Origin of the sequence: Salmonella sp. SAL04162, assembly GCF_046551535.1 — a bacterium.
Lineage (GTDB): Bacteria > Pseudomonadota > Gammaproteobacteria > Enterobacterales > Enterobacteriaceae > Salmonella > Salmonella enterica.
In genome coordinates, this window is sequence record NZ_JBGDVX010000006.1 from 115,343 (window position 1) to 173,013 (window position 57,671).

Consider the following 57,671-nt stretch of genomic DNA (forward strand, 5'->3'; position numbering starts at 1 on the left):
TCTGCGCCACGCCAGTCAGCAATGGTTTACACTCGAATAACCGCTTTTTTACTGTCACCACAGCGCATTAGGGCGTCCTTATTTACACCTTTTGACCGAATTGACATATATGTGTGAAGTTGATCACATATTTAAACCCTGTTAGGGTAAAAAGGTCATTAACTGCCCATTCAGGCGTCAACAGGTTCGGTTGTACAGTCCGTAACCGGACAGTGTAAGTAAACCTGCTACGCTTGTATGAGGGATAGCGTTCGCGCCCCTCCTTCCGCTCGACGGCGACGCTGGCGCGGTATGCCAGTGCCCGCCGTATATAGCGCTACAGGGCTTAGCCTATGAGGACAGCTATGCTGAAAAGGAAAAAAATAAAACCGATTACACTGGGCGATGTGACCATCATTGATGACGGTAAACTTCGCAAAGCGATTACCGCCGCCTCGCTGGGCAACGCGATGGAGTGGTTTGATTTTGGTGTTTATGGATTTGTTGCCTACGCGTTGGGTAAAGTCTTTTTCCCCGGCGCCGATCCCAGCGTCCAGATGATTGCCGCGCTGGCCACGTTTTCCGTTCCCTTCCTGATTCGTCCGCTCGGCGGGTTATTCTTTGGTATGCTCGGCGATAAATACGGGCGCCAGAAGATCCTGGCGATCACGATTGTGATTATGTCGATCAGTACCTTCTGTATCGGGTTAATCCCCTCTTACGCGACGATCGGTATCTGGGCGCCAATACTGTTGTTAATATGTAAAATGGCGCAGGGCTTCTCGGTTGGCGGGGAATATACCGGCGCGTCGATCTTTGTCGCGGAATATTCGCCGGATCGTAAACGCGGATTTATGGGAAGCTGGCTGGATTTTGGTTCCATCGCCGGATTCGTGCTGGGCGCGGGCGTGGTGGTCTTAATCTCAACGATTGTCGGCGAGGAGAATTTCCTGGAGTGGGGCTGGCGTATTCCGTTCTTTATCGCCCTGCCATTGGGAATTATTGGTCTCTACTTACGCCATGCGCTGGAGGAGACGCCAGCGTTTCAGCAGCACGTGGATAAACTGGAGCAGGGCGACCGCGAAGGGTTGCAGGATGGGCCGAAAGTCTCCTTTAAAGAGATTGCCACCAAACACTGGCGGAGCCTGTTGTCATGTATCGGTCTGGTGATTGCCACCAACGTGACCTACTACATGCTGCTCACCTACATGCCGAGCTACCTGTCGCATAACCTGCACTATTCTGAAGATCACGGCGTGTTGATTATCATCGCCATTATGATCGGGATGCTGTTTGTGCAGCCGGTGATGGGGCTGCTGAGCGACCGTTTCGGTCGTCGTCCGTTTGTGATTATGGGCAGCATTGCGCTGTTCGCGCTGGCGATCCCGGCCTTTATCCTGATTAACAGTAACGTTATTGGCCTGATTTTTGCCGGTTTGTTGATGCTGGCGGTGATTCTGAACTGCTTTACCGGGGTGATGGCCTCGACATTGCCGGCGATGTTTCCGACGCATATTCGTTACAGCGCGCTGGCGGCGGCTTTTAATATCTCTGTATTGATTGCCGGTCTGACGCCAACGCTGGCGGCCTGGCTGGTGGAAAGCTCGCAGGATCTGATGATGCCGGCGTATTATTTGATGGTCATCGCGGTGATAGGCTTGGTTACCGGTATTTCCATGAAAGAGACGGCCAATCGTCCGCTAAAAGGCGCAACGCCAGCGGCGTCGGACATCCAGGAAGCGAAGGAAATTCTGGGCGAGCATTACGATAATATTGAGCAGAAAATCGACGACATCGATCAGGAAATCGCGGAGCTGCAGGTCAAGCGTTCGCGTCTGGTACAGCAACATCCGCGCATCGATGAATAAATTTCGCGCTTAAGGTTCGCTTAATCTCTCGCGGGCATACTCTCCTCCATATCTTTGGAGGAGAGCGTCATGAAAAGCTATATTTATAAAAGTTTGACGACCCTGTGTAGTGTGCTGATTGTCAGCAGTTTTATCTATGTGTGGGTCACGACGTATTAAACGCCTGTTATGCCTTTTTCAACAGCACCCAGGCACGGGTGCCTGTTCTTTCTGTACGGTTTTGCAGGAAAAACTGTCCCTGATGTAGCTGGGTGATGCGGCTGACGATACTCAGCCCCAGGCCAATTCCGCCATAACGGCTGTCCATCCGCACGAACGCTTCGCTTAGCTTCCCGCATTTGCTTTCATCAATACCCGGCCCCTCGTCTTCGACCGCCATAATAGCGTCGGGGTCGGCGCTAATGTGGATAGTGATATGGGTTCCTTCAGGGCTATAGCGATGCGCGTTTTCCACCAGATTTCGCAGCAGCATACGCAGTAACGTCGCGTCACCGCGCACCACCACGTCCGCCGCGCTTTCCGGCAGCAACAGAGTTTGCTGACGCGTTTCCAGCATGGTGTTCAGCTCATCGTAGGAGGGGAGGATCACATCTTCCAGCAGTTTTACTTCCTGATAATTCCCGGAAGAGAATGACTGGCCCACGCGCGCCAGTTGCAGAAGCTGGGAGACGCTATCCATCATCTGGTCAAGACGGGCGATAAGCGGCGCGACATCAACATTGTGGGTTTTTGACAATAATTCCAGATGCAAACGCACCCCCGACAGCGGCGTGCGTAGCTCATGCGCCACATCGGCGGTAAAAAGGCGTTCATTGTCGAGCGTGGTGGTCAAACGCGTAACCAGTTGATTGATCGCCGAGACGACGGACTCAATCTCAAGCGTGGAGCTGTGAATGGCGATCGGCGCCAGATTATCCGCCGTCCGTGCTTCCAGCTCTTTTTGCAGTTCGGCGAGCGGACGGGTAATACGCCGTACCGCCTGGTAACAAATTAGCAGCGTCAGGCTAACCATAAATACGCCGGGGACGATCAGGCTGGCGACCGCCTCGCGAATTTCGTGCATGATATGGCGATCGTTGTTGCGATTATCCCGCAGCGCCTGCTCGAACAATTGAATTTGCTCAGTGCTTTCATGCCATAACCAGAAGGTACTGATTAACTGGAACACCAGCAGAATAAGACCAATTGTCAGCATTAAACGCTGGCGAAGGGTCATCGCTCTTCGCTGAAAACGCATCAGGCTCACTTAGCTTTCCTCAGTGGCAACCAGCATGTAGCCAAACCCGCGAACCGTGCGAATGCGCGACTTGCCGACTTTGTCGCGCAAATTATGTATATGCACTTCCAGAGTGTTGGTCGAGGGTTCGTTATCCCAGTTGTAGATATCGTTATAAAGAATTTCCCGGTGCACCGGACTGCCTGCCTTGAGCATCAACCGTGAGAGCAGCGCGTACTCCTTAGGCGTCAGGGTCAGTTCCTGTCCATCCCTCCATGCCTGATGGCGACCTATATTGAGCGTCAGATTGCCAACCGTCAGTTCACTTTCACCCTGATTATTATGGCGGCGCAGCAGCGCGCGGATGCGGGCGTGCAATTCCTCCAGGGCGAAGGGTTTTACCAGATAATCATCTGCGCCGACATCCAGCCCGGTAATGCGGTCATTGAGCGTATCGCGGGCGGTCAGAATGAGTACCGGGAGGGTATATTTTTTCTGTCGGATTCGCGTCAGGAAATGCAGGCCATCCTCATCGGGAAGCCCTAAATCCAGCACCATCAGACTGTAATGACCAGACTCCAGACTATGCTCGGCGGCACGCGCTGTCGAAACGCCATCACACGCATAGCCTTCGGTTTGCGCGGCGAGTATTAACCCCTGTAATAATAGCGTGTCGTCTTCAACAATCAGTATCTTCATTCGCTTAGTCTCCTGCACGGTTGCAGAATATCATCTGCGGCCTGGTAATACGTCGTTTGTACGCCGGTTAATCCCAGCATGGTTGAGAAAAGATTGTCCTGTGAATAATCCAGCGTGCTCGCCCGTTTTTGCAGGCAGGCCTGATCCACCTGATAACGCTGTTGATAATCTTTAGAAAGCCAAATGAGCATCGGGACATGTTTTTGCGTATCCGGCGCAATAGAATACGGCAGACCGTGTAAATAAACGCCATTTTCACCCAATGATTCGCCGTGATCGGAAAGATAGACCAGGCTGGTTGTGAATTTATCCTGATGAGATTTCAGCAGATTAATGGCTTTATCTACAATATAGTCCACGTACAGCACGGTATTATCATAGGTGTTGATCAACTGCTGTTGGGAACAGTTCTGAATTTCGTTAGTGTCACAGGTTGGGGTAAATTTTTTAAACTGCGGTGGATAACGGTTGTAATAGGTTGGGCCGTGGCTGCCGATGGTATGCAGTACAATAACGCCATCGCCTTTCAAATGGTCGATATAGTCTTCCAGACCGTGAAATAACACCTCATCGTAGCACTCGCCGTCGATACATTGTCCGGGCAGGTTTAGCTCGGTGACATTTTGATGCGGAACGCGATCGCATGCGCCTTTACAGCCGCCGTCATTATCATTCCACAGTACGTTAATCCCCGCGCGCTGGATAATATCCAGCAGCCCTTCCTGGTGATGCGCCAGCTCTTCGTCATAATGTTTGCGCGGCATATCAGAAAACATGCAGGGAACGGAGATCGCGGTCGCCGTACCGCAAGAGGTGGTATGCGGGAAATAGATTACATCGTCTTTCGCCAGCCGCGGATTGGTGTCGCGCGGATAGCCGCCAAGAGAGAAATCATCGCCGCGCGAGGTTTCGCCAACGATAAGAATCGTCAGGTTTTTGCGATCACCTTTCAGCATTAATGGATTGCGATGGGCATCCTCGCCAATGCGTACCAGCGGCAAATTCGCCAGCCGTTGATGCGAATACCATGACCAACTGGCGACAATACTGTTCGATGGGCTTAACGCTTTGATCAACTGTTTATTATTTCGAAATAGCGAGGCGTAATCTTTATAGAAAAAGGCGGCGACCAGAATAACTAATAAAATAGAGATCAGGACGCTGGCCAGGCGGTAAAGCCCGCTACGTAAGCGCGGCGTCGCCGGGCGGATTTTGACCCAGAAGGCAATCACGGCTGCCAGAACGCCGCTTAATCCCAGCGTCAGCACCATTTGCGGCGTCATCAGCGCAAAGGTTTCCGCGGGCGTGGTATCCATCATATTGGCGATCATGGAGCGATCGATGATGATGCCGTAAGTCAAAATAAAATACTGCGCGGCAGCGCCGACCAGAATAAAAACGCAGGCCAGCAGTCGGTTTAGCCAAATAAATGAGGCCAGCGTCAGCACACTATTGACCACGCTAAACGCGACGACCGGCATGGAAATAAACACCAGCACATTGCGCAGCGAGTTTAACGGTAGGTCTTGTAGTACCTGCTTGTAGAACGCAATGTTCAGGCAGACGGCAATATAAAAGGAAAAAAGCAGAAGCCAGGCGATTTGCCCAAGAACAGGTCTTTTAAGAAAGCGCTTTAACATGTTGATGCGTCCATCGATTCGGTGACGCTAATCGTGACAAAGTAAAATTAAGTGAACCTTAAGAACTTAATGTTGGTGGTGGCCGGATAACCTGCGCTACCCGGCCTGTTGCGATAACATTAACTACACGTGGTCAATCCTGTTTAACCGGCGCATCCAGCGGATACGGGTTTTTGTGAATGCGGTTGTAGTTCAACGCATACAGCGCGGTGATCACCATCAACGTGACGAACGACCACATCACTTCTTTGGCGCCGGAACCGATGACCGCCCAGATGCAATACACAAACGCGACGAAGGTAATCAGCAGATACAGCGGGCGCGCTTTACCAAAGTGACCGTGGCCCAACAGCAACAGCGCGGCACAGGTGTAAAGATAAGGCACCAGGGTGAAGATAACCGACACGGAGGAGACCAGACCAAACTCTTTCGCGGCGTTCGGCGACATACTGCTGAACTGGAAGATAGTCATCAGCACGCCGACGATAAGCAACCCAGCTACTGGCGTACCGGCTTTATTAACCCGCGCGAAGATTGGCGGGAAGAGACCATCGTCCGCCGCCGCTTTTGCGGTTTGGCCGGCAAGCAGCGTCCAGCCGCCGAGAGAGCCCAGGCAACCTGCTGCCGCACAGAAGGAAACAATAGCCCCTGCGGTATCGCCCAGCGCCATACGCGCCGCGTCACCGAAAGGCGATGCCGACACACGCAGCGCCGCGTTGGGGATCATCCCCATAATCGCCGTTGTGGAGAGTACATAGCAGACGGCGGCGATCAGTACCCCGCCGATGGTGGCGATAGGCACGTTGCGTTTCGGGTTTTTGACCACACCGGCCGCAACGGAGGCGCTTTCTACCCCGATGAATGACCACAGCGTAACGTTCAACGTGCTTTGAATCGCGCCGAAGGTATTCATGCCGCTCACGTTCCAGGCCGCCATATAGGTTTCGCCTTTAAACCAGAACCAGCCGAAGACCGCAATCCCTACGATAGGCACCAGCGCCAGTACGGTGGCGACGGCCTGTACGCGGGTAATCATTTTCGGCCCGACGATGTTCAGCAGAACAAAAATCCACAGCACCGCGACGCAGGTAAGCGTTAATACCAGCGGATCTTTCAGAATCGGGAAGAAATAGCTCAGATAGCCGACGCCGATAACGACCATCGCGATATTACCGATCCAGCATGCCAGCCAGTACAGCACGTTCGTTTGATAGCCCAAAAACGGCCCGAAGCAGCGGCGTGCGTAGGCATAAGAACCGCCGGGACTGGGATCTAAGGACGACATTTTGGCATAAACCATCGACAGCGCCAGGGCGCCGATGATAGTGACCAGCCATCCGTAGATTGCAATCCCGCCAGTGGCCGCCAGGTTGGCAGGGAGTAAGAATACCCCTGAACCCATAATATTCCCCGATACCATTAAGGTGACGGGGATTAGGCCCACTTTGTGAGCATCAGCATCCGAAGACATAATTTGGACTCCTGAAAAGGTGACTTCGTTACGATAAATTACGTCGTATCATACCCCCTCAGAATGCCGCTGAATTATGTCGGAGACGGGTTATCGCCAATGCTGTTATTATCGTGTCTTATCGTTGAGTGTAGAAAAATTAGGCAGCCGATCGTTCCCGATGTTGGCTAACATAATGCAGGGGGGTCATACCATAAAACTCTTTAAACACGGAAATAAAGTACGATGTGCTGTTATACCCACACAGCTGTGAGACTTGAGAGATATTCTTTCCGTCCATTAATAATTGGTTTACGGCATAACGCATTCGGCAGGTCGTGATTATTTGGCTATAACTGGTATTCTCGTTTTTGAGCTTTTTCTTTAACAAGCTTGGACTCAGGCACAGGCAACTGGCAACGGCGCTCAGATTCCAGTCTTTATGAATATCGCTCTGAATGATGTGGTAAACGCTGTCACTGATGCGGCTGCGCAGCATGTGCATTAACAAAGAAATAAATTTTTTGTGGTCAAGAAAGCGGGATAAAACGGTGAAAAGGAGCGCACGGGTACGTTCACTAACAATTTCATCCGGTGTTTCCATCGCGCTGTAGCGGGCAGCGACCCTGAAGATATCCGGCGTCAGACAGTTGGCGGTCAATAAGGGATCGGCGTTGCGTTGCCAGACGGGAAGGTGTGAGAGATCTTTATTCAGGAATTGTAAATAGTCTTTAATATTATTGCGACTCACTTGTATTACTAGCACGCTATTTAATGATGAAATGTCAATAACGTTATTTTCACAAGCCAGAATGGCCATATGATTCGCTTTTAAACTGATTGGCTCCTTACCATTTACTCGTAACCATGTATCTTTTTCGGTTAATAACACTATGCAAGGTTCGTTGCTGCAAATCCTCATACCCGAACTCCTGGAATATGAACATAAAATACCGGATCTCGCCAAACGGGAGAGATAACGGGGACTGAGTCAATTGTGTGATGAATTGAAACTGCACTAAAATAACTTTCCTGAATAATATTACAATATTTGTACGATGATTTAGGGTGTACAAAAAGTTGTACGCGAGTGGCAACTTGTCATTTTTGTATAAAAAAAGCGCGGGATGGGGCCCGCGCAAAAAGGTATGACAGTATTATTGTTTTGCAGCAATACTCAGGGAATACATGCCATCCTCAAAAAAAGACTCTTTGTGATTAGGCTTTCACGCACATAACGTGATATACGCCATCAATAATTTCCGTGCCTTCGGTTTCATGCTCAAAGCCAGGGAAGTGATGATCCCAGGATTGCAGTGAGCGTAAGTAACCCACCTGCGGACTGTTTTCATCGCCAAAGTTTTCGCCGGAGAGCAGCATCGGGATTCCTGGCGGGTAAGGAATAACGGAGTTCGCCGCGATGCGACCCGGTAGATTTTCAATCGCCACCATTTCAATATTGTTGTTCACAATCGCGTTGTAGGCGTCGCGCGGGGTAATCTCCGCAACCGGCAGGGTGGAATAGGCGGCGTTGAGACGGGCGCCCGGGTTATTTTCACGTAGCCAGGCAAACATTTTATCGCCCAGGTCATGAATACCCATGTTCGCGTAAGTGTCAGGATAATCCTGCACCAGTTCCGGCATCACCTGCGCCAGCGGCGTATTCGCGTCGTAATGATGTTTGAAGGAACACAGCGTGTTGATCAGCGTTCCCCATTTCCCGCGAGTGACCCCCATGGAGAACAGGAACATAATCTGAAAGTCGGTGGTGCGGGTCGGCACGATACCGTGGCGGCCAAGCCATGCTGTGACCAGCGCAGCAGGTACGCCGGATGCTTCCAGTTCGCCATCGTCGCCCATACCCGGCGCCAGAATACTGACTTTAATCGGGTCCAGCATACTCCAGTTATCCGGCAGGTCTTTAAAGCCGTGCCAGGTTTCTCCGGGGCGCATGACCCAGCAGTTCTGGTCGGTTGCCAGCAGTTTTGCCGGCGCGTCGGCGAAGTCATACGTTTTACCGGTTTGTGGATCGGTGACGACGTCTTTATTCCACGGTTTAAAGAACCAGTCGCCTTCATCGGTAAACTCTTTATAAAGACGCGCCATCGCCTGACGGAAATCAACCGCTTCGTCAATCACCTCTTGAGTCAGGGACAGGCCGCTGTTACCGTCCATCATCGATACCGCCACATCGTTGGATGCGCAGATGGCATATAACGGAGAGGTGGTGGCATGCATCATATATGCCTGGTTGAAGCGGGAGAAATTCACCGCGCCACGGCCTTCACGGACGTGAATGTAGGAAGCTTGTGAAAGCGCATTCAGTAGTTTGTGCGTGGAGTGGGTGGCAAACACGGTCGGACCGTTATGGTCGCCTGGCTCGCCGCGCATCGCGTAGTGATCGCAATAAATCGGGTTGAAGCGCGCATAGCCGTACCATGCTTCGTCGAAGTGAATGCGATCGCTGGTTTTTGCCAGCAGATCCTGCGCCTCTTTGGCGTTATAGCATACGCCGTCATAGGTACAGTTGGTCACCACGCTGTAAGACGGTTTCTGTCCGGCTTTGGTTTTGGTCAGCGGGCTGGCGCTGATTTTTTTCTGCAAGGTTTCAGGCTGCATTTCCTGCGGGTAGATTGGCCCGATAATGCCGTAACGGTTACGGCTTGGCACCATATATACCGGTTTGGCCCCAGTGAGGATCAGCCCCTGCTCGATGGATTTATGGCAGTTACGATCCAGTACAACGACATCATTATCCGTCATACAGGCCTGCATAATAGTACGGTTAGAACCGGAGGTCCCGACAACCACGGACCAGGAGCGGTCAGCACCGAATACGCGGGCGGCGTTTTTCTCGCTTTCGCCAAACGCGCCGGTATGGTCGAGGAGTGAACCGAGCGTGGTACGCTCAATCCCCATATCGCTGCGGAACAGGTTTTCGCCATAATAATCGTGATAAAAGCGACCGGCAGGCGTTTTAGTGAAACCGACGCCGCCCTGGTGTCCCGGCGCCGCCCATGAATATTCATGAATGTCGCTGTATTTCATCAACGCGTTAAACAGCGGCGGTAACAGTTGCTGGCGATACCGGGTCATGGCGGCAACAGCGCGTCCGGCGATAAAGTCAGCGGTGTCTTCCAGAATCCAGGCGAATTCATCGACAAGCTCCAGCAGGTCGCGGTCCAGCGATGCCGTCGCTTTTTCCCTGTCGCCTAACAGGAAAACGGGCACGTTTTGCTGACGCTCGTGAAGCTTACCGATCAATTGCCTGACGCTCAGGTGCTCATCCGGTTGTTCCATTTGGTAGCTAAACATCAGACAGTCAATGGCTTCGTTCGCGGACAAGATGGCATAGCCGTCATCGAAGGATGTCGATTTAATGACGGTAACATTTTGTTGGCTCAAGGCATCCGCCAGACGCTCAACCGCGTTGCCAACCCAGGTGTCCTGATGCAGAAACTCACTTTCAACAATTAATACTTTCATCATCTTTTACCCGGTTGTGGAGGCCGTGCAATTTACGCCTTGCCGACCCGCCGTATGAATGTGACGTGGGCAAGTATTACCCCGTCAAATAGGGGGTGTAAAGTGATGGAATAATGGTCAGTTATTGATATTATTGTTTAATAAACAATGGGTTAATTATTGATATCGAGCGATTTCACCTGCCGTTTATCGACAGGTGAATTATTTTTTTGGCTGATAGTGGTATCCGGCTTTAGCCGGGCATCGTCTGGCGTCGTTGCTGGCTTAGCTTGCGATATTGTTGCGGAGACATGCCGACAAATTTGCTAAAAGTACTGTAAAAACGGCTGCTGGATTGGAACCCGGCAGTCAGAGCGACATCGAGGATCGTTTTGTCAGTATCGCTCAATAAGGCACGTACGTGATTGATGCGCATCGCCGTGATGTACTGCTTCATCGTCAATTGCATAACCCGCTGGAATATTCCCATCGCGTAATTAGCATTGAGTTTGACATGCTCCGCGACGTCGTTAATGGTGAGCGCCTGATCGTAGTTATCGGCAATAAATCCCAGCATCTGGCTTACGTAAAACTGCGCATGGCGTGAGACGCTATTCTTGTGGGTGCGTGATGTTTTATTGAGCAAAATAGGCTGCCAGCCGGAAAGGCTAAAGCGTTTAAGCATCAGGCCGATTTCATCGATCGCCAACTGGCGAATTTGCTCATTCGGGCTGCTTGTTTCCTGCTGCCAACGCAACACTTCAAAGGTGCTAAGCTGCTGGGTCGCCAGTGATTTAACCACCATCCCGTGCGTGACGTGGTTGATAAGATCGCGATCCAGCGGCCAGGAGAGAAACAGGTGCATCGGCAAACTGAAAATCGCCATCTGGCGGCAGTTGCCGGGGCGGGTAAGCTGGTGTGGCGTACAGGCCCAAAACAGGGTGATATGTCCCTGCTTTATCTGCACGACTTCATTGTTGATTAAATACTCCACATCGCCGTCAAACGGAACATTCACTTCTACTTGCCCATGCCAGTGACTGCTGGCCATTCTGTGCGGTGGCCTCAGCTCAACGTCCAGTCGTTGATATTCGGAATAGAGCGACAGCGGGCTACGGGTTTGCTTTTCATCGCCGTTGCACATGTGCGGGTCGGGCGGGAGGAGGGATATTGCTTGCGTACTCATCGTCACTCCATTTCCTGAATTATCAGAATTATGCCCCTTTAGCCGGGAGGAAACCGGGAATCCGGACACAGAATCCGTCGATATTGTAGAGCGTAGCCTGACTTTCAGGCCGAATACTCTGCTTTTTACGTCATTTTGTCCCAAAAACTCAGATCTCCCGCGTGTCAGCATACGATCTGAGTTTTCGGGAATGCTCATCGGGGAAGACGGAGGTTTTCACCGGGAACGCGTGCCACCATGAAGGTGTTCACTACTGTTCTGGAGAGTCATGATGACGGCACCCAAAATTACCTTTATCGGCGCAGGTTCTACGATTTTCGTCAAAAATATCCTCGGCGATGTGTTTCACCGCGAGGCGCTAAAATCAGCGCATGTCGCCCTGATGGATATTGACGAAACCCGGCTGGAAGAGTCGCACATTGTGGTACGGAAACTGATGGACTCAGCGGGCGCTTCTGGCCGGATTACCTGCCATACCAACCAGAAAGCGGCGCTACAGGATGCGGATTTCGTGGTGGTCGCCTTTCAGATTGGCGGCTACGAACCCTGCACCGTGACCGATTTTGAGGTTTGTAAGCGTCATGGCCTGGAACAGACGATCGCCGATACGCTGGGGCCGGGCGGCATTATGCGCGCGCTGCGGACCATCCCGCATCTGTGGCGGATTTGCGAAGACATGACGGAAGTCTGTCCGAAGGCCACCATGCTCAATTATGTCAACCCGATGGCGATGAACACCTGGGCTATGTATGCCCGCTATCCGCATATCAAACAGGTCGGCCTGTGCCATTCGGTACAGGGAACGGCGGAAGAACTGGCGCGCGACCTGAATATCGATCCCGCCTCGCTGCGCTACCGCTGCGCCGGCATTAACCACATGGCGTTTTACCTCGAACTGGAGCGCAAAACGGCTGACGGGACTTATGTCGATCTCTATCCTGAATTGCTGGCGGCCTATGACGCCGGACAGGCGCCGAAGCCCAATATTCACGGCAATGAACGCTGCCAGAACATTGTGCGCTACGAGATGTTCAAAAAGTTGGGCTACTTCGTCACCGAGTCATCAGAGCATTTTGCCGAGTACACGCCGTGGTTTATTAAACCGGGACGCGAGGATCTGATTGCGCGCTACAAGGTGCCGCTGGATGAATATCCGAAACGCTGCGTAGAACAACTGGCGAACTGGCATAAAGAGCTGGAGGAGTATAAAACCGCCGAGCGTATCGACATCAAACCGTCCCGCGAGTACGCCAGCACCATTATGAACGCTCTGTGGACCGGCGAGCCGAGCGTGATTTACGGCAATGTGCGTAATGAGGGGCTGATTGATAACCTGCCGCAGGGAAGCTGCGTGGAAGTGGCTTGTCTGGTGGATGCCAACGGCATTCAACCGACGAAGGTGGGGACGATCCCTTCTCATCTGGCGGCGATGATGCAGACCAACATCAACGTGCAAACGCTGTTGACCGAAGCCATCCTCACGGAAAACCGCGATCGCGTGTATCACGCGGCGATGATGGACCCTCATACCGCAGCGGTGCTGGGTATCGAAGAAATCTATGCGTTGGTTGACGATCTGATCGCCGCGCATGGCGACTGGCTTCCGGCCTGGTTACGCCGTTAATCTCCAGCCGCGCTGGACGGCAGATCCGGCGTTTAACCTCTACTAACAGAAGGCGGGCGCTGGTAACAGCGACCCGGTACCCTATGAGCATCTCTCTGACAACAAAGCTGAGTTACGGGTTCGGTGCGTTTGGTAAGGATTTCGCCATCGGCATTGTGTATATGTACCTGATGTATTACTACACCGATGTGGTGGGACTCTCGGTCGGCCTCGTCGGCACCCTTTTTCTGGTCGCGCGAATCTGGGATGCGATAAACGATCCCATCATGGGATGGATTGTCAACGCCACGCGTTCGCGGTGGGGGAAATTTAAGCCGTGGATATTGATCGGCACCTTAACCAATTCGCTGGTGCTTTTCCTGCTGTTCAGCGCCCATCTTTTTGAGGGAACCGCGCAGGTTGTATTTGTCTGCGTAACCTACATCCTGTGGGGCATGACGTATACCATTATGGATATCCCATTTTGGTCGCTGGTGCCGACCATTACGCTTGATAAGCGAGAACGCGAACAACTGGTGCCGTTCCCGCGTTTCTTCGCCAGTCTGGCTGGCTTCGTCACTGCCGGTATAACGCTGCCGTTTGTGAACTACGTTGGCGGAGCGGATCGTGGGTTCGGCTTTCAGATGTTTACGCTGGTACTGATTGCGTTCTTTATCGCCTCGACTATCGTGACATTACGCAACGTACATGAGGTGTACTCCTCCGACAACGGTGTAACGGCGGGCCGCCCACATCTGACGTTAAAAACGATCGTTGGATTGATATACAAAAACGATCAGCTCTCTTGCCTGTTGGGAATGGCGCTGGCGTATAACATTGCCTCCAATATTATCAATGGCTTTGCGATCTACTACTTCACCTATGTGATTGGCGATGCCGATCTTTTTCCCTATTACCTTTCTTACGCCGGCGCGGCGAATCTGCTGACGCTGATTGTCTTCCCCCGGCTGGTGAAAATGTTATCGCGGCGGATATTGTGGGCGGGCGCCTCCGTGATGCCCGTTCTGAGTTGCGCAGGGCTCTTCGCGATGGCGTTGGCGGATGTCCATAATGCCGCTTTAATCGTGGCGGCGGGTATTTTCCTGAATATCGGGACCGCGCTCTTTTGGGTGCTTCAGGTGATCATGGTGGCGGATACGGTCGATTATGGGGAATTTAAGCTCAATATTCGCTGCGAGAGTATCGCTTATTCCGTACAGACGATGGTCGTGAAGGGCGGCTCGGCGTTTGCGGCGTTCTTTATCGCTCTGGTGCTGGGGCTGATTGGCTACACGCCGAACGTGGCGCAGTCTGCGCAAACCCTGCAGGGGATGCAGTTTATTATGATTGTCCTGCCGGTACTGTTTTTCATGATGACGTTGGTTCTCTACTTCCGCTACTACCGTTTGAACGGCGATATGCTGCGCAAGATTCAGATCCACCTGCTGGATAAATACCGGAAAACGCCGCCATTCGTCGAACAGCCGGATAGCCCGGCGATTTCTGTGGTAGCGACCAGCGATGTAAAAGCGTGAGCATGGTCTCTCGTGCAGGCCGGATAAGCGTAGCGCCATCCGGCAATTAACCGATAACGCGGCCCGGGTGAACGCCGGGCCTGCCAGGTTATTTCGCGCAGTTAGCGCACTGTTTGCTGACAATCTGCTGGAAGAAATCGTTGCCTTTGTCATCCACCAGGATAAAGGCCGGGAAATCTTCTACTTCAATTTTCCAGATAGCTTCCATGCCGAGTTCCGGATACTCGACGCACTCCAGATGCTTAATGCTCTGCTGTGCCAGAACCGCCGCCGGGCCGCCGATACTGCCCAAATAAAAGCCGCCGTGTTTTTTACAGGCATCCGTGACCTGCTGACTACGGTTGCCTTTCGCCAGCATGATCATACTGCCGCCGTGGGATTGCAGTAGATCGACATAAGAGTCCATTCGGCCTGCGGTGGTGGGGCCTAATGAGCCAGATGGATAACCTGCCGGGGTTTTTGCCGGACCTGCGTAATAGATGGGGTGGTCTTTAATATACTGCGGCAGGTCTTCGCCGGATTCAAGACGCTCTTTTAGCTTCGCGTGGGCGATATCGCGACCTACGATAATGGTGCCCGTCAGCGACAGGCGAGTCGAGACCGGGTACTGCGATAGCTGGGCGAGGATCTCTTTCATCGGACGGTTGAGATCGACTTTCACCGCGTCGCCTTCGCCCGCCTGACGCAGCGCTGGCGGAATATACTGGCCCGGATTGTGTTCCAGTTTTTCGATCCAGATGCCTTCGCGGTTGATTTTCGCTTTGATGTTACGGTCTGCCGAGCAGGAGACGCCCATCCCCACCGGACAGGAAGCGCCGTGACGCGGCAGGCGAATTACGCGAATATCGTGGGCGAAATATTTCCCGCCGAACTGGGCGCCGAGGCCAAGTTTATGCGCTTCTTCCAGCAGTTCCTGTTCCAGGTGGAGATCGCGGAATGCCTGGCCGTGCTCGTTACCTTCCGTCGGCAGCGCGTCGTAATAGTGGGTGCTGGCGAGTTTAACGGTTTTCAGCGTGCTTTCCGCCGAGGTGCCGCCAATGACAAAGGCGATATGGTATGGCGGACAGGCTGCGGTGCCCAGCGTGCGCATTTTCTCAACGAGGAAGTTTTTCAGCTTGCCTGGGGTGAGCAGCGCTTTGGTCTCCTGATAGAGATACGTTTTGTTTGCTGAACCGCCGCCTTTCGCCACGCAAAGGAACTTGTACTCGTCGCCGTCGACGGCATAGAGATCGATTTGCGCTGGCAGGTTGCTGCCGGTATTGACCTCTTTGTACATATCCAGCGGCGCGTTCTGCGAGTAGCGCAGGTTATCTTCGATATAGGTATTAAACACGCCTTTGGAGAGCGCGGCTTCATCGCCGCCGCCCGTCCAGACGCGTTGGCCTTTTTTACCCACGATAATCGCCGTGCCGGTATCCTGGCAGGTCGGCAGAATGCCTTTGGCGGCGATTTCGGAGTTTCTCAGGAATTGCAACGCCACATATTTGTCGTTTTCGCTGGCTTCGGGGTCATGGAGAATGGCGGCGACTTGCTGCTGGTGTTCAGGACGGAGCATAAAAGACGCATCATGGAAGGCCTGCTGAGCCAGCAACGTTAACGCCTGCGGCTCAACGTTGAGGATAGATTCTCCGTTGAATTCACTGACGCTGACATAATCGGAGGTGAGCAGATAATACTCTGTTTTGTCCTCTCCCATCGGGAAAGGCGCCTGATAGATAAACTCTTTTTTCGACATGTGCTTCCAGCCTAATAGTAAGAAAATGTATTAAGAGCCTCATGGGCCAGACTCTAAGTCGCGCGCCGCGCATAACTTGGCGGCGCGCGCGGCCATTACAGGAATCCGTACATTGCGGCAAAGATCCAGCCAAAGACGCAGGAGACGCTCACGCCAATCAAACCCGGCAGAATGAAGCTGTGGTTAATGACGAAGCGGCCAATACGGGTTGTGCCGGAACGGTCAAACTGAATCGCCGCCAGATCGCTTGGGTAGGTCGGCAGAATATAGTAGCCATAACATGCCGGCGCAGAGGCCACGATATACGCCGGATCGACACCGATAGCCAGCGCGACGGGAACAATCGCCGCCAGCGCCGCTGCCTGGGAGTTAACAAACTTGGAGACCAGCAGCAGAACGATGGCGTAGGCCCACGGATACTCTTTGACCATTTCGCCCAGCACGCCCTGAATTTCCGACATATGCGCGCCGAACATGGTTTCCGCCATCCAGGCGATCCCGTATACCGCGACAATCGCAATCATACCGGAACGAAAAACTTCGTTTTTTGAGATAGACGCAGGATTGGTTTTGGTCAGAATGATAATGAGCGCCCCGGTCAGCAGCATGAACATCTGAATGACCAGCACCATCGACAACGGTTTGCCGCCGAAGGTTGGGCGTAAGTCGGAGTCCGCGCCCAGGAGAGCGACCACGGCAATCGCCGCCAGGAAGATCCACATCGCCAGCCAGTTGCTTTTCGGCAGTTTTTTATCCAGCAGCGTCGCGGTATCGCCGTACACGTACTGACGGTTTTCCGGTACGGAGATAAATTTCTGAAACGCTTCGTCTTTATCCAAATCTTTACCGCGGAACCAACTAAAAATACCGATTGCCAGGATACCGAGCAGGGTAGACGGGATGGTGATCGACAGCAGATCGAGGAACTCCAGATGTTTTCCGTCAAATGTCACGTTGCCCAGCATCGCTACCAGAGAAACAACGGCGACGGAAACCGGACTGGCGATGATGCCCATTTGCGCGCCGATAGAACTGGCCGCCATTGGACGTTCCGGACGGATATTATTCTTGATCGCCACATCATAGATAATCGGCAAAATGGTGTAGACCACGTGGCCTGTCCCACACAGAATCGTCAGGGTACAGGTGACGAACGGCGCCACAATAGAGACGTATTTGGGGTTGCGACGCAGCAGCTTTTCGGCAATCTGCAGCATCACATCCAGCCCGCCTGACGCCTGCAACGTTGCCGACGCGGCGACTACCGCGATAATGACCAGCATTACGTCAACGGGCGGTTTACCTGGCTGGAGATGGAAAACAAACACCAGAATGACCAAACCGATACCGCCCAACAACCCGAGCGCGATGCCGCCCTTTCGGGCGCCATAAAACAGACATATTAATATTATGAGAAGCTGTATACTAAATAACATTTTTATTTATCCTCGCGATAAACCCAGTCAATTTTGATAAATGGATCACAGCCATCTTCTGATTTGTGTGAATGAGCATCAGGAAATGGCGAATATTCAATGCGCCAGTGGCGACGATTAACGATTAAGCTTTTTACAGAGTTGCTTTAAGTAATTATTTTCTTGCGATGGTGATGTTCAGAGGGGAGTACCCTCTGGCGATGGGCAGGTGGAGTCAGCGAGAGCAGTAAATTATGATTTGTCTGTTTTAAAAACAGGCGTTTATTCTTTAATTTTTGTGTCTCGCCATCAGGTAAATCACGAGATAAAGCGAACAGAATGTGACTTATGTGATCATTGTCACGCCATTTTTTTAAATTATTAGTATGGCGTGTGGAGACGCGTATCTGCTCACCAATATACGTATTGTCCATAGGCGTAGCACAAGCTCCATTGCTACAAACATAATTTTATTTAAGTGTCAGGAAAATTCCGGACAAATCCCTTTTTTAATAAAAATACACACTCTCGGCATGGGATAATACTTAATTAACTTTTGTTAGCGTTTTGAAATTAAAAACAGCGCATAGCGCTGTAATTATAGAAAATAACGTTAACAGGCCTGGGTTGAGTATATTTGATCTGACACAATTTCCCAGGTTTGTTATTAATGTGATAGCGTTTTTATTGGCATTGTTATAATAAATGTTACCAGGATATAACGCTTCGCGTCGGATTTATGCGGTATCCTTACTGACAATATTGTTTCAGTAAAGAGTAATGTTCCGGCTGAACGCGGTAGCGGTAAACCGGCCTGCCGGTCACGCCGTAATGAATACTGGTAAACAAGATATGGCAATTCACCAGCCAGATAAGATATTTACGGCAGGAGACGCGCGAGATATTCACTTCGTTGGCCAACTCGTCGGTAGAAAATTCCTGCTCCTGATGCGCATCAATCCACTGGCATAAGGTGCGTAGCGTTTGCTGCGTCAGCCCTTTTGGCAGCCGGCGAGGCTCCTGCTCGCTGGATGAATTACCGTGAATGAGCAGGTCAAGCTCAGACTGTTCGTAATACTGGCGTTTTTCCATCGCCGTTTTCTTACGTAGCCAGCCGGTCAGCGCTTCTTCAAAGCGCGTGGCCTGAAAAGGCTTGATCAGATAATCCACCACGCCGTAGTGAAGCGAATCTTTAATGGTGGCGGCGTCAGCGGCAGAAGAAATGACAATAACGTCGCTTTTGCAGCCTGCGCTGTGCAGGACAGGCAGCAGATCCAAACCGTTTTCCTGCTGCATGTAGATATCCAGCAGGATTAGGTCAATGTGATTTTCACTGTTGAAGATAAACTCTTTCGCTTTTTCCAGCGTCGAAGCGGTTCCACAACAATGAAAACCGGAGATTTGCGCGACATAGCGGCGATTTAACTCCGCGACCATCGCATCGTCATCGACAATTAATACATTGATCATAGGCTGGTCCTTTTTCCATCCCAGGGTAACTGTACAAAAAATTGTGTGAAGATCCCAGGCTCGGACTCCACGGAAATTACGCCGCCAAGCGCTTCAACCTGCTGTTTAACCAGCGCTAAACCGACGCCGCGTTCGGCGCCTTTCGACGAGACGCCTTTTTCAAAAATCGCCTCGATGCGCTCAGGTTCGATACCCGGACCGTCATCGCTCACTTCGCAATGCAGCCAGCCATGGCGGTAGTGTAACGAGACGCTGATTTCGCCGCCGGATTCCTGGCTCAATGCTTCCAGCGCGTTTTCAATCAAATTACCCAGCGCCGTAATCAGCACCGTAACCTGATCTTCATTGTTATTATCCGGTAACTGGCTGTCGCTGCTTATCACCAGGCTGTGCCCGAAATCAGAGGCGCGAGTAATTTTACTGAGCAAAAAGCCAGCGATAATCGGCGACTTTATTTTACCCAGCAGCAAACCGATCTCTTCCTGATAGTTATTGGCCGTCTTGATAATATACGCTTCAAGCTGCTTATAACTCTTCAGGTGCAATAATCCCAGAATCACATGTAATTTGTTCATGAATTCGTGGGATCGTTCACGGAGCGCATCCGCGTAGTTCACCATCCCGTCCAACCGCTGCATCAGTTGGCGAACTTCTGTTTTATCCCTGAAGGTGGATATCGCGCCGATAATTTCGCCGTTGCTGCGCACCGGAACGGTATTCACCAGCAGCAGGCGGCCTTTGACGATGATTTCTTCATCGCGGCGCGGCGTACCGTCACGCAACACTTCGCTAATGTCCACCACCTGCGACCAGGCATGACTCAGGGTGGATAATCTGGCGTCATCCTGCGTTTTTCGATAATCGAGCAGCGCCTGCGCCGCATGGTTAATCAACGTGACTTCGCCGCTATCATCCACGGCGATAACGCCCTCTTTGATTGACTGCAGCATCGCCTGGCGTTGTTCAAACAGGGTTGAGATCTCATAGGGTTCGAGGCCAAACAGGATACGTTTTAGCACCTTGACCAGCGCATACGTGCCTAATAACCCCACCAGAGCGCCGAACAGAATGGACCAGATAATACTGCCGCGGCTATTGTTGATCTGCTGCGTAACGTGACTGAGTTCCAGGCCAATCGCTACAACGCCGATCTGCCGGTGATGTTCATCATAAACCGGTGTGAAAACGCGCAGCGCTTTGGCAAGAAAGCCGCGATTAATGGCAACGTTTTCCTTTCCCTGCAGCGCGAGCAGAATATCATCGCCTTTGAACGGTTGACCGATTCGCTGCGTTTCTGGGTGTGAATAACGGATGCCCTGCATGTTGGTCACCACAATAAACAAAAAGCCATTATGCTGGCTCACCGCTTCGGCGAGCGTCTGAATGCCGCTTTCCGCAGGCGGTTTTTTCAGCCCCTCGCGAATTGCCGGAGAGTCCGCCAGCGAGCGCGCCACCGCCAGCGCTTTATCTGCCAGCGCGTCGCGCGTCATGCTGCTGATTTGCGAAAAATAGATCAGATGGACCACAACGAGCACCGAAAACAAAACGGCGCTGACCATCAGAATGACGGTAGTGCCGAGTTTCATGGGGCGTTTGCGTAACGCCCGGCATGGCAGGGAGTGTTTCATAGTGGACCTGAGCGGACGAATCGTAAGGTTATTATCCCTGATGAGGCGTCTAATTCAAAGGCATAGGCGATGTTGCTCCAGTGTTGAAAAGCCCGTCTTACCTTGTAGGGGGCGCTACCTGCTCATGTCGACTGGCAAACGTCATGTCGTTAATTAATATCGCCGGATACCGTGATGGGTAATTTATTTTCATCAGAATTGCATAAAATAAATTTTCATTAATTTTTATAATAACGTATGCGGTATCACATTTTATTTTTACTGACGTTCAGAATGCGTTTGATCACAATCAATCAGCGCTAATGTTTAATCTATTATGATTAGTTTTCATTACATATTATTAATAATTATGGAAGCAATGTGAGAAATAAAACATGGAAATAAAAAAATGGCTGAACACAACCATAACCCGACGTGATGCTATTGTCGCTACTGCAAAAGTAGGGGCGGCGGTGACGCTAAGCCAGGCGATTACGCTGCCTTTTGCTACCACTGCCCAGGCGCAGGATACCCCGATACCGAAGGATGCCAACGACGAAACCGTCAGGCACAGCGCCTGTCTGGTCAACTGTGGCAGCCGATGCCCGCTTAAGGTTATCGTGAAAAATGATCGCATCGTGCGCATTGAGCCGGAAGACGCGAAAGATGACGCGGTATTCGGCGAGCATCAGATTCGTCCCTGCCTGCGTGGGCGTTCCAGTCGCTGGCGCGTCTATAGCCCGGATCGCATTAAGTATCCGATGAAAAGAGTGGGAAAACGCGGTGAAGGAAAATTTAAACGTATTTCATGGGATGAGGCCACGGCCTTTATTGCAGCGGAATTAACGCGCGTTAGCGAACAATATGGCCGGGAAGCTATTTATTATAATTATCAATCCGGGGCATATTATCATACGCAGGGCAGGCCCGCCTGGATAAGATTATTAAATCTCACCGGCGGTTATTTAAATTATCACAACACCTATTCCACGGCGCAAATCGCCACCGCCACGCCCTATACCCACGGCGATTATGTCGGTAGCCATTTTACGCAGATCGCGCATTCCGATCTGGTGGTGCTATTTGGTCTGAATCTCTCAGAAACGCGGATGTCCGGCGGCGGTCAGGTTGAAGAGCTGCGCCGGGCGCTGGAGACCTCGAAAGCCCGAGTCATTATTATCGATCCGCGCTATACCGATTCGGTGATTACCGAACACGCCGAATGGCTACCGATTCGCCCAACCACGGACGCTGCGTTAGTCGCCGGCATCGCGCATACGCTGATTACCGAACAGCTTCTCGACGAGGCGCTGGTAAACCGCTATTGCGTCGGCTATGACCGTAGCACCTTGCCGGACACGGCTGCGCCTAACGCCAGCTATAAAGATTATGTTCTTGGCACGGGCGATGACGGTATCGCGAAAACCCCGGAATGGGCGGCGGATATCACCGGTATTCCGGCAACGCGTATTCGCCAACTGGCGCGCGAAATCGCCTCGGCGCGCGCCTGCTATATTTGCCAGGGCTGGGGGCCGCAGCGTCATGCCAACGGCGAACAAACCGTGCGTGCTATTCAGACGCTGCCAGCGTTAACCGGCCACTTCGGGCGGCCCGGCACCAACAATGGCAACTGGCCTTACGGTACGCCGTATGGCGTGCCATTGTTGCCTGTCGGTAAGAATCCGATCAAAACCTCTATTCCTTGCTATCTATGGACGGACGCCATTCAGCATCCGGAGAAAATGACCGCGACGACAATGGGCGTGAAAGGCGCGGACAGGCTAAAAACCGGGATTAAGCTGTTTTTCAACCAGGCCGGTAATACCTTGCTGAATCAACACGGCGAAACGAACCGCACCCGTCAAATTCTCGCGGATGAATCGCTGTGTGAAACCATTATCGTGATTGAAAACCATATGACGCCCAGCGCGATGTATGCGGATCTGCTGTTGCCGGAGACCAGCTATCTTGAGGCGGAAGACCTGGTGGACAGCTCCTATGCGGCGGGATCGCATAACTATATGATTGCGATTCAGAAAACCGTTAAACCGATGTGGGAAGTGCGCAGCACGTATGACATCTGCGCGGATATCGCCGGGCATCTTGGACTGCGCGAGCAATATACCGAGGGCCGAACTCAGGCGCAGTGGGCGGAGATGCACTATCAGCAGATCCGTGAGAAACGTCCATACCTGCCGGAGTGGAGCGTGGCGAAAGAGATGGGCGTGATTGACCAGCGTATCGCGACCGAGCAGCAGAGCCTTGCGTTTGCCGATTTCCGCGCCGACGCCGAGGCTAATCCACTCTCCACGCCGTCGGGCAAAATTGAAATTTACTCCCAGGCGCTGGCGGATCTGGCGCAAGCATGGACTTTGCCAGAAGGCGAGCGAATTCCCGCATTGCCGGAATTTTGTCCGGCGAAAGAGTCGCACCTTAACAAAGCGCTGACGGCGAAGTATCCGTTGCAGTTAAGCGGCTTCCATACCAAAGGGCATACCCACTCGACCTACAGCAATGTGCTGATGCTGCATGAGGCGGTGCCGGATGAAGTCTGGATTAACCCGATTGACGCCAGCGCCCGCCAATTGAAGTCCGGCGATCGGGTGCATGTATTCAATGACCGCGGCGTGGTGGAGCTTCCCTGTAAAGTGACCCAGCGCATTTTACCCGGCGTGGCGGCGATGCCGCAGGGCGCGTGGACGCGGCTTGACGGCAACGGCGTTGATGTCGGCGGCTGTATCAATACGCTGACCAGCCACCACCCTTCGCCGCTGGCGAAAGGCAATCCGCAGCATACCAATCTGGTTGAAATTAAACGCGCTTAAGGAGTGATGTACGATGAAACAGTATGGCTTTTATGTTGACTCCTCGCGCTGTTCAGGCTGTAAAACCTGCCAGGTAAGCTGCAAGGATAATAAAGATCTGGATGTTGGTCCGAAACTGCGCCGCGTCTATGAATATGGCGGCGGAAGCTGGGTGAAAGAGGGGGAAAGCTGGCATCACGACACCTTTACCTACTACCTCTCTATTGCTTGTAACCATTGCGATGAGCCGGTATGTGTCTCCGGCTGTCCGACCGGGGCGATGCATAAACGCAAAGAGGATGGTCTGGTAGTGGTGGATGACAGCGTATGCGTCGGCTGTCGCTATTGTGAAATGCGCTGCCCCTACGGCGCGCCGCAGTTTGATACGCAGGCGAACGTGATGCGTAAATGCGACGGTTGTCTTGACCGACTGGAGAACAATCTGCGCCCTATTTGTGTGGATTCTTGCCCGCAGCGAGCGCTGGATTTTGGCCCTGTCGATGAATTACGGGCAAAATATGGCACGGAGAATCAAATTGCGCCGCTGCCTTCGGCGTCGTTCACCCATCCTAACCTCATTATTAAACCGCATCCGAAAGCGAGACCCACGGGCGATACGGAAGGCGCAATCATGAACATTCGGGAGGTGCGCCATGCATGAGTTACCGCTGGTCTTTTTTACGGTCTTTACCCAGAGCGCGGTCGGCGCGTTTATTCTGCTGCTGATTGGCGGCGCAATGGGGCTGGTCGCGCCGCGGCGCAAGGCTATTGGTCTGTTCTCGGTGATGTGCCTGTTTGGGCTGGGCGTCATTGTCGGCACCTTCCACGTCGGGCAACCGCTGCGCGCGTTGAATATGCTGCTGCGCGTCGGACATTCGCCGATGAGTAACGAGATTGTCTTGTCGGCGGCTTTTGCGGCGCTCGGCGGTCTGGGGGCGCTCGGTTTGTTGCTGAACCGGGCGACGCCGCTGTGTAACGCGTTGGTATGGTTGGCGGCGATAGTCGGGGTGGTCTTCTTATACGCCGTTCCGCAGATTTACCAACTGCCGACGGTGGCGACCTGGCGTTCATCTTACACCACGGCAATGATGATATTGACGCCGTTGATTGGCGGCGGCGCGTTGGCGGCATTGTTTGGCGTGCGCCGTCTGGGGCTACTGGTTAGCGTGTTGGCGATTTTGGTGAGCTTTTGTCTGCGCCCGGGCTATATGGCGACGCTGATGAGCGCCGATAGCGCTCTGACCGCCGCGCAGCATAGCTGGTTTACCGCCCAGGCGATATTGCTGGCGGCGGGCGTGGTCGGGGTGGTGGCCTGCGCGCGCCTGAAATCGAGCGCTGCGGTGCTGGCCATGACGGCAGTGGTGGTTATCGCGGCGGAGTTGGCGGGTAGGATTGCGTTTTACAATCTGTGGACGCTGCCAATGTAGTTTTTTGCCCGGTTTATGCCATGTAAGCCTGATAAGCGTAGCGTCATCAGGCGAAATATTTCAGGAGCTATTGCTATGCCTTCCCGTGCTGTTTTGCCGCGTATCCTCGGCGCACTGTTTTACTTCTCCCCTGAGAGGCCGGAGGTGAAAGCGTTGTTCGACTGTTTGCCAACGTTGCCTGAGCTTTACCCCTGGCGCGATCGCGGACATATTGAATCACTGTGTGCGTCATGGTCGCTACCGGATGATGATGCGCTTACATGGCAATTTTCCGTGTTGTTTGAAGGCCAGGGAAAGATGCCCGTCCCGCCCTGGGGATCGGTCTATCTGGAAAAAGATAATTTGCTGATGGGGGAAACCACCGCCGATTATCGAGCTTTTTTACAGGCGCAGGGCATGGTATTCACTGACCGTGAACGCGAGCCGGAAGATCAGTTTGGCCTGATGCTATTAGCCTGTAGCGATCTGCTGGCTCGAGGCGACAACGTGGCGGCCAACCGGTTACTGGAGGCGCATCTGCTGCCCTGGGGATTCCGCTATCTGGAATTGCTGCAACGCAATACCGTTAGCGCCTTCTATGCCCGGCTTGCCATCGTAGCGACCTGTTATCTGCAGGATGTTCAGCAGCAACAGGGACTACAGCCTGAGAATAAACGGTTGTTTTTCTGAGGTATTGGTCAGGTTTTGATGGCGTGCCATAATGCTTGTGCCGCCATCGTGCCCGCTGTTGCGTCAGCGGGCACAGTTTACTATTACAGCTCCGGCGTCTTTTTGAAACCGGTCAGCATCAGCACCAGGCTCTGTTTTGAGTCCGCTGGCGTGAAATCGTAGTGATTTCCCTGACGGTCGCCGCCGATATACCAGGATATTTCCGTTTTCCCTTCCGCCAGCGCTTTGCGCACCGCTTTATCGACATCAACCATGCGATACTCATGTGAATGGTTTAGATATAACACGGCATCGGAACGGTAGTTGATCGCCGGTTTATTGTTCCAGGACACGGTACTGACGTGCCAGTCACTGCTGGTCGGGTAAAAGAAAATTTGATCGGCGCCGTTCGTTTCCGTTTTGCCGCCAAAAAGGCGAATACGGTATTTGAATAGCGAAGCGTCCATATTGGCAGGCAGGGGCGGGATCTTAAATTTCACCAGCGTGAGCGTTTCCGGGTGCTGCGTGCGTCCGCCATTTGTCCAGTCATCCTGTACGTACAAGGTATCGACGCTGGCATGAGGTTTGTCGTCTTCGCTGCTTACCCAGGTATTTTCTTCCGCTTTACTGTAGGCGTAAGGAACCGTAGTGCCGCAATCCAGTCCCTGATTCATACACAGATCCGTCATAAACTGCGCGCCATCTTCCGTCCAGCCATTCATAAAATCGGCATGGGCGGTATAAAGACTTCCCCAGCGATCTGCCCGGGTTTCGCCATGCATTACCGGGTCCATCGACAATTCCACTTTGGACGTATCCAGCGAGGAGATCTGCGGGAGTACCCAGGCGATGTTCATATTCACCGTCGGGATTTTGACCGGATAGTCTGCGGAACATTTCCCGTGGTCGGCATAGATAGCGTTATTGTGGCTATGGGTTGGTTTCAGGTTGACGCCATCCCAACAGTTGGGGAAAGCGATCCCTATATTAAACTGGACGGCATCGCCCGCTTTACGCAGGCCGCATATTTCGCCTACCTTGTTGGTGTAACCTTTGCCGTTGGCACATAAAAAGGTGATTGCGGAACTGGGGCCAGTACCGTGATGATCGCCTGCCAGTAACTCCAGCCCGGCCGGGAATGGATGGAGCGGATATTGCGCAACATTTGTAGATTGATAATAGGTCTTTTGGTAGGCCGGATTTACGATTTCACCATCGGGTAATTTCATGGACGGCGCCCAGTAAGCGGAGCTGTCGGCTTTATTATCACAGGTGGTATCTGGTTGCGCGCGCAACGTCTGGTAGGTAGAGACCGCGTCGGTGTGGGTGTTGCCAAAAAAGTCATGCCACATCGCCTGATTCGCTTTACCAAACATCATAATCGCGTCATCGCCCAGCGTGTGGTGATAGCCGCACACGACATGCGCCTGAGAACCGGCATGGGCCGGGAATGCGCCAGCGGCAACGAGCGTAGCCAGGCTGACGGTAATAAGGTTGAGTTTCATTTTTTTGCTGCCCGGTTGAATAGAAGTGGGAGCAGCAATAGCAGATCAGATTGCGGTGTTACATCTCATTAATTATCACTTTTTGTCATTCGCCCTGCATACAGGGGCGAATTTGCAGACGTACTATTTAAATAATTAGCCGAAACTACCCTCCTCTTGATTATGTCAATTTACAAAAAGGGTACGTTAGTGATTAAAATCGGGCTTTTTGTGATAACCCTCACTATTTCATTTTGCCTATGCTAATGGCGCTCGCCATAACCGAATAACGATTCTATCGGACATCGGCTTTATTTTTAAGAAATGCGTTACGACATCAGTCGTGGCGCGATCTGCTATGGATTTTTTATGAGATTACTAAAACGCGTTATTGTGGTTGTACTCTTGGGCGTGATTTTATTTATGGTCAGGGACGATATACGCTATGTTTATCAACTGATCCTCAAATATGGTGATAAACCCTCGGCGCTAGCACTGAGTAGCTATAAAGCGGTTATTCAGCAAAAACCAGTCGCAGGAGTTAAGAGTAACCTTTCAGGTTTGACCTACTCTGCCGAAGACAGGATGCTTTTCGCCGTTATTAATAATCCCCCTGAACTGGTCTGGTTAACGACAGAAGGGCAGCTGGTAGGGCGGATGCCGCTCCAGGGCATCCACGACCCGGAGTCTATTGCATGGAGTGGGGGCAACCAGTTCCAGATAGGCAGTGAGAAAGATGGCGCGGTCTATAAAACACAGGTGGATATTCAGCGCGGCACCATGCAGATAATCTCCATGGTGAAGCTTGAGGGCTATGACAAAGCAAAAAATAAAGGGCTGGAAGGTACGGCATGGGATGCGAAAAATGAGAGATTATATGTCGCAAAAGAAAGAAAACCCATTATGATCAAAGAAGTAGAGATGAGCAAAAATGGTATCACCAGAGCGTTGCCTTCTGCCATCACTGCAAGTGTGAGCGATGTCTCCGGACTTGAATACCATGCCCCAACGGATTCGCTGCTGGTGTTGTCGGACGAGTCAAAAATGATTCTGGAGGTCAGTTCCGAGTGGCGGGTGCGCGATCGATTGTTCCTGACGGCGGAGTGGTCAGGGCTCAGAGACGATATCCCCCAACCAGAAGGGATTGCCATGGATAATGAAAATAATTTGTATATTGTGAGTGAACCAAATCTGTTTTATAAATTTTCGTGTGATATACAGAATGACTAAAATCTATTTTTACTGTCACAGTATGCTAAAACAGAACAAGGTTATTAATACCATGATTTGACGATTGTTTGATTCGTTGATTCATTGTTGGGGATATTTATGTTTTACTTACCTCAGTAACGGATTACTTTGTGGTGTAGCGTAACGGTAATTGTCCTCCTCATATTTGCGGCAGCGTAGTCTGCCGCTTTTTTTTATAAATTAACTCTCTCTGTAATAATTAACAGACAATAAATATTATGCTGTTTTTTTCAGGAGGCCTTCGAAGAGACCTCGCATGGTGATGTTTAGTTATCAGGCATAATATTCTTCATCAACACTTACCGAATGCCATGTCGCCTCGCTAAGCGAAATCATTTCATCTACGCCGGAACTCTTGTTAACCGGGTTTTACGTCGGCGATGTGCCTGTAAATGTTCCATTGGCGGTGGCGCTATTCCCGGCGGGATCGGTGGCCGTAATGATGTACTGATTCTCCCCCCCGACAGAATAGCGGATTGCGGAACAGAAACATGCCAGTTACCGGTATCGTTATCAACACTGGCGGAGTAGAGTCGATCGTCAGCCAGCCGATAGACAGCGAAGAATTACCCCATAGCGTTTGCGGAACGAACACTGATTGAACAGCTTTCATTCACTGCTGTTCCCGGAGATTTTATGGGTATTATCGGTACATCAGGTTCAGGTAAATCTTCTTTAATCAAAGCACTATCAAATTCCAGTCATTGCTATACGGGAACAGTTAAATTAAACAACGTAGATATCACACCGATCTCTGAAGATGATATCCAGAATTGCCTTGCCTACCACTTTGGCAACATTTTAGAAAAAATTACGTAATATCGACTGATATGTAAAACTCATTCAGCATCAAATGGATTAATTCAACATCAGTAGTAATATCCATTTTTTTATAGGCTGATCTCTTTTGTGTTGAAATCGTTTTTATATTTCGGTCTAATAAATTTGAGCAACTTTTAACAGATAATCCTGCTGCCACGTAATAAATGACTTTTTTCTCGCTCAATGTTAGGTCGAATTTTTTAGCGAGCAACAGAATCCCATCTCTTATATTAATATGTTTTGCTTTGTTCTTATACTGCATTGTCAGATATCTCAATTAACATATTGATGACGAGAGGAAGATAAAAACGCTAAAAATTCCGATGGTGTAGTTTTGAAGTGTTTTTTAAAAACGCATGTAAAATAAGAAGCACTATCATAACCACACATATAAGCCACTCGGGTAATATTATATTCACTATTGCGTAGAAGTTTTGTCGCTTTATTCATTCGCGCATTAAGGTAAACTTCGCTGAATGAGGTGTTCTCTTGTTTCAATTTCCTCTTTAATGTGGAACAACTCATATAGAGTGAGTCAGAAATATCCTTGAGCGCCCATTTTCGACTTATGTCGCTTATAATAACATTATAAATTTTTTCGGCTAATGTATTTTGCGATAGTTCTCTGAAGAGAGCAAATGCTTCGGGTTCATAGATGAACTCTGAAAGTAGAAATCTTATTAAATATTCCTTTTTATCTTGGGATAGTTTTTGGCTTTTATTTGAAGAGTGTAAGAGGTTGAATACTCTTGCTACGCCTGTTTCTATTGGCGCTAACAGATGTTTTGTCGTCGGTTTTGTTAATGGGGCCGAAAAGTCTGCATGTTCATACAGAAAAAAATTATAAGCATTTTTTATTGACGCTGAATCTAATTCAATTAAATTATAATTTAACTGTTCATGAGTCTCTTCCATTGTGATATGAATGGTTTGATCTTTAGCTAAAAATATTAACATTGGCCCTGATGCCGTAATATACTCCCCGGACGATGTCGTAATTGAAATTTTACCCGTGGTGAGCTTGATGAGCACGGACTGCAGTAAATTTAATCCCTGAAGTGATAAGGATTTCCTCTGCCAGTTTTGCGCTGATTGTAAACATTCAATGCTCCCCACCTGGACAGGTGAGGGATTAAATACTTTTAGCATGATAATTTCCTTTTATTAAATGTGCGTGTAAATCAAAAATTATTCTGAAAAATATTTCAAAAAAACTAATATATAGCTATATAATTATTTGCGAACTTAAGGTATCAGGTGGCGATCTTTTCATTTTCTATGGAAAATGCTATTTTATATTGCATTTCTACATATTATAGTATCGTTAAAAAACTATGTCGCGTATAAAAAAAAGATGGAAATTTACAAGAATTGGCTCATGTTATTATCAAATTATCTCTTTAAAATTTGAATTAAGTAATAATTTCCTTTAATCTTTTAGAGAATAGCTCTTTAATTTCATGGAGGTAGTTAGCATGAGGTATAAGATCTGATTTTAATTTGTGATAAGGTTTATCCTGGAGGTAAATATTAACGTTCTCGGTTAGGAAAGGCATACAACGCGGTAAATATATACTGCGGCGGGTAGATGGCGTAGCGATATCCGGAAGTTTGAGGGGGAGGGGACGCATTCAATCGTATGGTTGGCTTTATGAAAAACGGTGTAACACGTTATTGAAGTTCTTACTGTGCGTATCCGTTAGGTTTATGCTTTCTGGATTGTATAATGTTGCGTGTTTTGGCGCGGCAGTATTGAATCTTTTGCTGCGTCGGCCCCGAGGAGGAATCACTCACAGCGAATGCCAGCGCACAGCCTGGTCCTGAATCTCTAAATGAGTAGAAAACCTTTCGGTTCGATACTCCGGTTCCATTCCTTCTAAATTTATCGTAATGACATCTGCGTTACGCGTGTTGTATACTTAATATCCACAGAAGTACAAGAGGACAACACTATGCCAGCCGCAAACAGTATGGCGATGAAACGCGAAACCCTGAACCTGCGTATCAAACCCGCCGAGCGCGATCTTATCGATCGAGCGGCGAAAGCCAGAGGGAAAAACCGCACAGACTTTGTGCTGGAAGCCGCCCGCGCTGCCGCAGAGGAAGCGCTGATCGAACAACGCATCATTATGGCCGATCCACAGGCTTATCAGGAATTTCTGGCTCGTTTGGATCAAACACCTTCACCTAATGCCGCACTGCGTAAAACCATGCAGACCCCTGCGCCGTGGGAGCAGGAAAAATGATCTCCGCCCCTGAGCCGCTTCATGCCGGACATATTCTTACTCCGTTTTGCTGCGGTGTGGATTCTATGGATAACTGGCTGAAACAGCGGGCGATGAAAAATCAGACCACTGGTGCGTCCCGTACCTTTGTGTGTTGTGGCAGCGATTCGAGCGTACTGGCCTATTACTCGCTGGCGTCCAGCGCGGTCACGACGAATACCTCCCCCGGTCGCTTTCGTCGCAATATGCCTGACCCGATTCCGATTGTGGTATTGGGGCGTCTGGCGGTGGATAAATCGCTTCATGGGCAGGGCGTTGGTCGGGCGCTGGTACGCGACGCAGGGCTGCGGGTTATTCAAGTGGCGGAGACTATCGGCATTCGCGGGATGCTGGTTCACGCCCTGTCGGATGAAGCGCGGGAATTTTACCAGCGGGTGGGGTTTGTACCGTCGCCGATGGATCCGATGATGTTGATGGTGACGTTGGGGGATTTGGTGGAGAGTGTTTAAACTCCAGAACGTATCCATTAACCTCACAGATACTTCAAGTTACGGATGAACATTGCCCCTGAAATAAAAAATGAATTCAGTTTTGAACATTTTCCATCAAATTAAGTGGGTTTTCGTCGATATGCAGCGTCAAGTTGTACAAAAAATAGTTACGAAACACACCCTGGTCCTACGTTACTTATAAGAGTTATCGCTTGTTATTATGCAGCAGCGAGGTCAGCACAGAACCAGTAATGAGTTACGTAAACAGAGAGTCTTTATCTCCGGAAGCGGTGTCCGTTCTGTTTGGTTTCGCCATAACCTTGAGAACTTCAAAAAGCGCCTGAAAGCGCTGGAGCGTAGAGCCAGTGACGACGAGGCGTGTGGAGAAATCGAAACGGCGCATCCCGGTTATCTGGGTTCACAGGACATATTCTATGTTGGCAACCTGAAAGGCGTTGGGCGTATTTACCAGCAGACATTCTCGGGCCAGACTGTGTGTTCTGTTCTTTTTGACGATCGGATGTCCGAAGATGATGGCTGCCGCCAGACTGACGATGTCTGTCCTGCTGCTCAATATCCCGTCCGGGGGCGTGATGATGCTGTCAGGTCTGCTGCCCGGTGGCCGCTGGTTTGCGCAACTTTGTGTCCTGCACCTGACCGTTATCGGAGCCGTGTTATATCTCCCCTGATCATTCCTTTCCTGTCGAAAATTACACTGTCTGTTGTTTAATTATGTATTAACCCGGAGAGACTCTTTTAGCTCCAGCAGTCAGGCATTGCGGGTTGTTTATCTGCTGACTGAACGTTTTCTCTGTGTGTAAACACCTTCCCTTCTTCCACCTGATCCATGTTTAAGAATGGAACGGATGTTATTTTATTACGGCAACCATGTCCGTTTTTTTTATTTATTTCCCTTTTTTTAATATCTGAACATAATTTAATACTCTCCCAGCCTGTTTTCTGAACGTTGTTTTTATCCGGCATTAATGGTTCTGTATTTTATATACCCTGTTCACCGGGCCCTTTAATTCTCGGTTACTGTTTTGCGTTTTGTTGAAAAACAGGAAGATACTTGCGTGGTGAATAATATCCTGCGGTACTTGTTCGGGGCTGGGAAACCTCTTTGTTTGCGGTCGATTCCGGCTTAACTATAAATCAACGTCTTTTTTAAGTGCTGCGAGGTTGCTGTGTATCCATTTGATTTAAATGTATTTTATATCGTGATATTCAGTTTTATTACATGAAGTTCTGTCTTTTTCGTTATTATTTTCTGTTTTTGATTCTGGTTAATTAATTCTTTATTTTTTAATGGAGTGGAATGCATGGTGGACTGGTTATTTGGCGATCTTTTGTATTGGCTTAATGCTATTTTATGGTGTATTAATCTATTATTTGTTTGTTTTTTGGTTTTTAGTGTTACATATTGGCTTTGCTATGGATTAAAAGATCGTTAAAAATGGCCTTTTCAGCATTAATCTCTTAAATATAATAAGCGAAAAGATTAGTTATCTTCCCTTTACATGTTTTCCTTGCCGGGAAGGTTAAGGAAAAGTTAAGGAAGGAAGTTCCGTTGAAACTGAATAAAAAATCATTTTCCGGCGTCAGGATAGTGAGGGCCGGGGAACTCGAACCGGGGGCAGTGTCCGAAGAGCAGTTCTGGCTACTTGTTGATATATCCCCGATACACAGTGAAAAGATTATTCTGGCCCTGAAAGATTATTTCGTTTCCGGGTATTCCAGAAAGGTTGTGTGCGAACGCCACGGTATGAGTGGCGGGTATCTCAGCACCAGTGTTAACCGGCTGAATTTTATCAGCAGGAATGTGCATAAACTGGCGGGTTATTACAGCCATCATGAATGATAAAGCAGACTGAACCGTCTGCTCCGGATTTGCGATGAAAAAAATAAAGATACTTTTCCTTCTGCTGCTGGCAGGGGGCGGGCTTTCTCACGCTTCCGTTCAGAAAACCCTGTTCAGTGCTGATGTGGTGGCCTCTGCCTGTCATGTGGTGGTGGATGCTGACGGTACCGGCAGCAGCCGTCTGACGTTCGGGACATACCGTAAGTCGTCCGCTGCACCCGTGCCGCCGCGTGATTTCACCGTGCGTCTGTATGAGACCGGCGCCACCGTTCAGGGCTGTTCGGCCTTTCTGGCCGGGCAGATCGCCACCCTGAATTTCGGCAACCCGGGCCAGCTGGACGGACAGGGTGTGGTCACCCGTGGCGCCGGCGACGGTATCCGTATCGATGTGCGGGCCGCGGATACGCAGGCGGACTTCCGGGGGCGCATCACGCAGGCAAATCATGAGGTGAAGTACCCGGTGGATTTTGCCGCGAAGGGGCAGTTCCGGTTTCGTGCGCAGCCGGTGTTTCCGGCGGACGTGAAGGCGGGTGAGTACAACGGCGCCCTGACCTTTGTGGTCACCTACCAGTAAGGAATGCTGATGAACGGGAATAACGTAAGACAGCCAGCCTGCCAGATGTCTTTTCGCCATGCCGTGCTGGCATTTGCGATAGCGGTTGCCCTGGGCAGCGGTACCGCAAGTGCCGGAGAGAAACTGGACATGTCCTTTATTCAGGGCGGGGCGGGGATTAACCCTGAGGTCTGGGCGGCGCTGAACGGAGATTATGCGCCGGGGCGCTACCTGGTGGACCTGTCCCTGAACGGGAAGGATATCGGGAAGCGGATCCTGGACGTAACACCACAGGACAGCGAAGCGCTGTGTCTGACAGAAGCGTGGCTGGCAAAGGCCGGGATTTATGTCAGCGCGGAGTACTTCCGTAAGGGATATGACGCCACGCGGCAGTGCTGGGTGCTGGCGAAAGCGCCGGCGGTGAAGGTGGACTTTGATGTCGCCACCCAGAGCCTGTCGCTGGCCATTCCGCAGAAAGGACTGGTGAAAATGCCGGAGAACGTGGAGTGGGACTACGGCACGGAGGCGTTCCGGATGAACTACAACGCGAACGCCAACAGCGGGCGGTACAACACGTCGGCGTTCGGCTCAGCAGACCTGAAGGCCAACATCGGTCGCTGGGTGGTGAGCTCGTCAGCCACGGCCAGCACCGGGGATGGCGGGAGCAACGAGGCCACGATAAACATGTTCACGGCCACCCGGGCCATCCGCTCCCTGAGTGCGGACCTGGCGGTCGGGAAGACCTCGACCGGTGACAGCCTGCTGGGCAGTACCGGCACGTACGGGGTGTCCCTGTCGCGGAACAACAGCATGAAGCCGGGCAACCTGGGGTATACCCCGGTGTTCAGCGGCATTGCGAACGGTCCCTCAAGGGTGACCCTGACCCAGAACGGCAGGATGCTGTACTCGGGGATGATGCCGTCCGGGCCGTTCTCCGTCACGGATGTGCCGCTGTACAGCAGCGGGGACGTGACGATGACCGTCACCGGGGATGACGGGCGGGTGCAGACGCAGGTCTTCCCGCTGTCGGTAATGGCCGGGCAGCTGAGTCCGGGGCAGCACGAGTTCAGCGTGGCGGCCGGGATACCGGACGACGACAGCGACCTGGAGGGCGGGGTGTTTGCCGCGTCATACGGGTATGGTCTGGACGGGCTGACGCTGCGCACGGGGGGCGTGTTCAACCAGGACTGGCAGGGCGCCAGTGCCGGTGCGGTTCTGGGGCTGGGGTATCTGGGGGCGCTCTCCGCTGACGGCGCTTATGCCACGGCGAAGTACCGGGACGGCAGCCGCAGCGGGAATAAGGTGAAACTGGCCTGGAGCAAACAGCTGGCGCTGACGAACACCGGACTGCGGGTGAGCTGGTCACATCAGAGTGAGGAATATGAGGACATGTCCTCCTTTAACCCGGCTGAAACATGGCTGCAGCAGAACCAGGGGCGCCGGACCCGGGATGAGTGGAATGCGGGCATCAGCCAGCCGGTGGGAGGGCTGTTCAGCCTGTCGGCGTCGGGATGGCAGCGGAGCTATTACCCGGCCTCCACGACCGGCAGTTACCGGTACGCTGATGACAACGGTAAGGAGACAGGAATTACCGGTACCCTGAGCACACAGATAAAAAGCGTCAGCCTGAATCTGGGCTGGTCCGGGTCCCGGAACATGAACGGGGAGAACACCTGGTCGGCCTCCGCGTCGGTGTCTGTGCCGTTCACCCTGTTTGAGCGGAAGTACAGCAGCAGCACCACGGTGAGCACCGGTAAAGATGGCGGCACCGGCGTCAGTACCGGTATCTCCGGGGCCCTGAACGACCGGTTCAGCTACGGTCTGGGCGGCGGCCGTGACAGTGACGGCGGTATCAGCAGTTACCTGAACGCCGCCTACAGCGGCGACCGGGCGAACCTGAACGGCACGGTGAACCACTCGTCCGGTTCGGGCACCAGTGGTTCGGTGTCAGCCAGCGGTTCGGTACTGGCGGTGCCGGCGGCGCGGGACATCATGTTCAGCCGGACCACCGGGGACACGGTGGCGGTGGTGAGCGTGAAGGACACGCCGGGGGTGAAGGTGATGTCCGGCAATGAAACGTCGGACAGTGACGGAAACCTGGTAGTGCCGCTGAACAGCTATGACTGGAATACGGTGACCATAGATGCGGGCACGCTGCCGCTGGACACGGAGCTGTCCACGACCAGCCGGAAGGTGGTGCCGACGGACAGCGCGGTGGTGTGGATGCCGTTTGATGCGCTGAAGGTGCACCGTTACCTGCTGCAGGTGAGGATGCCGGACGGGGCCTTTGTGCCGGGCGGCACGTGGGCACGGGACAGCAATAACACGCCGCTGGGCTTTGTGGCGAACAACGGCGTGCTGATGATTAACGCGGTGGACCGCCCCGGCGATATCACGCTGGGACAGTGCCGGATACCTGCGGCGAAACTGCAGGAGACGGCGAAACTACAGGAAATTACGTGCGAATAAGCATAACCGGACAATGATGACGATGAAACAGACCCAGAAAATGCGTTCTTTTTTCCGTAACAGAGTGACGAAGGCGCTGGGAATGACCCTGGCCCTGATGATGGCGAGCCAGAGTGCGCTGGCTTCCCTGGCGGCGGACCAGACCCGCTATATTTTTCGCGGCGACAAGGACGCGCTGACCATCACGGTGACCAACAATGACAAGGAGCGTACTTTCGGCGGCCAGGCGTGGGTGGACAATATTGTGGAGAAAGACACCCGCCCGACGTTTGTGGTGACACCGTCCTTTTTTAAGGTGAAACCGCAGGGGCAGCAGACGCTGCGTATCATCATGGCCTCTGACCACCTGCCGAAGGATAAAGAGTCAGTGTACTGGCTGAACCTGCAGGATATTCCGCCGGCGCTGAAGGGAAGCGGGATTGCCATTGCCCTGCGCACGAAGCTGAAGCTGTTCTACCGCCCGGAGGCGCTGCTGAAGGACCGTAAAGGCGCCGAGGAAGGCATCAGCCTGCAGGTCCGTCCGGACGGGCGGACGATGCTGGTCAACACCACGCCGTATATCTACGCCATCGGCAGCCTGCTGGATGCGAACGGTAAAAAGGTTGCGGTAGACAACGACACCGCCCAGAAACTGTTGATGTTTATGCCGGGGGATGAGGTGCAGGTGAAGGGGAATGTGGTGAAGGTGGATTCCCTGAACGATTACGGCGAGCTGCAGACCTGGACCATCAACCAGAAAAAAACGGCGACTTCTTCCAGGCAGAAGACATCTGATACGGCGGTTAATTCGTCTGATAAAGCAGGTAAAAAATAACCCTTTCCGGTCCTGCGGAATAAAGAGAAACCATGATGAAAAAAGCACTGATGGCGGTGGCCCTCTTCAGCGCCCTGCCGGTCCTGGCGGCGGATTACAGCGAGAAGACGCAGTACCTGGGCGTGGTGAACGGTCAGGTGGTGGGCAACAGCGTGGTGAAGGTGACGCGCACCCCGGCGGACCCGGTGCTGTACCGGACGGAGAGCAACGGTCCGCTGCCGGAGACGCTGGTCATCCGTAATGCCGAAAGTCGCCCGGCATCCGGAAACATGGCATATATCACGGTGAAACGGCCCCTGGGAGACGGCCGGGACGCACGGCTCACGCTGAAGACCACCCTGATGGTGGACGGGCAGCGGGCGGCCCTCTCGGCCAGCCAGCGGGGAGAGGATGTGGTTATCACGGTGCCGGCGGCAATCCGGCAGGTGGAGCTGAGAAGTGACGCGCCGGCGGAGCTGGAGGTACCGGCGAACTACCGGGGGAATGTGCAGGTGCCGGTGGAAGTGGAGGGAGTAAGCGCCGGTTAAAAAGAACGGCAGGACACCACGCATTACCTGAGTGAATGACGCACAGTTATTTACGGCAATAACGTAAAGCCATTCTGTATTACAGGGATAAATATCTCAGTGATGCCACCTGAATAAGGTGGCAGGGGATGGCTTTGCGGTAAGACCGGGTAACAGACGGAATTACTATTTAATAACAAAATAGTTCTTTAATTGTTTTATAAAACTGAAAGGAATAAATTCATGAAAAAAACACTGATTGCACTGGCAGTGGCTGCATCTGCAGTGGTATCCGGCTCGGCTATGGCTGCGTGGACAGCAAACGGCGGCGGTGGTCAGGTTGAGATTGGCGGGTCACTGACACCAGTGACGAAAGCGACTCCGTGGGAAACTGCAGTCGGTGCTGCTGTCACAAACCTTAACGGTCAAGTTCAGAAAAATGACACAAAACTTGAGATTACTGTTCCAAAAACCCTCCCTATCCTGGCCATTCGCTCTACTGCGCAGTTTACAGGTCGGGCTGGCATTGTTCCAACTATTAAGTATGGCTGGATCGGTGATGACTGGAATAATAGTTCTGTAACAGCTTCAGCAGCAGTACGGAACGAAGCGGGACAGGTAATAGGTAAGGCTGTTTTCCCTTTAACTGCTCAGGGAATCGTGGCCGCAGCCAAGCTTGATGGTAGCCGTCCTTATCAGAGGTTGATGGCTGCAAATGAGGGGCAGGGGTACTTCGGTGGTCTTCCAACAGCACCTAGTAGTATTGCGGATGTTCGCAGTGTCATTTTTGAGGGGTGGCCTGATATTGCAAATAACTTTGTCATCCCCGAAGGTGCCTCAATGGGAAATCCTTGGTCAGAGACATTTAGTGAATCTGACTGGAAATTCTCTTCCTATTATGGTTCTGTAATTGCTAAAAATAGTATAGTTAAAATGACCATGAATGCTCCCGTTAGTGCCGATGCTTCATTTAAATGGAAAATTGGTTTGCCTGCTACGGTTACCTATCAATAATACATCAGGTTGTCAGGCATAACAGAAAGTAATTTGCCTGATTATTAAAAACGGTGTTCTGCTTTACGGCCGCTCACCGGTAATAAACCCGGTATTCCGGTATATTTATTTCCTGCTTCTCTGTCAGTCAGGAAATGTCCGCGAACGCCGGTGCCGGGTTTATTCTTTTCAGCTTATCTGAATGCTCGTTTTTTATTAATTATGACCAACGGATAAAACAGAGTGAATAACGATGAAAATAACGCATCATTATAAATCTATTATTTCCGCCCTGGCCGCGATGGCCCTGTTTTATTCCGCAGCACCCCGGGCCGGAATTCTTGACGGCGGGGAAATACAGTTTCACGGTCTGGTCACTGACGAGGCTCCGAAATGGACCTGGCAGGTGGGCTCCCCTGACCAGACATGGGCGGTGGATACCGCTGATGCCCGTACAGCGAACGAACAACTGGTTTTTGATTTACGCGGCAAGGGCTCCCTGCCGTTTCTGGAAGGCCATCTGTATGAGGTGGCAGAGCGCGGTGGTCCCGGCTTCACCCCTTTTATCTCCTTCAGCAGTAACGGGCAGCCGTTTTCCGTGACGGCTGGCGGTAGCACGACGGCGCAGCACTTCCGCGCCTCTGTCCCGGTACGTAACCCGGAGAACGGTCACGTGGCGGGGCAGCTTTCTTTCACCCTTGACCAGGGAATGGCCGTCAGCGCCGGACACCAGGAAGACGGGGCGGTTCTGCCGGCAGGCATGTCGCTCGTAAACGGTCAGAGCGTGAGCGGTGTGCAGGCCGGCACCCTGCCGCAGTGGCTCAAAAGCCGTCTGCCTTCCCTGCTGATGCTGAACCGGGGCTTCGGTAACGGAATGAGCACGGCAGATAACGGTCAGGTTATCAGTCAGGGCGTGCTGGCTGACGGCCGGGTGACCCGGCTGGCGGCGGCCTATGCGTCCGCCGTCTCGGATTTTGAGCTGCGCCTGCCGGCAGAAAACACGCCGGCGCAGTGGCAGACCGGGCTGAGTGTGACAGTGACGGTCCAGTAAAGAACGGGCAGGGAGAGGAAGAACACAATGAAACGAATGACGCTTTTACTGCTGGCTGCCAGCCTGCTGCCATCCTGTGTGCTGGCGTGGAACACGCCGGGGGAAGATTTCAGCGGAGAGCTGAAGCTGGGCGGGCCGGTGACCAGCACCCGTAATCCCTGGGCCTGGAAGGTCGGGGAAGGGAACACACAGATAAACACGAAAGCTGTCTCTGTCCTGCGCAGTGGGGAGCAGGTAATACCGGTTCCCCTGCCGGCCATGACGGTCCTGCTGGGAAAAACTATCCTGACCACCCCGGCCGGCCGGGAGGGGCTTGCGCCGCAGGTGACGTACGGTAAGGACACAGAGGGTTTTGCACTGACGTGGACGGCACCGGGTATGGCATCGGTGACACTGCCGGTGACGGGGGAGGGAAATGTCCGTACCGGGACATTCACCTTCCGGATGCAGGCGGCGGGTGTGCTGCGCCATGTCCTGGGGGACCGGGCGGAGTATGCCGGGCTGTATGGCGACCTGCAGGGCAACGGCTTGCCGCCACAGACGCAGGTGATGCCGGCAGGGCAGACGCCGGGTGTGCTGCAGACCCTGTTTGACAGTGAAGGCCCGGTCTGGCTCCGGGAGATGACGGTCAGCAGCGTGTCCGGACTGAGCCGGTTCAGTGACGCCGCCCTGCGCCAGGTTGACGGGGTATACGGCGCACAGACGGTGGCGGACAGCGGTGAGCTGCGTTTTAAGGGGGCGGTACCGTCCCGCTGGCATACCTCCCTGGCGGTGAGCATTGAATATCGGTAAGGCTGCAGGCCCCCGGTCACCCGTTCCGGGCCCCGCCGTTTTTGTGGGGCTGGAGCGGGCTGACGGCGTGTTTTTCTTTGTGAGTGTCCGGGATATCCGGCAGGTGCAGGAACATAACGGCCGGGTCAGGCTGGTATTCGGGGAAGGCACGACATTCATGACCAGAATGACGCTGTCTGAGTTTACTGCTGCCTTACATGAAGCCGGTGGCTGTTATCTGTCGGTTGTTGATGCAGGTACTGTGTTATGTCAACCACTCGCAGAGAAACCTGATGCCGGTAGTGAACTATTTCTGAGCAGGGATCGTAATGAAAATATCTGTACGTGTACTGGTCACGGTTTATCTGCTGGTTCTTGTGGGACTGTCAGCCATGCTGGCAGAGCTGATAAGCCCGGCGTTAAGTTAGCGGGGGCAGGATAAATGGAAAATGCCATGTCCCGCCGGAAACGCATACTGCTGACGGGGAACTGTGAATATGAACTGCTGGGGCTGTCACATCTGCTTGCCGGTATGGGATATGCCGTGGTGCGACCGGAGATGTCACCTCCCGGGGCATATGACCTGACCCTGGTGGCACTGAGTGCGGAGCCGCTGGCCGGCTGGGGACGGCATCTGCAGGGCATCAGAATGCTGCACGCGGCCAGTCCGGTTCCCATGGTTGTTCTGGTACCTTCGCGGCTGCAGGAAATGCGACTCCTGAGAGGAACTGCGCAGGTTATCAGTGGCCGGGACAGCCTCCTCCGGCTGCGTGACATGCTGCGTCAGGCGCTTAAGGGAAGAGCCGGGCCGGAAAGCTCAGGTGAACTGACTGACTTGCGAAAGCGGACTTTGATATCCCTGTGTACGGCCATAACCAGGAATGCCTCGCTGAAGGCGGCATCACGCAAGGATTATTACCTCCGGGCCTGCCTGGTGGAGTATGCAGGGGTGGAGAACCTGCATGTACTGTGCACGAGCGGCCTGTTACCCGGGGTGATTACAGATGAAACCGGACAACGGTTCTGATATGTGAAGACCCGGGGCAGGTATTTCAGCTTCCGGGACACCATTGCTTCCCCGTAGTCACAGGAGAACAAAATGAGTAATGACGCTTGCGACAAAATTCTGTCTTTTATGCAGTCACAGGCAAACGGCAGGATAAATATACCTGTCAGAACCCGGAGTATTGCGGATGCGGCCGGGCTGACAATATACCAGGCCAGGGCTTATCTGGTTACGCTTGAGGACGCCGGCGTGGTGGAGAAAATGAATGCAGGTAAAGGCGTGTCCGGCCGATGGCGGCTGGTCTGACGGATATCCGGTAAAGCAGGGGCATGGAGAGAACAAGTGGCCGGAACAGATATTGCGGTAACTGACTGATGAACTTTCTGAAGATGATTTATTACATCTGTATTTCTTTTGTCGTCATGATATCACTGGTGTTTTTTATATCGGTATTTCTGTTACTGAATATTGAATGAATATAATCCGGGGCCGCATGACAGGCCTTACGGGAATATGATTTTACTGCTGCCGGTCAGTACTCTGGTTTGTCATTGACTGCATGTAATGCGATGAACTGAACATCCGGAACCATGACTCTGAGACGTTTACTTAAACAAAAACCGGCACTGCTGGCTGGCGCTCTTCTGATGGTGGCCGGTGCGGCCACACTGTATTTTCCGGAAACCTGGTACCCGGAGGAAACGCAGTGGCAGCTTGCGACAGAAAAAGACATTCCCGGTATACAGGGCGGTCTCTCCGGCCTGACGTGGAACCCGGACAGCGGAACGCTGTTTGCCGTGACCGACCATCCGTCGTCGGTGGTGGAGCTGGACACGGACGGGAACGTGCTGCGGGTGATACCATCGGATGGCGACCATGATTTTGAGGCCATTGAGTATCTCGGCCGGAACCGCTATGTCCTGTCCCGGGAACGGGAGCGGATACTCACCACCCACCACATTGACAGGAATACGTCTGTCCTGCCGCCGGCGTCATACACCCTGACCCTGGATGTGGACAGAAAAAGCGACAATGCCGGTTTTGAAGGCCTTGCCCGTGGACGGGGAGATAATGCCCTGATAGTGGCGCAGGAAAAGAAACCGCTTCGTTTTTTAGAAACGGACCACAGCCATGACTCTCTGTCGGTCAGTGATTCACTGACGCACCGGTTGTCCCTGCCGTGGTTCCTGAAGGATATCTCCGGCCTGCATTACGACAGGAAAAACAGGCGGCTGTATGTGCTTTCCCATGAATCAGCCCTGGTACTGGTGTCAGACCCCGAGGGCGGCTGGTGGGTGATGCCGCTGCGCCGGGGACACAGTGGTCTGGAGCGGGACATTCCGCAGGCGGAAGGGATAGCTTCTGATGGCCGGAATTCGCTGTGGATAGTCAGTGAGCCAGACCGGTTTTACCGCTTCAGCCGGACAACGACGTCATGACGGTCTGGACGGACTGCAAACGGGGGAGAGGCGTTGAATTCATGCGAATCGGGGAAACCAAAGGCGTTCTCCACGCCCGGTCGCCCCTACGCAGTTGCACTTCCTTTCATTTGCTGTGGCCAGTTTGCGGGAAGACTTTCATCTTCAGTAATTAAGTTTGGGGTGATCTTCTTTACTCAATAAATTATTTTTGTCGTTCAGCTCCTCACGGACTTTTGCCAGTGACTTCTGAAAAGCCGGGATTGTTTGCAGTCTTGCAAACTCTACTGCTCCCACATAACGGCCAGCATCAACATCACTTTGCCAGTGAGCACCACATATCACTCTGCTTTGCCCGAACTCCCATCCTCGTCTGGCGAGCTCCTGCGCGCGTTCCGGTCTGGCCTCGGATAATACTAATGCCAGAAGTGTACCATAAGCAGTATGCCCGGAAGGGTAAGAGCCATCTTTTCGTAAAGTATTCTCATCTTCAGGACGGCAGGTGGAATGATTAAATAAGACAAAGGGGCGAGTACGCATATAATATTTTTTTGCCGAAGCAGTAGCGTAGTAGCCGCCCATTTTCAGAAGATTCTGTAACATATTCCAGGTTTCAGGCGTATCTTTGGGATTAATTTTAGCACCCACTACTGGCGAGAATATTCTGGCTATATTTTCCACGCTTACATCTGCATCCTCAGCAGCTTGTTTCCATCGTGGGGAACCCTTTATCGCATAGCCCTTAAAATAAGCCTCTTTATCATAGCGGAAAGCCGGATCATCATTACCTGGCGGTGGTGGTAAGTAGAACTGACTGTTCACTGATTCTTCAGGAGAATGAAAGAGTTGCACTGTTGCTGCTGATGTATATTTAGCTACGATCAGTGGTAGAAAAAATAGTAAATAACGACTTTTCATAAAGACTCACTCCGGATCAGACAATAATAAACAGATGTGATTCTATAATGATTTATTGAAATGGTTATTCAACATACAGGTAAAAAAGCAGGACGCTGTACTGGCATTATCCTCTACCCATACCGAACTGACTGCAGCGGACAACAGAACAATACTGGTACTTCCGGCTAACAGCATTTTGTTTAACTTTTCCCCCGGTTATTTTTTATCTGCGTGCCTGACTGACACGCATTAGGTTAAAATGTTTACGTAATAACAAAGTATGAATAAGTATTTTAAAATATGTGCTCTGTTACCCCGACAGTTACCACCAGTTATGATGTGCTGAGTATTAATTTATGATTATGAACAAGAGCCGGAAACAGTATTTAAGAATAAAGAAACCGAAAAAGAAAAAATGCTAAAATTGGCGAAGGAATTGTTGTTGTCAGTGATGGAAAAGTTCATGGCGGAGATATTGGACTCACTTGTCGAGGCTAGCGAACCGTCAGATGGAGTGATACGCGTTATTACTGGTAATAATCTCCCTGTAGCTAAGTAAGCTTTTGACCCAGGCCCAAAGATGAGCGGCTGATCGCCGAAGCGCTGGGCGTTGCGCCAGAGAAAATCTGGCCTTCTCGTTATAGCTAGTCAGGCCGGAGATGGGGGCTACGGATTTCCATTCCCAGAAAAGCAAAAACCCAGCCATAGGCTGGGTTTTCTGAATAAGTGGTGCCCGGACTCGGAATCGAACCAAGGACACGGGGATTTTCAATCCCCTGCTCTACCGACTGAGCTATCCGGGCAACGGGGCGCATTAAACCGTAAAGGCGCGCGGTCGTCAACGGCTTTACACGAAAAAAGTGATAAAAGCGCGCTGACTGCCTGCTTTTCAGGCAAAATGCATAAAATCAGTACCCCGTCAGGTGAGCGCCCCACCCTGGCGGCACTGTGCAAAACGCAGAATATCTTCCGCCAACCGCTGAGCGGTATCTACATCAGCCTGACTGCGGTTGACCAGCATTCGGCTGAGACAACCTTCCAACACCAGCTCCATCTGCCTTGCAACCATCGCCGGATCGTCAATTTCCAGCGTGGTCAGTAGCTCATGGGTAAAATCATGTGCCGCGCGTTTTTGTTGATTAGCCAGTTGGTGAATAGGATGGGTTGGATCGGGATAAAACGTACAGGCGGCAATGAACAGGCAACCAGGATAACGGTTATTACTGACACATTCCGAGAGCGCGCTGTAGCGTGCCAGTAGCTTTTGTTCAGCAGAAAGCGTCTCATCAAGAAGAAGCTGGCGTCGCCAGATATCTACCTGATGACTCAGATAACGTAGCGCGTCATATAAAATGGCTTCTTTATCTGGCCAGAAACGCTGTAATGTGTCGAGTGGGCGATTTACGCGCTCCGCCACCATTTCCAGCGTAGTATCGGCTATCCCTTGCGTCTCCAGTAATTTCAGGGCTTCTCCCAGAATATCTTCACGTTGCACGGTATTCTCCTCCGTCTTTGCTTTTGCAAGTGTCGCTCACGGTTGGCGATCGTGCAAATGCGCGCTAAAGGTGGCGGCGTCCATAAAGCCGGTGACTCGCGATTGCGGCTGTTCCTGGCCTTGGGCATTAAAGAACAGAATGGTGGGCAGCCCGAGGACTTGCAGATGCTTTAACAGCGCGACATCCTGCGCATTGTTAGCGGTGACGTTAGCCTGCAAGAGCACCGTGTCGCCGAGCGCCTGCTGGACCCGCGGATCGCTGAAGGTATACTTTTCAAACTCTTTACAGGCCACGCACCAGTCGGCGTAGAAATCCAGCATAACGGGTTTGCCTTTGGCCTGCGCCAGCGCCTGATTGAGTTCGTCCACGGTAGAAATAGCCGTGAAATTGAGGTGCGCTGGAGCTTGCGCGGATGGCGATCCGAACGCCCAATCCTGTAGAGGCCGCACGCTAATGAGCGCAGCCGCCAGCAGGATAATCTGTACGATACGCATCCACGCTTGTCTGGCCTGAAGGCTGGTGATAAAGGCCCAACCAAAGAAAGCGACGCCCAGCAGCGACCACAGACGTAAACCCCAGGCCTCGCCAATAATCCGCTCCAGTAAAAAGACCGGTAACGCGAGGATCACGAAACCAAAAGCGGTTTTGACATGCGCCATCCACGGGCCGCTTTTCGGTAGCAGGCGGTTGCCAAACACGGTGACCAGCATTAGCGGCAGACCCATACCTAATGCATACAAATACAGCGTACCGCCGCCCAGCCACATGTTGCCGCTCTGAGCGATATAAAGCAGGATCGCGCTTAACGGCGCTGTAGTGCAGGGCGAGCAAATTAATCCGGCAATCGCCCCCATAACAAAAACGCCGCCGGGCGAGCCGCCTTGCTGACGATTACTCATTAATGTCAGCCGGGTTTGCAGTGAGGAGGGGAGCTGTAGTGTGAACAGGCCAAACATCGACAACGCAAGCAGGGTGAACACGATGGCAAGGCCGATTAACACATAAGGGTGCTGCAGCGCCGCCTGAAACTGTAATCCCGCCGCGGCGACGACCAGACCCAGTGCGGTATAGGTCAGCGCCATCCCTTGAACATAGATAAAGGCCAGCAGCAGTGCGCGCCCCGTCGACAAACGTTGCCTTCCCCCCAGGACAATACCGGAAATCAGCGGATACATGGGTAAAACGCAGGGCGTAAAGGCGATGCCGATGCCGATCAGCAGAGCCCAGATCGCGGAAAAAGGTAGCTGGGCGGCGGGTTTTGACGTCTCACCCGTCTGGGTGACAGCAGGCGTCGGCGTGGCGTCTATTGCCGCGGCGACTTCACTTAGCGGCACCGTTTTCGTTTCCGGCGGATAACAGAATCCCGCATCGGCGCACCCCTGGTACGTTACCGTTAATGTCGCGCCAGCCGCCGCCTGGTTAACCGTTACCGGAACGTTTAGCCGCTTACGGTAGATTTCGCTTTTTCCGTAGAACTCATCTTCATGCCAGACGCCTGCCGGGAGTTGGACTGCGGCGATATCCGCTTTCGTCGGCGTGATACTAATTTGTTTACGGTAAAGGTAGTAACCCTCTTTTACCTGCCAGGAGAGGGTAAGATCGTGTTGATTTTGCTGAAAATCAAAAACAAACGCCCGGTCGGCAGGGACGAACTGCGAGCGACCCGGCGCGTCGAATAATCCGGCGAAGGCGGATGTGCTGCACAGCAGCAGGATCAGCGTAAAGATGCGTTGAGCCATGAGAGGTAATCAGTATCTCCGTGAGTAACAGGTAAAACCAGAAGTTCAGGCGTTTGATACGGGTGATGAGACTTCAGGCAGTCGATAAGCGCTTGCTGATGTGAAACGGTGGTCTTTAAGATCATTTGAACTTCATACTCCTGCTCCAGTTTGCCTTCCCAGTAGTACAGCGATGTCGCGCCGGGGAGGAGGGTGGCGCAGGCGGCCAGTTTTTCCGCCAGCACTTTGGCGGCCAGATCCTGGGCGGTAGCTTCATCCGGGGCGGTACAAAGCACCACAACGGCCTCGGGGATGGAAATATCCTGACTCTTAACATCAAGCATAAACACCTCGAAAGAACAAAAAGACCCGCAAGTGAACGGTCACTATACAACGGACGAGGGTAGGATGTTAGTCAAAGGGCGGGAGAATGCGGGGCGTGATACGCCCCGCGGGTGAAACACTTACAGCATAAAGCTGCCCAGCAGGAAGCCGAAGCAGACAGCCAGAACGACGCCCAGGGTGCCTGGGATGAAGAACGGGTGGTTAAAGACGAATTTACCGATACGGGTTGTACCGGTGTCATCCATCTGTACCGCCGCAACCAGAGTCGGGTAGGTCGGCAGAATGAACAGGCCGGAAACGGCGGCGAAGGAAGCGACTGCCGTCAGCGGAGAGACGTTCAGCGCCAGCGCCATCGGCATCAGCGCTTTCGCCGTTGCCGCCTGAGAGTAGAGCAGCGCGGAAGCAAAGAAGAAGATGACGGCCAGCAGCCACGGATGACCCTGGATGACGCTACCCGCAGTGTCTTTGATCCAGTCGATGTTAGCGGATACGAAGGTATCGCCCAGCCACGCCACACCCAGAATACAGATACAGGCGCTCATCCCTGCTTTAAAGGTGCTGGAGTTGAGGATGGCGTCAGTTTCCACTTTACACAGGATGGTGGTCAGCGTTGCGACGCTCAACATGATGATCAAAATAGCGTTGGTGGTGTTCATCAGCGGTTTCTCAACCAGGCCGAGGCTCGGACTGTTAACAATCGCATAAACAACCACGCAGATAACGCCCAGCAGGAACAGCCAGACGGAATTTTTTGCCATCGGTTTGATTTCAATCTGCTTTTCACCACGCAGTTCAATCAGCCCTTCTTCCAGACGCTTGCGGTAAATCGGGTCGTCCGACAGTTTGGAGTTGAACAGCATAGTGACCAGGAAGGACATCACCAGCACCGCCAGCAGCGTAGAGGGGATAACCACGGACAGCAGGTGAATGTAGCTAATGCCATGACCTTCCATAACAGAAGACATATACACCACGGCCGCAGAAATCGGCGAGGCGGTAATCGCAATCTGCGCGGATACCACGGCGGTCGAGAGCGGACGGCAAGGTTTGATTCCCTGCTCCTTCGCGACTTCAGCAATAACCGGCAGCGTTGCCAGGGAAATGTTCCCGGTACCAGCAAAAATAGTCAGGAAATAGGTCACAATCGGTGCGAGGATAGTGATGTATTTCGGGTTCTTACGCAGCAGTTTTTCCGTCTGGTTTACCAAATAATCCAGACCGCCCGCGACCTGCATAGCAGAGATCGCGGCGATAACCGCCATGATGATGGAAATGACATCGAATGGAATTGTCCCTGGCTTCACGCCGATGGCGGCAAGTACCAGAACACCCAGCCCACCAGCGAATCCAATACCGATGCCCCCAAGTCTGGCGCCCAAAAAGATTGCCAGCAAAACAATGATAAGTTCGACAACTATCATATTAGCCTTCCTTGTTGTTTAACAAGTTGATATTAAATTGTTGTTATTTGGTAACTTCTTGTAAGAAAAAAGGCACGTCATCGTGACGTGCCTCTTTGGTACTACCCTGTACGATTACTGTTCGCTTTCATCAGTATAACGTTTAGCTTTATAAGCCGGGTGCATCAAGTTCTGTACGGAGAAAATATCGTCCAGCTCGGCTTCCGTTAACAGGCCGCGCTCCAGCACAACTTCACGTACGCTCTTACCGGTTTCAGCACAGATTTTACCGACGATGTCGCCGTTGTGGTGGCCGATGAACGGGTTGAGGTAAGTGACGATACCGATGGAGTTATAAACGTACCCTTCGCACACTTCTTTATTCGCGGTAATGCCGTTAACGCATTTTTCCAGCAGGTTGTAGCACGCGTTGCTCAGAATGTGGATGGATTCGAACATCGCCTGACCGATAACCGGCTCCATAACGTTCAACTGCAACTGACCGGCTTCCGCCGCCATCGTAACGGTGGTGTCGTTACCGATGACTTTAAAGCATACCTGGTTTACGACTTCCGGTACTACCGGGTTCACTTTGGCTGGCATGATGGAAGAGCCCGCCTGCAGTTCCGGCAGGTTGATCTCGTTCAGGCCGGCACGAGGACCAGAAGAGAGCAAGCGCAGGTCGTTACAGATTTTGGACATCTTCACTGCCAGACGTTTCAGCGCGCTGTGAACCATAACATACGCGCCACAGTCAGATGTCGCCTCAATCAGATCTTCCGCCGGAACACAGGCGAAACCAGTGACTTCAGCCAGTTTTTTCACCGCCAGCGGAGAGTATTCTTTCGGCGTGTTCAGACCGGTACCGATTGCCGTTGCGCCAAGGTTGACTTCCAGCAGCAGTTCAGCAGTACGCTCGATGCTTTTCACTTCTTCTTTCAGCAGGATGCTGAACGCACGGAATTCTTGACCAAGCGTCATCGGTACGGCGTCCTGCAACTGGGTACGACCCATTTTCAGGATGTCCTGGAATTCAACCGCTTTACGTTCGAAACCTTCACGCAACTGGTTGATGGCATCGATCAGTTTGACGATAGAGGCGTAAACCGCTACACGGAAGCCTGTCGGATAGGCGTCGTTAGTGGATTGACATTTATTCACGTGGTCGTTCGGGTTCAGGTACTGATATTCACCTTTCTGATGACCCATCAGTTCCAGCCCGATATTGGCCAGCACTTCGTTGGTATTCATGTTGACGGAAGTGCCCGCGCCGCCCTGGTAGACATCTACCGGGAACTGATCCATGCACTTACCGTTGTTAAGGACTTCATCACATGCGGCAATGATGGCGTTCGCCACACTCTTAGGAATGGTTTGCAGCTCTTTGTTGGCCAGCGCCGCCGCTTTTTTTACCATAACCATGCCACGCACAAATTCAGGGATGTCGCTGATTTTGTTATTGCTAATGTAGAAGTTTTCAATCGCTCTCAGAGTGTGAACACCATAGTAGGCTTCAGCTGGAACTTCCCTGGTACCCAACAGATCTTCTTCGATACGAATGTTGTTTGACATGTGAACCTTCTTTTTCAAGCTGCCAATGATTTTACTTTAAAACACACAGGATATATGTGATTTCGAATGTTTTCTGACCGACGATTATCCCCTCCATCGGCCTGATAAACGAGATCATATGCTGGTTCAGAATTCCTACCGTAATCTGGATCACTTAAAGTGTGGGAATTTACCCCTTATTTATTATTTTGTGAAATAGGTCACCGCTTTAGTATTACTACCTAAAATAGGTGTACAAACCACTTGAAATTTTGCTACGCACCACCATATCGAATCGATGCGAATCGCAACCCCATTCAAATGGTCGTCGCAGACGGCCATGACTTACAGGAGAGTCCTTTGCGCTGGATACCCTTTTTAGCTGTCTTTCTCTATGTTTACATTGAGATTTCTATCTTTATCCAGGTCGCCCATGTGCTTGGCGTCCTGATGACGCTAATCCTGGTGATTTTTACGTCTGTTATCGGTATGTCGCTGGTACGTAACCAGGGTTTTAAAAACTTTTTGCTGATGCAACAAAAAATGGCGGCCGGTGAGAGCCCGGCGGCAGAAATGATTAAGAGTGTATCGCTGATCATCGCTGGCTTACTGCTCCTGTTGCCGGGATTTTTCACCGATTTTCTCGGCCTCCTCCTTTTGTTACCGCCAGTGCAAAAACATTTGACGCTGAAGTTGCTGCCGCATTTACGTTTTTCCCGGATGCCGGGCGGCGGGTTTAGCGCGGGTACTGGCGGTGGCGAAACATTTGACGGCGAGTATCAGCGTAAAGATGACGATCGCGATCGTATTGAACATAAAGACGATCGTCGGGATTAAAGGTAGAGATGTTGGTCGGATAAGTCGCGCGAGGCGTTATCCGGCCAGCGGATGCGTCTTACGCCATGCGTTTTCGCTTCGGTAAAAACAGCCATAATGCAGCCAGCATGATAATGGCATATAAGCTTTTCCACCCCAGCATTGCCAGCAATAACAGGCACAGTAGACAACCCGTCACCGCCAGTGCATAGCAACGCCCTTTCAACAGTCGACAGCCCGCCAGCATACAAAGCAGATAGAGCATAATAAAAATACCGTTAGCATAGACGATCAGCGCATTGAGGTTAATCTTCAGGGCATAGACGACCAGGGAACTCACGCAACAACAGGCCAGAATAACGTTTAACGCGTGCAAGGGAAGGCGCCCGGGAGAGAGTTGAGCCAGATAGTGATCGGGCTGATATTGCATTTGCGTCCATATCAGACGCGCAAAACTCTGAGCATACACATTCAGGCTGGCAAAGCAGGTGAGATAACCAATAATGCAGGCTACCCACAACGCCTGGATACCGAAGAGATGAACAATAATAAGCGGTAGCGAGGCTGTTGCCGCTATCTTGTCGCTATAGACGCCAAAATGCAGCACCACGGCGGTACAGGCCCAATAAATGGCGCCGGCCAGCATCAGGCCAATGATCAATGCGCGCGGAAAATCACGTTCAGGATTTTTAAATTCAGATGACAAATGCGTAAACGCCTCAATTCCCACAAATCCCCAGAACATGATCGCCAGGGCGGTACACAGCCGGGAAAAGGTAATTTCGTTTGCGGCTGGGAAGGTGATATCTGCAGGTTTAATCGCGCCTTTCCACAGAATGGCGGCAATAAGCGCGATAATTAATCCAGCGATAATGGCTTGCAGGTTGGCGCTGGAACTGGCGCCGCGCGATCCCATAAACCATAGTAAACCTAGAGTACCCAGCTCCCCAAATAAGAGCTGTTCGCTTTGCCAGCCAAACAGCGCCTGGCCGAAACCCACCGCAATATGCAAGGCTGCGGGAAAACTAACAGGAATGACTGATAAAAACAGCCAACTGATCACCCGTTGCAGACGCGGGCCAAATGCCATCCCGACAAAATGCGCTACGCCGCCAGCGTGTGGAAAATGACGCCCCAGCACAGCAAAGACAATCGCAATAGGGAAAATCAAAATAATGAGCAGCGGCCATGCCCAAAGGCTGATGTCGCCTGCCGCCAGCGCAGCCAGCTCCGGAAGCGCAAAAACGCCAGTCCCTAATAATGATGTGGTTAACAAGATAACGCCCTGAACCAACCCAAGCTCTTTTTTTAGTTCATTCATCAGCTCATTATCCGGCGGCATTGTAACGTCAGGTGACGACAGGCATTTTTAAGCGTATCACACACGCCTTTTCTTATAGCAGGATGTTCTAAACCTTGGGTAAACGTGAGATAAGTAGCGTTTTTACCGCTTTTTTCGCTCAGAAGAATTTTTTTTCATCTCCCCCCTTGAAGGGGCAAAACCCCATCCCCATCTCTCTGGTCACCAGCCGGGAAACCGTTTACGGGCCGGCGTCACCCATAACTGATAATGACTTTCTCAAAGGAGAGCTATCAATGAGTATTCGTCCGTTACATGATCGTGTGATCGTCAAACGTAAAGAAGTTGAGTCCAAATCTGCTGGCGGCATCGTACTGACCGGTTCCGCAGCGGGTAAATCAACTCGTGGCGAAATCATCGCTGTCGGTAAGGGTCGCATCCTGGACAACGGTACTGTACAGCCGCTGGACGTGAAAGTTGGCGACATCGTTATTTTTAACGATGGCTACGGTGTGAAATCTGAAAAGATCGACAATGAAGAAGTGTTGATCATGTCTGAAAGCGACATTCTGGCAATTGTTGAAGCGTAATCCGCGAACGACACTGAACATACGAATTTAAGGGAAAGAGAAAATGGCAGCTAAAGACGTAAAATTCGGTAACGACGCTCGTGTGAAAATGCTGCGCGGCGTAAACGTACTGGCAGATGCAGTGAAAGTAACCCTCGGTCCGAAAGGCCGTAACGTGGTTCTGGATAAATCTTTCGGTGCGCCGACTATCACTAAAGATGGTGTTTCCGTAGCGCGTGAAATCGAACTGGAAGACAAGTTTGAAAACATGGGCGCGCAGATGGTGAAAGAAGTTGCCTCTAAAGCGAACGACGCTGCAGGCGACGGCACCACCACCGCGACCGTACTGGCGCAGTCCATCATTACCGAAGGCCTGAAAGCCGTTGCTGCGGGCATGAACCCGATGGACCTGAAACGTGGTATCGACAAAGCGGTTGCTGCTGCGGTTGAAGAGCTGAAAGCCCTGTCCGTACCGTGCTCCGACTCTAAAGCGATTGCTCAGGTAGGTACTATCTCCGCTAACTCCGACGAAACCGTAGGTAAACTGATCGCGGAAGCGATGGATAAAGTCGGTAAAGAAGGCGTCATCACCGTTGAAGACGGTACCGGTCTGCAGGACGAACTGGACGTGGTTGAAGGTATGCAGTTTGACCGCGGCTACCTGTCTCCTTACTTCATCAACAAGCCGGAAACTGGCGCAGTAGAACTGGAAAGCCCGTTCATCCTGCTGGCTGATAAGAAAATCTCCAACATCCGCGAAATGCTGCCGGTTCTGGAAGCCGTTGCAAAAGCAGGCAAACCGCTGCTGATCATCGCTGAAGATGTTGAAGGCGAAGCGCTGGCTACCCTGGTTGTTAACACCATGCGTGGCATCGTGAAAGTGGCTGCGGTTAAGGCACCGGGCTTCGGCGATCGTCGTAAGGCGATGCTGCAGGATATCGCTACCCTGACCGGCGGTACCGTAATCTCTGAAGAGATCGGTATGGAGCTGGAAAAAGCAACCCTGGAAGACCTGGGTCAGGCGAAACGCGTTGTGATCAACAAAGACACCACCACCATCATCGATGGCGTGGGTGAAGAAGCTGCAATCCAGGGCCGTGTTGCTCAGATCCGTCAGCAGATTGAAGAAGCGACCTCCGACTACGATCGTGAAAAACTGCAGGAGCGCGTAGCGAAACTGGCAGGCGGCGTTGCGGTTATCAAAGTTGGCGCTGCGACCGAAGTTGAAATGAAAGAGAAGAAAGCCCGCGTTGAAGATGCCCTGCACGCGACCCGTGCTGCGGTAGAAGAAGGCGTGGTTGCTGGTGGTGGCGTTGCGCTGATCCGCGTTGCTTCTAAAATTGCTGACCTGAAAGGTCAGAACGAAGACCAGAACGTGGGTATCAAAGTTGCGCTGCGCGCAATGGAAGCTCCGCTGCGTCAGATCGTGCTGAACTGCGGCGAAGAGCCGTCTGTTGTCGCTAACACCGTTAAAGGCGGCGACGGTAACTACGGTTACAACGCAGCAACTGAAGAATACGGCAACATGATCGATATGGGTATCCTGGACCCAACCAAAGTTACCCGTTCTGCGCTGCAGTACGCGGCTTCAGTGGCTGGTCTGATGATCACTACCGAGTGCATGGTGACCGACCTGCCGAAAAGCGATGCTCCTGATTTAGGCGCTGCTGGCGGCATGGGTGGTATGGGTGGTATGGGCGGCATGATGTAATTGCCCACACCCTGCATCCTTCAGGCTGCAGATGCGTTGGCTAACCCCAGTCACTTACTTGAGTAAGTGACTGGGGATTAACAAACTGGCCGCCTTCCTGCAACCAGTATGATTTGGGTGCTTATCTCCCAGAATTGAGAAACCCCCGGGCAGAAATGACCGGGGGTTTTTCTTTTAGTCATCTTTTTAGTATAAGATTCAGATACGGACAAAACGTCCAGCTCATTGATTATGGGGAATAACATGCACGTGAAATATTTAGCAGGGATCGTTGGCGCCGCGCTGCTGATGGCGGGTTGTAGCTCCAGCAACGAACTTACCGCTGCCGGCCAAAATGTACGCTTTGTCGAAGATAAGCCAGGCGCGGAATGCCAGCTTATTGGTACGGCAACCGGTAAACAGAGTAACTGGTTTTCAGGCCAGCACGGCGAAGAGGGTGGCTCAATGCGTGGCGCAGCGAACGATCTGCGTAATCAGGCGGCCGCGATGGGTGGAAACGTGCTGTATGGCGTAAGTAGTCCGTCGCAGGGCATGTTGTCCAGTTTTGTCCCGACGGCCAGCGAGATGAACGGCCAGGTTTATAAATGTCCGAACTGATATGTCTGAATCGTAACGCCCTCTGAAAGATTCAGAGGGCAATATGGTTAGCGTTTTTCCTGCGATGATGCCATGCGTAGATTATGCAACGCGCGCATGCATTGATCTTGCGTCAGACGCGCTGCTTTACCGGTTCCAAGCGTTCTGACAAAAACCTTACACGGTTTTCCTTCCAGCTTTTTAAGACGCGGGCTGAAATTCAGCAAGCGGCGTGATATCGCTTCAGCTTCTTTAGAGCCTGACTGACTGCGGGTCTTAATGATGGTGCCGCAATCATGCGATTGTCCTGCCTCATCCGTATAACGATAAACGAGCGCTAAATAATGGTTATACAGATTATGTTTCCAGTCAGGCTGGTTATAGGTATCGAATTCGATATTACCGTTTTCCAGGCAGTCAGCATCGTATAATGGTAAAAAGTCCAGCATTGAAGAAATACGCAATGCGAGCTCACGCATTTCGGCATTATTAATGGCGTGAATAATAGCCATCACCAGAACTTCAACCTGCCACTCACCGACCTGTAAATCAAGATGGCTACCATTGTGCAGCTTTAACGTAAAGGTTAATACTTTTTCTGTATTATCGCTCAACGCTAAAGATTCAACACGCTGATTAACATCGGCGTTTTCCAGCTCTTCACGGAGTATTGCCGGAATATTCTCATGCATTTTAAGCACATGACTGCTTTTGGCTTTCTGGCGTTTTTCCTGCTCTTGTTCCGGAAGCGAGTGTTGTAAATAAAGCCGGTGTTCAAGGCCGATCAACAAGTCTCGCAGCGCGAGCACAGGAAAGAAAAGCAGTGTTTCTTTATTTCTCAGTGACTTCACCTTAAGCGCCAGCGCGATAAACTTATCATTGTGACGAATAACGCCGGTATTTAGTCCCTTAATCGTTAAGGCCATGTCAATTCTCCACAAATATAAAATAATTAAATGTTTTACTGCAATGTATTTGATATATAAATTGTTTATGCCGTCCTATAAAAAGGAGAACCAGTATAATTCGAAAATGCAGTACACGCTAAGCGAGTCCTAAAACGGACTTTATTGAAAAGAGAGGACCGGAAAGGTGTATTTAACGAAGGTTAGTTTATCCTCGCCAGAGGGTGAGGAGAATCGTGGGGGAATCTCCTCGTAATATTGCGCGGTAATATTTTTCGTCGTCCCTGACGTGCCCGCGAGGATTAGCACTGCCGAAGCTGTAAATCCAGCGGTGTTTTGCTCGGTTCGCCGCCGATTTCACGCGCCAGTCTTGGCACCATATAGCCGGATACCAGCGTGAGCAGTTCGCGCATGATTTGCCGGGCTTCGTCATCGGTGACCATAAAATGCGCGGCGCCCTGCACTTTATCCAGCACATGCAGGTAATAGGGCATCACGCCGGCGTCAAATAGCGCGTTGCTCAGATTCGCCAGCGTTTGCGCGTTATCATTCACGCCACGCAGCAGGACGCTCTGGTTGAGAAGCGTGACGCCCACGTGGCGCAGTTTCTTCATCGCCAGGCAGAACGCCTCGTCCACTTCATTAGCGTGGTTGATATGGTTCACCAACAAAATTTGCAGACGTGACTGGTCAAAGCGGGCGACCAGTTCGTTAGTAATGCGTGCCGGGATGACGATAGGCAACCGGCTGTGGATGCGTAGCCGCTTGACGTGCTTTATGGCTTCCAGTTGCGTGAGCAGCCAGTCCAGCTCATGATCTTTCGCCATCAGCGGATCGCCGCCGGAAAAGATGATCTCATCCAGTTCCGGGTGTGCGGCGATATACTCCAGCGCGACTGTCCAGTTACGCTTATTGCCTTGAT

52 protein-coding genes, 1 tRNA gene and 5 pseudogenes (1 of these 58 cut by a window edge) are annotated in these 57,671 nt (G+C 51.9%); 29 read left to right on the forward strand and 29 right to left on the reverse strand.

Annotated features, from left to right (window positions below):
• The first annotated feature begins 344 nt into the window (after window positions 1-344).
• Entirely contained in the window at window positions 345-1,847 is a 1,503-nt protein-coding gene (gene proP / locus ACLJRH_RS13750) for a glycine betaine/L-proline transporter ProP (protein WP_001609660.1), read from the forward strand.
• A gap of 69 nt (window positions 1,848-1,916) precedes the next feature.
• Complete coding sequence (pmrR, locus tag ACLJRH_RS13755) at window positions 1,917-2,006, forward strand: LpxT activity modulator PmrR (protein WP_000844399.1); 90 nt, start codon at window positions 1,917-1,919, stop codon at window positions 2,004-2,006.
• A gap of 7 nt (window positions 2,007-2,013) precedes the next feature.
• On the opposite strand, the gene pmrB is transcribed toward pmrR, so the two are convergent.
• From pmrB to melR, 7 genes are all read right to left on the reverse strand, one after another.
• Window positions 2,014-3,084 (reverse strand): two-component system sensor histidine kinase PmrB, encoded by a 1,071-nt coding sequence (gene pmrB / locus ACLJRH_RS13760; protein WP_001212189.1) that lies wholly within the window; start codon window positions 3,082-3,084, stop codon window positions 2,014-2,016.
• A gap of 9 nt (window positions 3,085-3,093) precedes the next feature.
• Window positions 3,094-3,762, reverse strand: a complete 669-nt coding sequence (gene pmrA / locus ACLJRH_RS13765; protein ID WP_000697899.1) for a two-component system response regulator PmrA — start codon at window positions 3,760-3,762, stop codon at window positions 3,094-3,096.
• The gene (gene eptA / locus ACLJRH_RS13770) at window positions 3,759-5,402 is read right to left on the reverse strand and encodes a phosphoethanolamine transferase EptA (RefSeq protein ID WP_000919290.1); all 1,644 of its coding nucleotides are present in this window, start codon (window positions 5,400-5,402) and stop codon (window positions 3,759-3,761) included. Before eptA ends, pmrA begins: the two co-directional genes overlap by 4 nt.
• A gap of 133 nt (window positions 5,403-5,535) precedes the next feature.
• Window positions 5,536-6,873 (reverse strand): arginine/agmatine antiporter, encoded by a 1,338-nt coding sequence (adiC, locus tag ACLJRH_RS13775; RefSeq protein WP_000093130.1) that lies wholly within the window; start codon window positions 6,871-6,873, stop codon window positions 5,536-5,538.
• A gap of 139 nt (window positions 6,874-7,012) precedes the next feature.
• Window positions 7,013-7,774: an AraC family transcriptional regulator gene (locus ACLJRH_RS13780; protein ID WP_001217075.1), complete on the reverse strand. Its 762-nt coding sequence runs from the start codon at window positions 7,772-7,774 to the stop codon at window positions 7,013-7,015.
• Window positions 7,775-8,070: 296 nt separating this feature from the next.
• Window positions 8,071-10,338: an arginine decarboxylase gene (adiA, locus tag ACLJRH_RS13785; protein ID WP_001542850.1), complete on the reverse strand. Its 2,268-nt coding sequence runs from the start codon at window positions 10,336-10,338 to the stop codon at window positions 8,071-8,073.
• 232 nt (window positions 10,339-10,570) lie between these two features.
• Window positions 10,571-11,503 (reverse strand): transcriptional regulator MelR, encoded by a 933-nt coding sequence (melR, locus tag ACLJRH_RS13790; RefSeq protein ID WP_023137207.1) that lies wholly within the window; start codon window positions 11,501-11,503, stop codon window positions 10,571-10,573.
• A 268-nt stretch (window positions 11,504-11,771) separates the two neighbouring features.
• On the opposite strand from melR, the gene melA reads away from it, so the two are divergent.
• Both melA and melB read left to right on the forward strand, forming a co-directional pair.
• Window positions 11,772-13,127, forward strand: coding sequence for an alpha-galactosidase (gene melA, locus ACLJRH_RS13795; RefSeq protein WP_001527488.1), 1,356 nt, complete (start codon window positions 11,772-11,774; stop codon window positions 13,125-13,127).
• An 83-nt stretch (window positions 13,128-13,210) separates the two neighbouring features.
• Window positions 13,211-14,641, forward strand: a complete 1,431-nt coding sequence (gene melB, locus ACLJRH_RS13800) for a melibiose:sodium transporter MelB (RefSeq protein WP_000028070.1) — start codon at window positions 13,211-13,213, stop codon at window positions 14,639-14,641.
• Between the two features lie 88 nt (window positions 14,642-14,729).
• Here the strand turns inward: melB and fumA are convergent, their stop codons facing one another.
• From fumA to ACLJRH_RS13825, 5 genes are all read right to left on the reverse strand, one after another.
• Window positions 14,730-16,376, reverse strand: coding sequence for a class I fumarate hydratase FumA (fumA, locus tag ACLJRH_RS13805; RefSeq protein WP_023137206.1), 1,647 nt, complete (start codon window positions 16,374-16,376; stop codon window positions 14,730-14,732).
• 95 nt (window positions 16,377-16,471) lie between these two features.
• Window positions 16,472-17,812, reverse strand: a complete 1,341-nt coding sequence (gene dcuB / locus ACLJRH_RS13810; protein ID WP_000899149.1) for an anaerobic C4-dicarboxylate transporter DcuB — start codon at window positions 17,810-17,812, stop codon at window positions 16,472-16,474.
• A gap of 146 nt (window positions 17,813-17,958) precedes the next feature.
• A complete protein-coding gene (locus tag ACLJRH_RS13815; protein ID WP_001530565.1) occupies window positions 17,959-18,225 on the reverse strand; it encodes a hypothetical protein in 267 nt (88 codons plus the stop codon).
• Between the two features lie 316 nt (window positions 18,226-18,541).
• Window positions 18,542-19,261 carry a two-component system response regulator DcuR gene (gene dcuR, locus ACLJRH_RS13820; RefSeq protein ID WP_000611307.1) on the reverse strand — a complete coding sequence of 240 codons (720 nt, stop codon included), beginning with the start codon at window positions 19,259-19,261 and terminating at the stop codon, window positions 18,542-18,544.
• Complete coding sequence (locus ACLJRH_RS13825) at window positions 19,258-20,889, reverse strand: sensor histidine kinase (protein ID WP_023137205.1); 1,632 nt, start codon at window positions 20,887-20,889, stop codon at window positions 19,258-19,260. The genes dcuR and ACLJRH_RS13825 overlap by 4 nt, the downstream gene beginning before the upstream one ends.
• 374 nt (window positions 20,890-21,263) lie before the next feature.
• On the opposite strand from ACLJRH_RS13825, the gene ACLJRH_RS13830 reads away from it, so the two are divergent.
• The 4 genes from ACLJRH_RS13830 to ACLJRH_RS13845 all read left to right on the forward strand — a co-directional run bounded on the left by ACLJRH_RS13830 (window position 21,264) and on the right by ACLJRH_RS13845 (window position 25,768).
• Window positions 21,264-23,693 carry a DMSO/selenate family reductase complex A subunit gene (locus tag ACLJRH_RS13830; RefSeq protein ID WP_023137204.1) on the forward strand — a complete coding sequence of 810 codons (2,430 nt, stop codon included), beginning with the start codon at window positions 21,264-21,266 and terminating at the stop codon, window positions 23,691-23,693.
• 13 nt (window positions 23,694-23,706) lie between these two features.
• The gene (locus ACLJRH_RS13835) at window positions 23,707-24,333 is read left to right on the forward strand and encodes a DMSO/selenate family reductase complex B subunit (RefSeq protein ID WP_000816143.1); all 627 of its coding nucleotides are present in this window, start codon (window positions 23,707-23,709) and stop codon (window positions 24,331-24,333) included.
• Window positions 24,326-25,099, forward strand: coding sequence for a dimethyl sulfoxide reductase anchor subunit family protein (locus ACLJRH_RS13840; RefSeq protein ID WP_000544926.1), 774 nt, complete (start codon window positions 24,326-24,328; stop codon window positions 25,097-25,099). Before ACLJRH_RS13835 ends, ACLJRH_RS13840 begins: the two co-directional genes overlap by 8 nt.
• Window positions 25,100-25,174: 75 nt before the next feature.
• Window positions 25,175-25,768, forward strand: a complete 594-nt coding sequence (locus tag ACLJRH_RS13845; protein ID WP_001542855.1) for a molecular chaperone — start codon at window positions 25,175-25,177, stop codon at window positions 25,766-25,768.
• A gap of 83 nt (window positions 25,769-25,851) precedes the next feature.
• Here the strand turns inward: ACLJRH_RS13845 and ACLJRH_RS13850 are convergent, their stop codons facing one another.
• Entirely contained in the window at window positions 25,852-27,252 is a 1,401-nt protein-coding gene (locus ACLJRH_RS13850; RefSeq protein WP_023137203.1) for a DUF1996 domain-containing protein, read from the reverse strand.
• Between the two features lie 303 nt (window positions 27,253-27,555).
• On the opposite strand from ACLJRH_RS13850, the gene ACLJRH_RS13855 reads away from it, so the two are divergent.
• A complete protein-coding gene (locus tag ACLJRH_RS13855; protein WP_001268209.1) occupies window positions 27,556-28,461 on the forward strand; it encodes an SdiA-regulated domain-containing protein in 906 nt (301 codons plus the stop codon).
• 294 nt (window positions 28,462-28,755) lie between these two features.
• Here the strand turns inward: ACLJRH_RS13855 and ACLJRH_RS13860 are convergent.
• Window positions 28,756-28,890: pseudogene (locus ACLJRH_RS13860) on the reverse strand (hypothetical protein); the annotation flags it as partial.
• Between the two features lie 109 nt (window positions 28,891-28,999).
• Window positions 29,000-29,099, reverse strand: a pseudogene (locus tag ACLJRH_RS13865) (hypothetical protein); the annotation flags it as partial.
• Between the two features lie 19 nt (window positions 29,100-29,118).
• Here ACLJRH_RS13865 and ACLJRH_RS13870 point away from each other — a divergent pair.
• The gene (locus ACLJRH_RS13870; RefSeq protein ID WP_001527266.1) at window positions 29,119-29,301 is read left to right on the forward strand and encodes an ATP-binding cassette domain-containing protein; all 183 of its coding nucleotides are present in this window, start codon (window positions 29,119-29,121) and stop codon (window positions 29,299-29,301) included.
• On the opposite strand, the gene rtsB is transcribed toward ACLJRH_RS13870, so the two are convergent.
• The 3 genes and pseudogenes from rtsB to ACLJRH_RS13885 all read right to left on the reverse strand — a co-directional run bounded on the left by rtsB (window position 29,294) and on the right by ACLJRH_RS13885 (window position 30,939).
• Window positions 29,294-29,581, reverse strand: a complete 288-nt coding sequence (gene rtsB / locus ACLJRH_RS13875; RefSeq protein ID WP_001269916.1) for a transcriptional regulator RtsB — start codon at window positions 29,579-29,581, stop codon at window positions 29,294-29,296. The two genes, ACLJRH_RS13870 and rtsB, sit on opposite strands and share 8 nt — an antisense overlap.
• Window positions 29,578-30,453, reverse strand: coding sequence for an AraC family transcriptional regulator (locus ACLJRH_RS13880; protein ID WP_023137202.1), 876 nt, complete (start codon window positions 30,451-30,453; stop codon window positions 29,578-29,580). The genes rtsB and ACLJRH_RS13880 overlap by 4 nt, the downstream gene beginning before the upstream one ends.
• 263 nt (window positions 30,454-30,716) lie before the next feature.
• A pseudogene (locus ACLJRH_RS13885) lies at window positions 30,717-30,939 on the reverse strand (hypothetical protein).
• A gap of 317 nt (window positions 30,940-31,256) precedes the next feature.
• Here ACLJRH_RS13885 and ACLJRH_RS13890 point away from each other — a divergent pair.
• The 3 genes and pseudogenes from ACLJRH_RS13890 to ACLJRH_RS13900 form a co-directional block, all read left to right on the forward strand.
• Window positions 31,257-31,550, forward strand: a complete 294-nt coding sequence (locus tag ACLJRH_RS13890; RefSeq protein ID WP_001110453.1) for a DUF1778 domain-containing protein — start codon at window positions 31,257-31,259, stop codon at window positions 31,548-31,550.
• Entirely contained in the window at window positions 31,547-32,038 is a 492-nt protein-coding gene (locus ACLJRH_RS13895) for a GNAT family N-acetyltransferase (RefSeq protein WP_000622305.1), read from the forward strand. The genes ACLJRH_RS13890 and ACLJRH_RS13895 overlap by 4 nt, the downstream gene beginning before the upstream one ends.
• Window positions 32,039-32,252: 214 nt before the next feature.
• Window positions 32,253-32,501: pseudogene (locus ACLJRH_RS13900) on the forward strand (IS481 family transposase); the annotation flags it as partial.
• A gap of 275 nt (window positions 32,502-32,776) precedes the next feature.
• On the opposite strand, the gene ACLJRH_RS13905 reads toward ACLJRH_RS13900, so the two are convergent.
• Window positions 32,777-33,004, reverse strand: a complete 228-nt coding sequence (locus tag ACLJRH_RS13905) for a hypothetical protein (RefSeq protein WP_001112992.1) — start codon at window positions 33,002-33,004, stop codon at window positions 32,777-32,779.
• 586 nt (window positions 33,005-33,590) lie between these two features.
• Here ACLJRH_RS13905 and ACLJRH_RS13910 point away from each other — a divergent pair.
• The 11 genes from ACLJRH_RS13910 to ACLJRH_RS13960 all read left to right on the forward strand — a co-directional run bounded on the left by ACLJRH_RS13910 (window position 33,591) and on the right by ACLJRH_RS13960 (window position 43,483).
• Window positions 33,591-33,881 carry a PapB/FocB family fimbrial expression transcriptional regulator gene (locus tag ACLJRH_RS13910; protein ID WP_000773469.1) on the forward strand — a complete coding sequence of 97 codons (291 nt, stop codon included), beginning with the start codon at window positions 33,591-33,593 and terminating at the stop codon, window positions 33,879-33,881.
• A gap of 34 nt (window positions 33,882-33,915) precedes the next feature.
• The gene (locus ACLJRH_RS13915) at window positions 33,916-34,455 is read left to right on the forward strand and encodes a fimbrial protein (RefSeq protein WP_000721295.1); all 540 of its coding nucleotides are present in this window, start codon (window positions 33,916-33,918) and stop codon (window positions 34,453-34,455) included.
• Window positions 34,456-34,500: 45 nt separating this feature from the next.
• Entirely contained in the window at window positions 34,501-36,903 is a 2,403-nt protein-coding gene (faeD, locus tag ACLJRH_RS13920) for a F4 (K88) fimbrial usher FaeD (RefSeq protein ID WP_371063584.1), read from the forward strand.
• A 22-nt stretch (window positions 36,904-36,925) separates the two neighbouring features.
• The gene (locus tag ACLJRH_RS13925; protein ID WP_001518563.1) at window positions 36,926-37,717 is read left to right on the forward strand and encodes a fimbria/pilus periplasmic chaperone; all 792 of its coding nucleotides are present in this window, start codon (window positions 36,926-36,928) and stop codon (window positions 37,715-37,717) included.
• 35 nt (window positions 37,718-37,752) lie between these two features.
• Complete coding sequence (locus ACLJRH_RS13930) at window positions 37,753-38,244, forward strand: DUF5462 family protein (protein WP_017441225.1); 492 nt, start codon at window positions 37,753-37,755, stop codon at window positions 38,242-38,244.
• Window positions 38,245-38,466: 222 nt separating this feature from the next.
• The gene (locus tag ACLJRH_RS13935) at window positions 38,467-39,237 is read left to right on the forward strand and encodes a hypothetical protein (protein ID WP_001636553.1); all 771 of its coding nucleotides are present in this window, start codon (window positions 38,467-38,469) and stop codon (window positions 39,235-39,237) included.
• 232 nt (window positions 39,238-39,469) lie between these two features.
• Entirely contained in the window at window positions 39,470-40,267 is a 798-nt protein-coding gene (locus tag ACLJRH_RS13940) for a minor fimbrial subunit (RefSeq protein ID WP_023137197.1), read from the forward strand.
• Between the two features lie 27 nt (window positions 40,268-40,294).
• The gene (locus ACLJRH_RS13945) at window positions 40,295-41,059 is read left to right on the forward strand and encodes a K88 minor fimbrial subunit faeI (RefSeq protein ID WP_000827664.1); all 765 of its coding nucleotides are present in this window, start codon (window positions 40,295-40,297) and stop codon (window positions 41,057-41,059) included.
• 421 nt (window positions 41,060-41,480) lie between these two features.
• The gene (locus ACLJRH_RS13950) at window positions 41,481-42,065 is read left to right on the forward strand and encodes a hypothetical protein (protein WP_023892285.1); all 585 of its coding nucleotides are present in this window, start codon (window positions 41,481-41,483) and stop codon (window positions 42,063-42,065) included.
• A gap of 72 nt (window positions 42,066-42,137) precedes the next feature.
• Entirely contained in the window at window positions 42,138-42,350 is a 213-nt protein-coding gene (locus ACLJRH_RS13955; protein WP_000063793.1) for a FaeA/PapI family transcriptional regulator, read from the forward strand.
• Window positions 42,351-42,634: 284 nt separating this feature from the next.
• Window positions 42,635-43,483: an SdiA-regulated domain-containing protein gene (locus tag ACLJRH_RS13960; protein WP_023137196.1), complete on the forward strand. Its 849-nt coding sequence runs from the start codon at window positions 42,635-42,637 to the stop codon at window positions 43,481-43,483.
• A gap of 144 nt (window positions 43,484-43,627) precedes the next feature.
• Here the strand turns inward: ACLJRH_RS13960 and ACLJRH_RS13965 are convergent, their stop codons facing one another.
• Window positions 43,628-44,380, reverse strand: coding sequence for a non-specific acid phosphatase (locus ACLJRH_RS13965; RefSeq protein ID WP_023137195.1), 753 nt, complete (start codon window positions 44,378-44,380; stop codon window positions 43,628-43,630).
• Between the two features lie 555 nt (window positions 44,381-44,935).
• On the opposite strand from ACLJRH_RS13965, the pseudogene ACLJRH_RS13970 reads away from it, so the two are divergent.
• Window positions 44,936-45,010, forward strand: a pseudogene (locus ACLJRH_RS13970) (helix-turn-helix domain-containing protein); the annotation flags it as partial.
• A gap of 79 nt (window positions 45,011-45,089) precedes the next feature.
• Here ACLJRH_RS13970 and ACLJRH_RS13975 read toward each other — a convergent pair.
• From ACLJRH_RS13975 to aspA, 6 genes are all read right to left on the reverse strand, one after another.
• Window positions 45,090-45,165, reverse strand: a tRNA-Phe gene (locus tag ACLJRH_RS13975).
• A 116-nt stretch (window positions 45,166-45,281) separates the two neighbouring features.
• Window positions 45,282-45,857 (reverse strand): transcriptional regulator, encoded by a 576-nt coding sequence (locus ACLJRH_RS13980; protein ID WP_023137194.1) that lies wholly within the window; start codon window positions 45,855-45,857, stop codon window positions 45,282-45,284.
• A 36-nt stretch (window positions 45,858-45,893) separates the two neighbouring features.
• Window positions 45,894-47,597: a protein-disulfide reductase DsbD gene (locus tag ACLJRH_RS13985; protein WP_023137193.1), complete on the reverse strand. Its 1,704-nt coding sequence runs from the start codon at window positions 47,595-47,597 to the stop codon at window positions 45,894-45,896.
• A complete protein-coding gene (gene cutA / locus ACLJRH_RS13990) occupies window positions 47,573-47,920 on the reverse strand; it encodes a divalent cation tolerance protein CutA (RefSeq protein WP_000887832.1) in 348 nt (115 codons plus the stop codon). The genes ACLJRH_RS13985 and cutA overlap by 25 nt, the downstream gene beginning before the upstream one ends.
• A 120-nt stretch (window positions 47,921-48,040) precedes the next feature.
• Entirely contained in the window at window positions 48,041-49,342 is a 1,302-nt protein-coding gene (dcuA, locus tag ACLJRH_RS13995; RefSeq protein WP_000637595.1) for an anaerobic C4-dicarboxylate transporter DcuA, read from the reverse strand.
• Window positions 49,343-49,456: 114 nt separating this feature from the next.
• Complete coding sequence (gene aspA, locus ACLJRH_RS14000) at window positions 49,457-50,893, reverse strand: aspartate ammonia-lyase (RefSeq protein WP_000069440.1); 1,437 nt, start codon at window positions 50,891-50,893, stop codon at window positions 49,457-49,459.
• 339 nt (window positions 50,894-51,232) lie between these two features.
• Between aspA and ACLJRH_RS14005 the strand changes: the two genes are divergently transcribed.
• Window positions 51,233-51,709 (forward strand): FxsA family protein, encoded by a 477-nt coding sequence (locus tag ACLJRH_RS14005; RefSeq protein ID WP_001267291.1) that lies wholly within the window; start codon window positions 51,233-51,235, stop codon window positions 51,707-51,709.
• Window positions 51,710-51,767: 58 nt separating this feature from the next.
• On the opposite strand, the gene yjeH is transcribed toward ACLJRH_RS14005, so the two are convergent.
• Window positions 51,768-53,009, reverse strand: coding sequence for an L-methionine/branched-chain amino acid transporter (yjeH, locus tag ACLJRH_RS14010; RefSeq protein WP_023136358.1), 1,242 nt, complete (start codon window positions 53,007-53,009; stop codon window positions 51,768-51,770).
• Between the two features lie 275 nt (window positions 53,010-53,284).
• Here yjeH and ACLJRH_RS14015 point away from each other — a divergent pair, with 275 nt between their 5' ends.
• From ACLJRH_RS14015 to ACLJRH_RS14025, 3 genes are all read left to right on the forward strand, one after another.
• A complete protein-coding gene (locus ACLJRH_RS14015) occupies window positions 53,285-53,578 on the forward strand; it encodes a co-chaperone GroES (protein ID WP_000027827.1) in 294 nt (97 codons plus the stop codon).
• 43 nt (window positions 53,579-53,621) lie between these two features.
• A complete protein-coding gene (groL, locus tag ACLJRH_RS14020; RefSeq protein ID WP_000729126.1) occupies window positions 53,622-55,268 on the forward strand; it encodes a chaperonin GroEL in 1,647 nt (548 codons plus the stop codon).
• A 243-nt stretch (window positions 55,269-55,511) separates the two neighbouring features.
• On the forward strand, window positions 55,512-55,865 hold the full coding sequence (locus ACLJRH_RS14025) for a DUF4156 domain-containing protein (protein ID WP_000558210.1): 354 nt from the start codon (window positions 55,512-55,514) through the stop codon (window positions 55,863-55,865).
• 47 nt (window positions 55,866-55,912) lie between these two features.
• Here ACLJRH_RS14025 and ACLJRH_RS14030 read toward each other — a convergent pair whose 3' ends face one another.
• Both ACLJRH_RS14030 and epmB read right to left on the reverse strand, forming a co-directional pair.
• The gene (locus tag ACLJRH_RS14030; protein ID WP_001229227.1) at window positions 55,913-56,770 is read right to left on the reverse strand and encodes a YjeJ family protein; all 858 of its coding nucleotides are present in this window, start codon (window positions 56,768-56,770) and stop codon (window positions 55,913-55,915) included.
• 281 nt (window positions 56,771-57,051) lie between these two features.
• Window positions 57,052-57,671 carry the 3' portion of an EF-P beta-lysylation protein EpmB gene (epmB, locus tag ACLJRH_RS14035; RefSeq protein WP_023136357.1) on the reverse strand. The gene runs 409 nt beyond the window's last position, so 620 of the gene's 1,029 nt are visible here — the last part of the coding sequence; the start codon falls outside the window, past its right edge — the gene reads right to left on this strand; it ends in the stop codon at window positions 57,052-57,054.

Bases quoted from the DNA above. Each gene is read 5' to 3' on its own strand.
- proP (WP_001609660.1), top strand. From the start codon at position 345: ATGCTGAAAAGGAAAAAAATAAAACCGATTACACTGGGCGATGTGACC.
- pmrR (WP_000844399.1), top strand. From the start codon at position 1,917: ATGAAAAGCTATATTTATAAAAGTTTGACGACCCTGTGTAGTGTGCTG.
- pmrB (WP_001212189.1), bottom strand. From the start codon at position 3,084: ATGCGTTTTCAGCGAAGAGCGATGACCCTTCGCCAGCGTTTAATGCTG.
- pmrA (WP_000697899.1), bottom strand. From the start codon at position 3,762: ATGAAGATACTGATTGTTGAAGACGACACGCTATTATTACAGGGGTTA.
- eptA (WP_000919290.1), bottom strand. From the start codon at position 5,402: ATGTTAAAGCGCTTTCTTAAAAGACCTGTTCTTGGGCAAATCGCCTGG.
- adiC (WP_000093130.1), bottom strand. From the start codon at position 6,873: ATGTCTTCGGATGCTGATGCTCACAAAGTGGGCCTAATCCCCGTCACC.
- ACLJRH_RS13780 (WP_001217075.1), bottom strand. From the start codon at position 7,774: ATGAGGATTTGCAGCAACGAACCTTGCATAGTGTTATTAACCGAAAAA.
- adiA (WP_001542850.1), bottom strand. From the start codon at position 10,338: ATGAAAGTATTAATTGTTGAAAGTGAGTTTCTGCATCAGGACACCTGG.
- melR (WP_023137207.1), bottom strand. From the start codon at position 11,503: ATGAGTACGCAAGCAATATCCCTCCTCCCGCCCGACCCGCACATGTGC.
- melA (WP_001527488.1), top strand. From the start codon at position 11,772: ATGATGACGGCACCCAAAATTACCTTTATCGGCGCAGGTTCTACGATT.
- melB (WP_000028070.1), top strand. From the start codon at position 13,211: ATGAGCATCTCTCTGACAACAAAGCTGAGTTACGGGTTCGGTGCGTTT.
- fumA (WP_023137206.1), bottom strand. From the start codon at position 16,376: ATGTCGAAAAAAGAGTTTATCTATCAGGCGCCTTTCCCGATGGGAGAG.
- dcuB (WP_000899149.1), bottom strand. From the start codon at position 17,812: ATGTTATTTAGTATACAGCTTCTCATAATATTAATATGTCTGTTTTAT.
- ACLJRH_RS13815 (WP_001530565.1), bottom strand. From the start codon at position 18,225: ATGGACAATACGTATATTGGTGAGCAGATACGCGTCTCCACACGCCAT.
- dcuR (WP_000611307.1), bottom strand. From the start codon at position 19,261: ATGATCAATGTATTAATTGTCGATGACGATGCGATGGTCGCGGAGTTA.
- ACLJRH_RS13825 (WP_023137205.1), bottom strand. From the start codon at position 20,889: ATGAAACACTCCCTGCCATGCCGGGCGTTACGCAAACGCCCCATGAAA.
- ACLJRH_RS13830 (WP_023137204.1), top strand. From the start codon at position 21,264: ATGGAAATAAAAAAATGGCTGAACACAACCATAACCCGACGTGATGCT.
- ACLJRH_RS13835 (WP_000816143.1), top strand. From the start codon at position 23,707: ATGAAACAGTATGGCTTTTATGTTGACTCCTCGCGCTGTTCAGGCTGT.
- ACLJRH_RS13840 (WP_000544926.1), top strand. From the start codon at position 24,326: ATGCATGAGTTACCGCTGGTCTTTTTTACGGTCTTTACCCAGAGCGCG.
- ACLJRH_RS13845 (WP_001542855.1), top strand. From the start codon at position 25,175: ATGCCTTCCCGTGCTGTTTTGCCGCGTATCCTCGGCGCACTGTTTTAC.
- ACLJRH_RS13850 (WP_023137203.1), bottom strand. From the start codon at position 27,252: ATGAAACTCAACCTTATTACCGTCAGCCTGGCTACGCTCGTTGCCGCT.
- ACLJRH_RS13855 (WP_001268209.1), top strand. From the start codon at position 27,556: ATGCGTTACGACATCAGTCGTGGCGCGATCTGCTATGGATTTTTTATG.
- ACLJRH_RS13870 (WP_001527266.1), top strand. From the start codon at position 29,119: ATGGGTATTATCGGTACATCAGGTTCAGGTAAATCTTCTTTAATCAAA.
- ACLJRH_RS13880 (WP_023137202.1), bottom strand. From the start codon at position 30,453: ATGCTAAAAGTATTTAATCCCTCACCTGTCCAGGTGGGGAGCATTGAA.
- ACLJRH_RS13890 (WP_001110453.1), top strand. From the start codon at position 31,257: ATGCCAGCCGCAAACAGTATGGCGATGAAACGCGAAACCCTGAACCTG.
- ACLJRH_RS13895 (WP_000622305.1), top strand. From the start codon at position 31,547: ATGATCTCCGCCCCTGAGCCGCTTCATGCCGGACATATTCTTACTCCG.
- ACLJRH_RS13905 (WP_001112992.1), bottom strand. From the start codon at position 33,004: ATGCCGGATAAAAACAACGTTCAGAAAACAGGCTGGGAGAGTATTAAA.
- ACLJRH_RS13915 (WP_000721295.1), top strand. From the start codon at position 33,916: ATGAAAAAAATAAAGATACTTTTCCTTCTGCTGCTGGCAGGGGGCGGG.
- faeD (WP_371063584.1), top strand. From the start codon at position 34,501: ATGTCTTTTCGCCATGCCGTGCTGGCATTTGCGATAGCGGTTGCCCTG.
- ACLJRH_RS13925 (WP_001518563.1), top strand. From the start codon at position 36,926: ATGAAACAGACCCAGAAAATGCGTTCTTTTTTCCGTAACAGAGTGACG.
- ACLJRH_RS13930 (WP_017441225.1), top strand. From the start codon at position 37,753: ATGAAAAAAGCACTGATGGCGGTGGCCCTCTTCAGCGCCCTGCCGGTC.
- ACLJRH_RS13935 (WP_001636553.1), top strand. From the start codon at position 38,467: ATGAAAAAAACACTGATTGCACTGGCAGTGGCTGCATCTGCAGTGGTA.
- ACLJRH_RS13940 (WP_023137197.1), top strand. From the start codon at position 39,470: ATGAAAATAACGCATCATTATAAATCTATTATTTCCGCCCTGGCCGCG.
- ACLJRH_RS13945 (WP_000827664.1), top strand. From the start codon at position 40,295: ATGAAACGAATGACGCTTTTACTGCTGGCTGCCAGCCTGCTGCCATCC.
- ACLJRH_RS13950 (WP_023892285.1), top strand. From the start codon at position 41,481: ATGGAAAATGCCATGTCCCGCCGGAAACGCATACTGCTGACGGGGAAC.
- ACLJRH_RS13955 (WP_000063793.1), top strand. From the start codon at position 42,138: ATGAGTAATGACGCTTGCGACAAAATTCTGTCTTTTATGCAGTCACAG.
- ACLJRH_RS13960 (WP_023137196.1), top strand. From the start codon at position 42,635: ATGACTCTGAGACGTTTACTTAAACAAAAACCGGCACTGCTGGCTGGC.
- ACLJRH_RS13965 (WP_023137195.1), bottom strand. From the start codon at position 44,380: ATGAAAAGTCGTTATTTACTATTTTTTCTACCACTGATCGTAGCTAAA.
- ACLJRH_RS13985 (WP_023137193.1), bottom strand. From the start codon at position 47,597: ATGGCTCAACGCATCTTTACGCTGATCCTGCTGCTGTGCAGCACATCC.
- cutA (WP_000887832.1), bottom strand. From the start codon at position 47,920: ATGCTTGATGTTAAGAGTCAGGATATTTCCATCCCCGAGGCCGTTGTG.
- dcuA (WP_000637595.1), bottom strand. From the start codon at position 49,342: ATGATAGTTGTCGAACTTATCATTGTTTTGCTGGCAATCTTTTTGGGC.
- aspA (WP_000069440.1), bottom strand. From the start codon at position 50,893: ATGTCAAACAACATTCGTATCGAAGAAGATCTGTTGGGTACCAGGGAA.
- yjeH (WP_023136358.1), bottom strand. From the start codon at position 53,009: ATGAATGAACTAAAAAAAGAGCTTGGGTTGGTTCAGGGCGTTATCTTG.
- ACLJRH_RS14015 (WP_000027827.1), top strand. From the start codon at position 53,285: ATGAGTATTCGTCCGTTACATGATCGTGTGATCGTCAAACGTAAAGAA.
- groL (WP_000729126.1), top strand. From the start codon at position 53,622: ATGGCAGCTAAAGACGTAAAATTCGGTAACGACGCTCGTGTGAAAATG.
- ACLJRH_RS14025 (WP_000558210.1), top strand. From the start codon at position 55,512: ATGCACGTGAAATATTTAGCAGGGATCGTTGGCGCCGCGCTGCTGATG.
- ACLJRH_RS14030 (WP_001229227.1), bottom strand. From the start codon at position 56,770: ATGGCCTTAACGATTAAGGGACTAAATACCGGCGTTATTCGTCACAAT.